The following is a 57,671-nucleotide window of genomic DNA, read 5'->3' on the forward strand; positions in this document are numbered from 1 at the left end:
GAGGTGTTAGTCATTGCTGATGCAAAAGCTAATGCCAGCTTTGTGGCAGCAGATCTGTTATCACAAGCCGAGCACGGACCTGACTCACAAGTGATGTTAGTGACAGACTCTATAGAAGTCGCCAATAAGGTGAATCAAGCATTAGAGCAGCAACTGTCTGAGCTTTCACGCGCTGAAGTTGCCACAACGGCACTAAGTTGTAGCCGTACCCTCCTGGTCAATGATATGACTGAGGCTGCACGGGTCTCTAACCTTTACGGGCCTGAACACTTGATAATCCAGACCGAGCAACCAAGGGCCGTATTAGCGAATATTCGAGCTGCGGGCTCAGTATTTCTAGGGGCTTATACGCCGGAGTCAGTTGGAGATTACGCCAGTGGAACTAACCACGTATTGCCGACATATGGCTACAGCAAAACGGTGTCAAGTTTGTCGCTAGCAGACTTTAGTCGCCGCTTTACCGTACAAGAGCTAACCGCTGACGGTCTCGCAACCATAGGCAGTGCAGTGATGACACTCGCCGCAGCAGAGCAACTTGATGCTCATAAAAATGCAGTAGCGCTGCGTCTTGAATCACTTAATATCGCTAACAGCGATGCTTCGGAGGCATGATGACCAAGGTAAATACTCTTGCACAACGCTTAGCTAGACCAGAGCTTTTAGATTTGGAAGTTTATCAGTCTGCAAGGCGTATTGGCGGCCAAGGTGATATTTGGATAAATGCTAATGAATCACCATTTAATAATACAAGTTTAGTGGGCGTAAATCGCTACCCAGAATGCCAGCCCCCCGCATTAATCGATGCTTACAGCCGCTATAGCAAGGTACCAAATAACTGTATTTTGACCGGTCGCGGCGCAGATGAAGCGATTGAGATCCTCATTCGTACATTCTGCAGTCCAGGTATCGATGCCATCACTACTTTTGGCCCAACCTATGGCATGTATGCCATTAGTGCCAAAACAGCCAATGTTGCAGTCAATGCTTTACAACTGACGGATGATTTTCAACTACCGACGGATTATACGACGCAGATTGATAAAGGCTTAAGCAGCAAGATTGTGTTCATCTGCAATCCGAATAACCCAACAGGTAGTGTGATTGCAAGAGATGAATTAATTAAAGCCATCGATAGTAATCCCCAGCAGCTAGTGGTAATCGATGAAGCGTATATCGAATTCAGCCCTGAGTATTCTGTGGCTGATTTAGTCGCAAGTAAAAGCAATTTGGTGGTGCTGCGTACCCTGTCAAAAGCATTTGCTCTGGCTGGTGCTCGCTGCGGTTTTTTGTTGGCAAATCCCGACATTATCGATATGTGCATGCGCGTAATCGCCCCCTACCCTGTACCACTGCCTGTGAGTGAACTAGCAGTGCAAGCGCTAAGTCCCAATGGCTTAACAACCATGCAAACTCAGGTCGATGAAATGAAGCTGCAAGGTCAACGACTAGCGCAAGCATTGCAAGCCTTTGGCGCCAAAGTAGTAAAAGCGCACGGTAACTACGTTTTGGCGGAGTTTACAAACAAACAGGCTGTTCAACAAAAGCTAACTCAAGAAGGCGTAATTGCCCGCAGTTATAACGACAAACGCTTAGCAAACTGTATTCGTTTTAGCTTTTCCAATCAGGCGCAAACCGACTACTTGATTAACCTTTTTTCGGCGCCGAATTAATAAGAATAATCATGACTTGGCGAGATAGTTAAAGCTGAGTCTAAAAAATTAAAAAATCTGAAAGGTATTACTGCTATGAAACAGAAAATTCTCTTTATTGACCGTGACGGCACCATTATCGAAGAGCCAGTGACCGATAAACAGGTTGATACGCTAGCTAAATTGGTATTTGAGCCCAATGTCATTCCAGCACTATTAAAACTGCAAGCCGCGGGTTACCGTTTGGTGATGGTCAGTAACCAAGACGGACTAGGCACCCCCTCTTTCCCGAAGGATGATTTTGATGCACCACAAGATATGATGATGCAAATATTGAGTAGCCAAGGGGTTAAATTTGACGATGTCCTTATCTGTCCTCACTTTGATGACGAGAACTGCAGTTGCCGTAAACCAAAGCTGGGATTGGTAAAAGAATACCTGACTACTGGACGCATCGATTTCACCCAATCAGCGGTTATCGGCGACCGTGAAACTGATATGGGACTTGCTGACTCAATGGGCATTCAAGGGCTGCAATACAACCCACAAAGCCTGACTTGGAACGACATAGCTGAAAAACTGCTCAGCAAGAACCGTGTCGCTACCGTCGTACGCACCACTAAAGAGACCGACATTAAAGTCACCATCGACCTCGACTCTGGCGTTAAAGGTTCAATCAATACTGGTATTGGCTTTTTTGATCACATGCTAGAGCAAATATCGACCCACGGTAATTTTAAGATGGACGTTAACGTGGATGGTGATTTAGAGATTGATGACCACCACAGCGTTGAAGATACCGCGCTTGCTATAGGTGATGCACTGCGTCAAGCATTAGGCGATAAACGCGGGATTGCGCGCTTTGGCAATGCTTTTGAGCAAGCTATTCCAATGGATGAAGCCAGCGCCGAGTGCTTACTCGACTTATCAGGGCGACCATTTATTAAGTTTTCCGCCGAATTTGAGCGCGAAATGGTAGGTGCTATGGCCACCGAAATGGTGCCACACTTCTTCCGTTCATTTTCAGATGGGCTTCGCTGTACTTTGCACCTTAAAACCTTAGGCGATAACGATCACCATAAAGTAGAGAGCTTATTTAAGGTGCTTGGCCGTACGCTACGTCAAGCGGTCGCCATTGAAGGTGATGCATTGCCATCGAGTAAAGGTGTGCTATGAGCCCGCTAGAGAGTAATAAGTTAACAAGCGATGCCTCTATCGAAGGCACAACGGTGATTATCGATACTGGTTGTGCCAACCTAAGTTCAGTTCGCTACGCATTTGAGCGCTTAATGTCTGCTGATGAGCGTAAAAAACTCAGTGTTACCGATGACATTGCAGCAATTAAGGCTGCCACTCGCGTGGTGTTGCCCGGTGTTGGCACAGCAGGTGCGGCAATGGCATCGCTGCGAAACAAGCAATTAGTTGAAGTGATTAAATCACTTTCACAACCGGTGCTAGGTGTCTGTTTAGGCATGCAAATGTTAACGCGCTTATCTAATGAGCGCGGCGCGACAACAGAAGATTGTCAGTGTCTTGGGCTGATCCCAACTGATATCGAAGAGCTAGATAGCAAAGGTTTACCCTTGCCACATATGGGCTGGAATCAAATAACCCCATCTGAACATCCAATTTTTGACGGGATCAGCGAAGGCGATTATGTGTATTTTGTCCATAGCTATCGAGCGCCAATAGGTGAATTTACTATCGCCTGTGCAGAACATGGTGAGCAATTTAGTGCAGCGATAGCCAAAGATAACTTTATCGGCTTGCAGTTTCACCCAGAAAAAAGTGCAACGGTAGGCGCAAGAATGCTGAAGAATTTCCTCAACATGTCGACAGATACTTTTTTTCAAAACAACAATTCAAACCAGTGTGAGGCGTAAAGATGATCATACCTGCAATTGATCTTATAGAAGGTCAAGTCGTTCGTCTTTATCAAGGCGACTACAATCAAAAAACAACGTTTGATTTAAGCCCATTAGCGCAGCTAAAAAGCTATCAGGAGCAAGGTGCAGACTTACTGCACATTGTCGATTTAACCGGCGCAAAAGATCCTATGAAACGCCAAACACAGCTTATTGCCAGCTTAGTACAAGGACTAGACACACCGATACAGGTAGGCGGTGGTGTGAGGACCGAAGCGCAGTTAAGTGAGTTACTGGAGATAGGTGTGAGCCGTGTAGTGATTGGCTCTCTCGCCGTCAAAGAGCCAGAGCTCGTCAAAAGTTGGTTTATAAAATATGGTAGCGACGCGATCTGTTTAGCACTCGATGTCAACATTAACGAAATAGGTGAAAAAATAGTAGCTGTATCAGGCTGGCAGTCTGGTGGTGGTAAAACACTGGAATCCTTAGTGGCTGAGTTTACAGAGGTCGGCCTAAAACACGCCCTAGTAACAGATATTAGCCGCGATGGTACTCTGAAAGGCGCCAACACCGAACTTTACCAAGAGATAAGCACTGCATACCCTGAGATTAACTGGCAAGCCTCCGGTGGTATTGCAACCCTTGCGGATGTCAATGCGGTCAAGGAGAGTGGCGCTAATGGCATAATTATAGGAAAAGCACTGCTTATTAATCAGTTTACCGTTGAGGAGGCGATTACATGTTGGCCAAACGCATAGTCCCCTGCCTCGATGTAAAAGAGGGTAAAGTGGTTAAAGGGGTGCAATTTCGTAACCACGAAATTGTCGGTGACATTGTGCCGCTAGCAGCGCGCTACGCCGATGAAGGCGCCGATGAACTGGTGTTCTATGACATCACCGCCAGTGCCCATGACCGTGTTATCGATAAATCATGGGTTAGTCGTGTCGCAGAGCGTATCGATATTCCGTTTTGCGTAGCAGGTGGCATTCGAACCATCGAGCAAGCCCGAGAGAAGCTGGCCTTTGGCGCTGATAAGATTTCGATTAATTCACCAGCTTTAACTGACCCAAGTTTAATTGAACGTTTACAAGACGAGTTCGGCCGCCAATGTATCGTTATCGGAATCGACTCTTACTACGATCACATTAGTGACAGTTATAAAGTAAAACAGTTTACTGGCGATGAAGCAGCCACAAAAGACACCCAATGGTTTACGCAAGATTGGGTAGAAGAGGTACAAAAGCGTGGCTGTGGTGAAATAGTACTCAATGTAATGAATCAAGACGGGGTGCGTCAAGGTTATGATATCGAACAGTTATCAATGATCCGCTCTCTATGTGACGTACCACTAATTGCTTCCGGCGGCGCGGGCACTATGGCACATTTTAAAGATGTCTTTGCCCTTGCTAAAGTCGATGCTGCACTTGCTGCCAGTGTGTTCCACAAAGGCATTATCGATATCCAAGCGTTAAAGCGTTATCTACGTGACAATCAAATCGCTGTGCGCGTTTAAACTAGCGACACATAAATTAGTTCGAATTAAGGATGTAAAATGACATCGCTTTATCAAACAAATAAGCAAGACCGTGAATTGTTGAGTCAATTAGACTGGGCCAAAACAGACGGTTTAATACCCGCCGTGGTACAGAATCACTTAACCGGCAAAGTGCTGATGCTGGGCTATATGGATCAGGCAGCATTAGATAAGACCCTCACTACAGGACAGGTCACCTTTTTTAGCCGCAGTAAACAGCGCTTATGGACTAAAGGCGAAACTTCGGGCAACACGCTTGACCTAGTTGCGCTGGACATGGATTGTGACAACGACAGTTTATTAGTTCAGGTGCTACCTAATGGTCCAACTTGCCATAAAGGCACGCAGAGTTGCTGGACGGACGGTAAAGCCCATAGCTTCATCGATAACCTCAGTGCATTGATCACTTCTCGCAAGGGGCAAGACCCGAAATCTAGCTACACTGCTTACTTGTTTGAGCGTGGCACTAAACGTATTGCGCAAAAAGTCGGTGAAGAGGGGCTTGAAACTGCGCTAGCAGCCGCAACAAATGACAAGCCTGAACTGATTGATGAAGCATCCGACCTCATATACCACTTACTGGTGTTGCTCGAAGATCAGGAGCTTTCACTTGAAGATGTTACTGCCAACCTAATGAAGCGACATAACGCAGCTCAGTAAACATGCGAGTAAACTCCTGGTTAACTATACCTTTAGTGATCCTCATCATTGTTATAGTTAGCCAGAGTAACGATTTAAGTGATAACCTCAACAATGGAACAATCAATATGAGCGTTAATCATTTTCCCCGCTATTACAGTTACATACCACGGGAAAATCATTATACTCTAAGTAGTTCCAGTCCTAATTCAGTTGGTGAGTATTATCAAACATTTGCTGTTCACTACATTAATAACATATGCACTCACAGTTCAGACTGCAGTGGCTGATAAACTAAACTATTTAATCATCGCCAACCAAGCTGAGCCTTTTCAAATTAATAATCATGCTGCTCAGACTGGCGTAATCACCGATATCATCGCTAGCCTCGCACAAAAAAAACCGTTAGAAATCTCCCCACAAGTCATGCCTTTCAAACGGTACCTTTATGAAATTGAAAAACAAACTTATCTAAACTGGATAAGCTATGGTTCGCCAACATGGCGTTCTGCCGACGGTAATTGGACACAGAATAAACGCCTTTCCAATCAATCATTGTTCAGTGCTAAACATATAATGACCACCTTGAAAGACAACGATCAAATAACAGGGTTTAACAATGCTTTATTAGGTAAAACGGTCATTTTACTTAAAGGTTTTAAATACTCAGGTTTAGAAGCAATGATCGAGCAATACCAAATGAAAGTACTTGAGTCAAATAGTCATAAGAGCGCGTTGCTAGCACTGAAAAACTCGAGAGGGGACCTGTTTATCGAAATGAAGAGCCGAGTACTATATAGCCTTAAACAACAACAGATAGACCCAACCTTATTCAAGTTTACCAGTATCAGCGATACTATCGCGCCCATTGGCATTCATTTTAGTTATGGAGACGGGGTAGCAAACGAGCTAATAGAGTGGATCGATATGCAGATCTTAATGATGAAAGCCAATGGCGAGATCGATGACATTTTAAATCGTTATCAGTAAAACATGGCTAGGGGCTGTTGATCTTTTACGGTTGTTTTTGCCGCAGTTTATTGACTATTTTGACAAAGCAGAGGCTATGTCGTTTAGTCTTTCTCCACAAAGAACCTACAACACAGTAAAAATAGCCAATAAACCCGGCCTTTCGGGTAAGTTTCAATGCTTTTATTCTTTTATGACTAGATTTCGTTACGAGCTTTTCCTAAAACAATTATTCCTTACGGTACATAATCGAACAAAAACTAAGCTCGAAAGATCAACAACCCCTAAACTAGGCTGCTGATTTTCTTTTATTAAGAACACTGTATTTATCTAGGCTAAAACAGCTATGACGATAGTGTTGCCAAATCTAACTTCTGATACAATTTGCGCCACTAAAATTAAGCTTCTCAATAATAAAAGTGTGCCCTATGAATCTTGCAGATAAAGTTTTAGTCGTAAATGACAACCTTCCCATTCGTACCGACAAACCAGTTCATTCTGGTAAAGTTCGCAGTGTTTACTGGTTAACCCCCGAAGACAGTGCTCGCTTAATCAAAGACAAAGGCTATGACGTTCCCGCTGACGCACCATTAGCAATAATGGTTATCAGTGATCGTATCTCAGCGTTTGACTGTGTGTGGCAAGGTGAGAACGGTTTAAATGGTGTTCCTGGCAAAGGAACAGCACTTAACGCAATCTCTAATCACTGGTTTAAACTATTCAAAGAAAAAGGCTTAGCTGATAGCCATATTTTGGACATACCACATCCTTTGGTATGGATAGTGCAAAAAGCCCGCCCAGTGATGATTGAAGCGATTGCTCGTCAGTATATAACTGGCTCTATGTGGCGCTCATACACTAAAGGTGAACGTGAATTCTGTGGTATCACCATTCCTGAAGGCCTGGAAAAAGATCAAAAGCTCCCTGAGCTACTTATTACTCCTTCAACTAAGGGTGTGCTAACGGGTCTTGAAGGTGTACCAGAAGCTGATGATGTCAACGTATCGCGCAGCGACATTGAACGTCATGTCGATGGCTTTAATTTCAGCAGTCTTAGCGATATTGATCTTTACGAGAAGCTTCTAAAAGAAGGCTTTGATGTGATTAGCGATGCATTAGCAGAGCATGACCAGATTTTTGTCGATACCAAATTTGAATTTGGCTATGTTAATGATGCTGCCGGTAAAGAAAAACTCATCTATATGGATGAAGTCGGCACCCCTGATAGCTCTCGTATATGGGATGGAAGTTCTCATCGCGACGGTAAAATCATTGAGCAATCAAAAGAAGGTTTCAGACAGTGGTTACTGAATCACTTCCCAGATGCGGATATCTTACTCAATAAGAACCGTATGGAGGAACGCTTTGCTTTAGCAAAAGACAATAAGCTCCCTGAATCAGTGATGATGGACATCTCTAACACTTATGTGGGCATTGCTGAAAAAGTGATTGGCGAAAAGCTACACATTAGCGAGAACCCTAAGCAAGAGATCATCGATATTTTACGCAGTGAATATCAACTGATCGTTTAAGATGACCCATTGCTAGTAAAAAGCCGCAATGAATATTGCGGCTTTTTTAGTTTAGCTGATCCAGTCTCTCTGCAGCTCTCTATTTATAGATTGACGCTTCGCCCTCTGGACGCGTCTTCAATACTCTAAGAAACCACATATACTGCTCAGGATAAGCCAAAATAACCTGCTCTACAGCCTTGTTCAGAGCGATCGCTTCATTTTCTTTACCCTGCATATCTTCAGGGGCAATAGCAGGCATTACTGTTAGCTGATATTGACGCTTCACTTGGTCATAACCGATTTTGACAGGCATCACTTGCGCATTGCCAGCTTGGGCAAGTCGGCCTACCACAGGCAGTGTCGCTTTGGTCGTGCCTAGAAAGGGGGCAAAAACACTTTTATCCGGCCCTAAATCTTCATCGGGTAGATAGAAAAAACTATTGTCTTGCTTAAGTTCCGCCAGCAAAGCTCTAATCCCCGCTTCGCGCATATAGATATTGCCACCTTGGGAGCTGCGCATACGGTTATTAAACCAATTAAACAGGTTATTTTTGTGCGCTTTTGCCATTGATACCATTGGCAGATCTAAGTTTAATCGTAGACCAGCATATTCTATTCCCCAAACATGGGGCATGATAAATATCACCGGCTGACCTGCTGCTCTGGCCTGCTCAACATGCTCAAATCCTGCAAGATGCACTCTGTTACGAATGTTCTGTCTCGACTTCACTAGCAGCTCAGATTGCGCCAGTAAAATCATCACAAAATTTTCAACGTTGTCGCGGATCAAAGCCTCTATGTCGGCATTCGATTTGTCAGGGAAGCACGTAGTTAGGTTAGCTCTAGCAACAGCGATAGGTTTAGCGGCAATCTTAAGCACTAGTTTTGATAACTGGCGAGCAATAGGATCCCTAAGCCAAGCCGGCATAAGACCAAACAGCACCAATATTAAAATAGCAAACCATGTCAGCCAATATTTAGGATGTAATAACGATAGCGTAAAGCGACGGTCAAAATACTTCGGTTTTCTAGACAAGCGCAACCTCTTTAGCAGATGAATAACAGAAAAAGCCACTCTATTGAGTGGCCTCTTCATCACGATGCTAGTGCAATTACTTCTTTGCGTTAGCTTCTTCGACGCGACTTTTCAGCTTCTGTCCTGGACGAAATGTCACAACACGTCTCGCTGAAATAGGGATATCTTCTCCCGTCTTTGGGTTCCTTCCCGGTCTTTGATTCTTATCTCTCAGGTCAAAGTTGCCAAAGCCAGATAGCTTGACCTGCTCACCACTTTCAAGAGCTTGACGAATTTCTTCGAAAAACGTCTCTACCATCTCTTTCGCTACTCTCTTATTGATACCTAGCGTTTCAAAAAGATGTTCTGCCATTTCGGCTTTGGTAAGTGCCATACTTTTAGTCCCTCAACGATGCGTTGAACTCGTCTTTCAGAGCAGAAACCACTACATCAACCATCTCGGCGATCTCTTTCTCTTCAAGTGTACGAGCGTTGTCTTGTAATAAGAGTGCGATAGCAAGGCTCTTTTTGCCTTCCTCTACACCTTTACCTTGGTATACGTCGAACAAGTTTATGCCAACCAACTGATTTTCGCCAACTTTTCTTATCAATTTTACAACATCATCGGCAGCAACAGCTTCATCAACTACGATGGCAATGTCACGACGGTTAGCTGGAAACTTAGATACAGTCTGGGCTTGCGGTAATTCAGCACGTAACAAAGCGTCTAATTCAAGCTCAAAAATAATTGTTTTGCCATTGAGGCCAAATGGCTTCTCAAGGCTCGGATGTACCGTACCTATGATACCAATTACACGATCATTTCTTAATATTTCAGCACATTGCCCCGGATGAAGCGCTGGGTGAGATGCTGCTCTAAAGCTAAATTCGTTGTCTGCGACGGTTAATCCTATGACCGCTTCGAGATCACCTTTCAGATCGAAGAAATCAACAGTATTTGACTCCATTGACCAGTGCTCATCGTTCTGGTTACCGGCAATAACCGCTGCCAACATTGGCTCTTGAGCAACACCTGAGTCTGCAGATTCGTTTGGCACAAAACGCAGCCCTGTTTCAAACAATCTAACCCGGTTTTGCTGACGACTTTGGTTGTACCCTACAGCCGATAATAAACCGGTAAACATAGACAAACGCATTGCTGACATCTCAACCGAAATTGGATTAGGCAAGATCATCGCTTCTGCGTTTGGATGAATTAGGTTTTGCTGCTTAGGATCAACAAAGCTATAAGTTACCGCTTCTTGGAATCCACGCGCTACTAACATGCTACGAACACGCTTGAGACTAATATCAGACTCATTGTGATCAGACATGCTTAGCTGAGCTACTGGCGCAATATTGGGAATGTTGTTATAACCGTAAATACGGGCAACTTCTTCAATTAGGTCTTCTTCAATTGCCATATCAAAGCGATAAGTCGCAGTTGTAACACTCCACTGCCCTTCACTCACTTCAACTGCAAAACCAAGACGCTCTAGAATTTCAGTGACATCATTATCTTCGATATGATGACCTAAAGTACGATCTAACTTACTGCGACGTAATACAATTTGTACTGCTTTTGGTAGATTGTCTTCAGACTTAGCTTCAACAACAGGCCCCGCTTCACCACCACAGATATCAAGCACAAGGCGACTCGCGCGATCCATCACTTTATGTTGCAGTTCTGGATCAACGCCACGCTCGAAACGATGTGAAGCATCGGTATGCAGACCAATTTTTCGAGCTTTACCCAAAATAGCCAGTGGTGCGAAGAACGCACACTCAAGCATGATATCAGTCGTTTCAGTGGTCACGCCTGAATGCTCGCCACCAAATACGCCTGCTAGCGCCAGCGGTTTAACGTTGTCAGCGATGATCAACATACCTTCAGGGATAGTGATTTCATTGCCATCAAGCAATGTTAGCTTCTCTTCACCATTAGGTTTGCGAACCTGAATACCACCTTCCAATTTCGCATTATCAAATGCGTGCATTGGCTGACCAAATTCAATCAATACATAGTTGGTAATATCAACAATCGGGTCGATTGAACGAATACCACTACGACGCAATTTCTCTTGCATCCAAAGTGGTGTTGCCGCTTTTACGTCTACATTCTTAATTACACGACCCAGGTATCGTCCGCATTCTTGTTCTGCTTGTAGCTCAATACTGACTTCATCACTGATAGTGGCAGTAACAGCTTCCCATGAAGGCTCTGTAACTGCTTGGCGATTCAAGACACCCACTTCACGAGCAAGACCCGCCATACCAAGACAATCGGCACGGTTAGCAGTCAAGTCAACATCAATGACAGCATCATCAAGGTCAAGATATTCACGCACATCTAGGCCAATTGGTGCATCAGTCGGAAGCTCGATAATACCATCGCTTTCAATGTCGATACCGAGTTCACCGTATGAACAAAGCATACCGAATGATGGTTGACCACGCAGCTTAGCTTTCTTTATTTTAAAATCACCTGGTAGCACTGCGCCAACCATAGCAACTGCAACTTTAAGGCCTAGACGGCAGTTTGGTGCACCACAAACAATGTCGATTAGCTCATCGCCACCCACATTAATTTTTGTCACGCGCAGTTTGTCAGCATCTGGGTGCTGACCGCACTCAACAACTTCACCAACAATCACACCGCTAAAGTCTGCTGCAACGCCATCAATGCCGTCTACTTCCAAACCAGCCATAGTAATTTGGTGTGCTAATTCTTCACGGTTAACACTTGGGTTAACCCACTCACGAAGCCAAGATTCGCTAAATTTCATGCTATACAGCTCCGTTTATTTAAATTGCTTAAGGAAGCGAAGATCATTTTCAAAGAAAGAACGTAAATCGTTAACGCCATAACGCAACATAGATAGACGTTCAACACCCATACCGAATGCAAAACCAGAGTACTTTTCAGGGTCGATACCCACGCTACGCAGCACATTTGGGTGAACCATGCCGCAACCTAGTACTTCTAACCACTTGCCATTTTTACCCATTACGTCAACTTCAGCTGAAGGCTCAGTGAATGGGAAGTATGATGGGCGGAAGCGAACCTCAAGGTCCTCTTCAAAGAAGTTGCGCAAGAAGTCATGCAATATGCCTTTAAGCTCTGCAAAGTTAACATTTTCTGCAACAAGCAAGCCTTCGACTTGGTGGAACATTGGCGTATGTGTTTGGTCGTAGTCATTACGGTAAACACGGCCCGGAGAGATGATACGTAGTGGAGGCTTTTCATGCTCCATGGTACGAATTTGTACACCCGAGGTTTGGGTACGCAGCATCACTTTCGGGTTGAAGTAGAAAGTGTCATGATCAGCACGGGCTGGATGATGTTCTGAGATGTTTAACGCATCGAAGTTATGAAAGTCATCTTCAATTTCAGGGCCATCTTTAACGGTAAAGCCTAGCTCACCAAAGAAACTCTCAATACGTTCGATTGTACGAGTCACTGGGTGCAATCCACCATTTTCGATACGACGCCCAGGTAGGCTCACGTCGATGCTCTCAGCTTTCAACTGCGCTTCAAGTTCTGCCGCTTTCAATCCATCGATGCGTATAGATAGCTGCTGTTGAACCGCTTGTTTAGCTTGGTTTACAGCTTGGCCAAAGGCCGGCTTCTCTTCAGGAGGCAGTTTCCCCATCATCTTCATCATGTCGGTAATTTTACCTTTTTTACCAAGGTAATCGACACGGAGGTCATCAAGCGCTTTCAAATCTGTAGCGTCTTTGATGGCGGCTAAGGCCTGTTCTACGATCTCTGTTAACTGTGACATCATCTCTTCCAGTGCATGTAGGACAAACCTACGAGTCTTCGGGCTTACATATTTTCTTAGGCGAAAATAGAAAAAGACACAAATTTTACGTGAGCAAACCCCATTTGACTAGGGTTAATTGCACCTTTTTACAAGCTAACTGCTTATTTTGTTTAGTCCTTGTTCAAGAACAATACACTCAACCATTCTCTACCTGCAAAATATGTATCTTGATACGTTAAATATTAAATGGTTATTCATCTATATGATATGTACTATCCCGCTAATCGGTAAAATACTTCAAACTAAGCTACATAAGGGTTTCAAGTACTTAACCGACATTACGAACAAAAAAAACACAAACAGATATAAATCTGTAACTAATTGGTTAAGAAAAATGATTTTTTACCGATAAATAATAGGGTCGCAGTTCTAGGGTTGAGAGATAATTATGAAAGAAGTTAAATTTCGCTGGGTTGATAAATACCTTATCCATATGACGCTAAAGTCAAAATTTGCTGTGATGGCAATAATTCCCATATTAACCTTAATAGGGTTAACACTGGTATTAACCAATCATTTCGATAAAAACTTGCAGCAATCACAGCTCATTCAAGCTGAGCAATATAATCAAAAAATGAATGAGACGCTGGCGACTGCCTATCGTTTCATTGCCGATGAGCAGAAACAAGAATTCATCAACTCGCTAAATGGTGATGTCACCCTCTATGAAGAAAATAGCGCCAGTCGAGATATCCAAAGCTCTGCTATTGCCGGCGGCGAGTCCTATCTTCAAGTAGATCGCATTGAGAGTGTTAGCCGAAGTCAAAATGGCTTGATCACCGTTTCTAATATTCAAATGAAATCAGAAAGTAGTAACGAATACTTTGTCTACGGCACATTACTCGCACTGATAATGGTCATTTTTATCACTAGTTACTATATTTCAAGCTTTGTCGGTGGTGCGCTTTACACCAATGTAATGGCTTTAAAGAAAGCAGCAGAAGGCGATCTCACTGGTCGACTAAACTTTTTTGAGGTTAAAGATGAATTTAGTATTTTGGCTATTAGCATCGATACCTTGGTTGATAGACAACATAAACTCGTCACCCAAATGACCAATGCTAATGAGCAAATTCGTAATGTAGTTCAATCATTTAGAGATACAGCTCAAGAAGGCCAATCTCTAGCGATGAACCAAAGACAGCATCTAGACTCATTAGCGACCGCTATGGAAGAGATGACGGCTGCAGTAAAAGAGGTTGCTCGCAATGCTGAGCAGTCCTCTACAGAAACTCAAGAAGCCAACAATCAAGTTGACGCTGGCTCTCGAGACATTGCTGTAACAGTAGATGCAATTGGCGGTTTGAGTAATGAGATTGCTGACGCCTCAGATGCGGTCAATAACCTCAATGAGAATGCTGCAAAAATTGACGAAGTCGTCACCACCATTAATGCCATTTCTGAGCAAACTAACTTGCTTGCGCTTAACGCTGCTATCGAAGCTGCAAGAGCCGGCGAACAAGGCCGCGGGTTCGCTGTCGTCGCAGATGAAGTCAGAACCCTTGCAGGACGAACACAAGCTGCTACCGTTGAAATCAAATCAATGATTGAAGCGCTCCAAGCAGGATCAAGAAATCTTAAGCACGTGATGAGCCGCACTGTTGAAAAGGCTGAGGAAGGTAAAAAGCATGTACTCGACACGGGTAACGATCTTAAAGGCATTGCCCATCATAGTGCAAAGGTCTACGAGATGAGTGTACTGATTGCGACTTCTGCAGATGAACAATCTGCAGTCGCTAATGAAATCGCCACTAATCTCATGGAGATCCGTAATCAATCTCATGATGTCGAACAGTCAGCCAATCAATCGGTTTCTGGTTGTGACGAACTGCATGCAACTGCTGAGCAATTAGATACTTTACTATTAGGCCTGAAAATATAATATTCTAGCTACGCACTTTACAAAGGGTAGCACTTAAGTGCTACCCTTTTTTATGTCAGTACCTTAATTGTTACAATGCCAGTAGCGTATTGTTTTACAAAAATTTAACTAGGCTTGTATACTTAAGCTATCGTTTCAATTTTATCCTTAAACAGTATGGATGCTAATTAGGGCAGCTACTCACTATTCGAGCATAACTTTAGCATGATGAAAGGCAAGAACCGTCCACCAAAGCTGACCGACTGGCGCAAAAGTTTACCGATGAAATTCATGTTCATCCAACTTGCTGTGGCCACAATCATCATTCTAACGAGTGTTTGGTTTATTAAGTCTATCGAAATTAATCGACTAATAGACAACCAGCAAACTCTGAATGTAAATGTAGGCAAAGCGATCACCGCAAGCTTACAGCAAAAAACCAATAAAATTGAAAACCTTGCAGTATCCATTAGTTCCCTTGGAGAGTTGTATCAACACTCCCCCTCTCTTCTTAATGGAAGCATACCCGCGCTACTTGACCAGTTGGGGCAAGAAGAGGTTATTCTTGGTGGAGGAGTTTGGCCAGAACCTAAACTCACGAACAAAAAAGGTAGCCATTTTTGGGCTCGTAATGCCAGTGGTAAATTGCATAAAGTCAACGGCTATAATCAAGATGGTGTGCAAGGTTATTCCCAAGAGAGCTGGTATATTCCAACAAAATATTACCCTGCTGATACGAGTTATTGGTCTAAGTCCTATATAGACCCAATCACACAAGACCCAATGATCACCGCCTCTGTTCCTATGTGGTCGCATCATGAATTCATCGGTGTTGCTACGGTTGATGTAGCACTTGCTAGTATTAATGAGTTTTTTAGAACTGCCCTTTCAGGACAAAGAGGTTACGTTTTTGCACTTGATCAACAGAACCGAATGCTTTCCTACCCTGAACTTCCGCAAAACATTGCTGATGATGAAGCTAGAGGAGAGTTATTTAAGCCCTTCTCCGACTTTAGTCAGCAACATGCTGCCTTTGAACCGCTGCTACAAGTCATTGAAACAATCGATGCAGAGTTTATTAAACAAGCCAATATTGATAGTGCCTATACCCCAGAGCAACTTAGCAGTGTTACCGCTAATGTACCTTCGCAGGAGCGCGCAAAGCTGACTGCATTAATCAACCAGAATGCCAAAAGCAAATTAAAAGAGGTACAACTGCTTAGCAGCCTTGAATTGATAAGCGATCCACAATTTGAAGAACCAGTCATCGTCAGTGTCTTTTTGATGCCTGGAACCTACTGGAAAGTAATTTTGGTGACGCCACTGACGACAATAGAAAGCAGTGCAAAATCGATAGCCAGTACAGTGGGCCTTTATTTAGTGAGTATTCAAATAGCCGCGCTCATGCTGCTATTTATTATCCAAAATAAGCTATTTATCTCTCCGATAAGTCGAATGGTTAATGCGTTGAATAACAGCAATTCAGCAATGATTGAACTTGAGAGTAATAACAGAAAAGATGAGATTGGCATGTTAGCGAAAGCATTTAGCAGCCGCACACATCAGTTAGAGATCGCACTGGCCAGCTTAGATGCCACAAATCTAGCATTAGAAAAACAGTTAGAAGTACAACAAATTGCCCAAGCTGATTTAAGGGAGAGTAAGGAGCACCTTAATCTTATTCTTAATTCTGCACATAACCTTATTTTCATCAAAAGCATATCCGGTGAACTTACACTCGTTAACGACCAGTTCTGCAAAACTGTTGCCTTGGAACGTGAAAATATAATCGGTGTAAGAGATCATTTGGTACTGGCCAGAGACGTTGCCAAAGTAAATAGCGACAACGACCGAATCGTAATAGACAGAAAACAGGAACTTAGTTATGAGCAAACATTTCCAAGTGAAGGTAAATTGCATACATACTTAGTCACCAAATTCCCTATTTTGGATAACGAACAGCAAGTGGTATCAGTTGGCACCATTGCATTCGATATCAGCAAGACTAAGAGCTTAGAACTGAAGAAGAAAGCCCAGTTTGAGATCCTTAGACAAGAAAAATCAAAGAATATTCGATTCATTGAAAAGCTTGAAGAGACAAATAAGCGATTGGAGTTTGAGTCTTTACAGGCCAGAGTTCAAATCAACAAAGAGTATAACTACGAAAAGGTTAAATTAGATAATCAAGCTCTTTACCCCACACTAGTGGCCAATTTAGTGCGACCTATATTCAGACAACAGGATGAGCTTGCGGCCAAAGCTTATCGTCTATCGAATGGTAGCCTTAATGCCGCCGATTTTGGTGTAGAATTAACCGCACAAACTGAACGATTAAGACATCTAGAGTACCTACTATCAGCGCAAGATTACGGAGCAAAACCCATTGACCTAGTACAATTGTTAGAACATATTATTGCGCTTTTACGCCCAAAGTTTGTCGACTCAGATATCGACATCATGATCCAAAGTGACGACCGTCTTATTGTCGATGGGATCCATTGGCACTACTTGGTTCTGTTTTATAGAATTATCAACAACACCTTGACGGACGCTTTTGAACACCATCAAACGAATAAAAGCATAAAACTTATTTTGGCAAAACAGCAAAAGCAGTTGATCATAACCGTTTATGATAATGGTAAAGGGTTTACTACTAATCAGTTAGATATGTTGCAACAGCAGATAAACGAGAGTGAGATCAACGGTGCTATTACAACGTTGTCAGTGTGGTTACAAAGTGAGTTTAACGGTAAAGTTCAGATCAGAAGCTTACAACCTGAAGCGCAATATAAAACTCAGATAAGTTATTCTTTATCTCTTGTTTAGAGGCCTATACAGCTTTTGTCGCCGTTTTGAGCACGGTTGTCTAATGGCGTCAGTCACGAAGAAGGCACTCCTCATGAGTGCCTTTAGTGGCTATAAATGTATTTTCATTAGGCTACATTGATACATCGACAATATAGTGCCCTTGTAGCCAGTTGCGGCCAATTAGCAACTTATAAGTCATCTTGCTTCTATCTCGTAAATTAACTTTTACTTTATACTCTTTACCAGCCTCACCAATATTGAGTTCAACCATATAGCGGACCTCACTACCTTGGGCATTGCGTATAAGTGATGTTTCGACAATGCGAGACTTGACGACTTTAGACTCACCTTTCTCATTCTCTGTTGTAAAATGAATCACCTTGCCGACATTTTTCTCCATATCGGTGTCTTCATTGTCAATTTTAAAGTCCACTGCATGTAGTGAGTTTTCTACTGCACCAGTGTCTATGCGGGTCTTAAACATCATTCCGCTTTCAACAATGCTAATTGGAGCAACTGGGCCAATGTATTTTTTATCTGATACATCGACTACGTAACGCCCTTTTAGCCAGTTACGTCCAATCAACAACTTATAGTCCATATGACTTCTATCACGAAGGTTTACTCGTACCTTGCGCTCTTTGCCTTTAAAACCGACATCAAGGTCAACCATATAACGTGTCTCGGTGCCCTGAGAGTTACTGACAGTTGATGTTTTAACGATCTTGGCCTGCAAACGTTTAGTCTGACCTTGACCGTTTTCAGTGGTAAATGACAGCATTTTACCAATGTTATCTTTCATGTTTTGAGCACTGCCACCTTCAACTTTAAGATCAATTGCGTGCAAAGAAGTGTTAACCGCGCCCGTGTCTATCCTTGCGACATAGGGCAATTCAGCATGCCCGACATACATATCGGCAGTCGATCCAATAACCGCTTTATCATTAGCTTGTACTGATAATGAAGTCATCAGGGTCAACAGGCACCATCCCATTTTTTTTAGCATTACAATTCCTAAGTATAGTTACGTCAATATTTAGCTTGTTAGAGTTATCATAGCAAGAAACATCAGTCTTTGAAGCGACACTCTTTATTTTGAGAAATAAAACAGCCTAAACCGCTCTGGCTACTAGATTTTTACAGTAGAACAGTACGCGAATTAAACTTAGCAGTTCAACACTGACAGTTACCTGAACAGAGAATGATATCAATACCCGTTAAGTTGTTATTAATTTAGCGGGGATCAAAAGAAATGAAGGACATAAAGAGCAAATAATATAGCCGTACAAGCGCAGTGACCAGCATACCATCGTTTATGGTAGCTCTGCTTATAGAGATTGAGGTTTCGGAAAAACTGTACCCCTAACCATACAAGGATAAATGGCACAAAAGGCAATGAGATGACGAGCGGGAAAAAACCCCAGCCTAAGTCGAAAGCATTTTGACTAAACAAACGAAGGAAAAACCAAAAAACAAACAGGCAAATATAAGCCACTAAGTGTTGCTTGTTAATTGAGCTCTTAACGTTTGAAAACATCGAATTCCCCATATTCATTATTGAACACTAGGCCTTATTACTACCATCAACAAGAACCAATGGGGATAATTCTGTAACGAAATATAAAAACAACTTTTATCACGCCGCCATTAGCTTGGCGATCTCTTGATCAAACAAGTTTTTAATTAAACATGAAAACTCTGTAATAAACAGCGTTTGCTCAGCGGTAGCTTTATGATCAGCAATTCGTGCCAGGATCTCTTCAAGATCATACACAATTGAGTCAACCTCCCTGATAACTAAATTCCGTTGAGCAAAACTTAGCGAAGGATTCTGACCACAAACCATAATAATTTGAGCCGCGAGTTGTTCTTCAAATAGTTCCATCACCGTATCTTCTGATACAGCTTGTTGTTGCGAGTTTTCAAATATACCTAAATGCTCAGTTAAATACTGAACGAGGTGCATATACCCGTCTTTGTCGGTAACCATATCACATCCGAAATATGCAATTAGCATAAATGACAGAGCGGCTCAAAGGAGCCGCAAAATTCTTTGAATAAGAATATTATCTGAGTTTAAAGCTAAATGATATCGACTATCTCTATTTCTTAAGATTCAAAATGAATGAAACTGGCACTGCTTTACTAATTGCCGACAATCCAGCTATCTCACGTAGTTTTTCAACACCTTGCGTCAAGCCAAAACTGTCTGAGTTAACAATAACAGGCACTGCACTAGCAACTAATAGGTTGCTATCAGATAGCTTAGCAATACTCACCATAAAGGGAAGCTTCACTTTTTTTCCATGCAAGTCCACCAGCCCTTCTACTGTGGTTATAGTAGAATCTCCGACACTAAGACTAGCAAGCAGTTTAGTGTCAACTTGAGCCGTCAAAGTTAGCTTTGGAAACTTATCTACCTCAAACAATAGCGAGCCCATGCGCTCATCTCTTATCTCAATACTGGTATCAACACTCGCTAGCGATACCGTTAACTTAAATTCACCTTTTTCATTGAGCATGCCTGAAATGGTTTTAAAATGATGAACCTCGGCAATGTCGCCTTTTTTAATTGATACAAAATTTACCTTCGACTCATCATTGGCGACGTTCCAATCAGCGGCTGACGTTACAAACGATAACGGAATAAGCAATAATCCAGCAATGGCACTTTTCATGTGTAGCTCCCTCTAGAGAAAATAGTGATAGATATCAACGAGCAAAACAGCAATCAACGCTAATTTAGCACAAGCTACTATCCAGTAGCAGCAATATCTATTTCATATGACATGAAATTATTCTAGTACAAAGGTTAGGTTTGCCTAATTTAAAACAACAATGCCACTGTTTTAAAGTGGCATTGTTAACAAAACAAACGATTTCACGGCGCTAAGCGGCTTTTAATCCATTGCTCACCAGCTGACCTTTCATAGATAAATCGGTCATGCAATCGGTTCTCACCACCTTGCCAAAACTCGATACTTGTAGGCTTAACAAGGTACCCTCCCCAAAACTTTGGTAGTGGCACATCACCTTTAGCAAACTTCGCTTTCATCTCGGCAAATTTTGTCTCTAACGCCTTTCTAGCAGAGATAGGACTAGATTGCTTAGATACCCAAGCAGCTATCTGGCTATCTTTAGGTCGAGACATAAAATATTTCAGCACTTCAGTTTTTGACAAAGGCTCAGCGACACCGGTTATCGCAACTTGTTTCTCTAAAGTATGCCATGGGAACAACAAGCTAACTTGCGAATTAATGGCGATATGTTGAGCTTTTCGGCTTTCTAGGTTTGTAAAGAAAACAAAACCATCATCGCCAAACCTTTTGAGCAGCACAATGCGCTGAAAAGGTTGGCCATGCTCATCGACAGTAGCCACGGACATGGCAGTAGGATCTTTTATCTCTGAGTCTTTTACCACTTCAAGCCAAGAGTTAAAAAGCTCCATCGGATCATCAGGAACATTCTCACTATGCATCTCCCCTAAAGAGTACTCTCGCCTGATATCACTTAACTCTGACATTGACCAATCCTTAAATATTACCTGTAAAAAAGCTGTTCAGTTACTTGCGGTAAGTTTACTTAACTTTACCATTAGAATCAGCCCAAACATGCAATAACTCCAAGCCTAATGTTGCACCAGCTAAAGCAGTGATCTCTGCACTATCGTATGCAGGAGCCACTTCAACAACATCCATACCGACTATGTTCATGCCATTCAAGCCACGAATAATTTTCATCGCTTTATCGCTGGTTAACCCGCCACATACTGGGGTGCCTGTTCCTGGAGCAAAAGCAGGATCTAAGCAATCTATATCAAACGTGACATACAAAGGCATATCACCAACTCGCTCTTTAATCTGAGCAATTATTTGAGCAGCACTTTGTTCGTTGGCGGCTGCGGCATCAATGACTTGAAACAGATGATTGGATTGATCGTACTCAGTTCTTATCCCAACTTGTATTGAATTTTCAGCAGCAATAATGCCCTCTTTCGGCGCATGGTAAAACATTGTCCCGTGGTCATACTTACTACCTTGGCTATAAGTATCAGTGTGGGCATCAAAATGAAGCAACGCCATTTTACCGTGCTTCTTATAGTGAGCTCGTAGCAGTGGTAAGGTAACGAAATGATCACCACCAAAACTGAGCATCGCTTTGCCTGAATCGACGATTGCAGTCGCGAAGTCTTCAACTCGTTGGGTAAAATCAGCTGAGTCTCCACAGTCATAAACAAGATCGCCGGCATCAACAACTTTAATATGGTCACTCAGTTTAAACGGCCATGGCCAACGTAACTCTTCCCAAGCAAGGTTCACTGATGCTTGACGGATAGCGCCAGGCCCCATACGGCCACCGGAACGCCCGGTTGTAGCCATATCAAAAGGCAAACCTAACACGACTACATCAGCATCACTCTCTAACGGGCTAAAATTTAAAGGCAGCCTTAAGTAGCCAAATGCATTTGAGTAAAGCGAATAATCGGGTTTATCTGCGATAGTGGTCATAGAAGCTCCGTAAAAGGTCAAACTTAAATTACTGCAGCCGTTAGTTCTTCGCTAACAGGCTGAATATAATGTTTATAATTAAAAGAATTAGCCGCATTAAGCGCAAGTTCGCAACACGCCACTTCGATATGTACAGGGTAGCTGTCTGCCGATAATTGTTGATTGACGCTAATGATATCCCAGCTACAAGGGTTCAATATGTTTAACATACTGGCGAATATATTGAACGAGTATTGTTCAAAATTCAAGTTCGTTTCTATGCTGACATAGGCGCTATGTTCTTGTGGGGTAATATGCATAGTCAAGAATTGCCCACCATATAAACCGTTTATTGAATAACCACACGGTTCAAACAAGTGATCATCAAACACAAACTCCGGCAGCAACTGTGGTAACTGCAACAGCGCTAATATTTGCGCCTTAGTTTGATTCGGTTGCCTTAAGTAGTCTGCTATATCACCCTTTATATGGTACATCAGTAAGCTAGTGCTGCGACTTAGCGTATCGGCTTTCTCACTGCAGAAAAGATAATGATGATGACCATCTAAATGACCAACACGATACGCTGTGCCACTCAATCTCGTTCTTAACTGCTGACAATCATCTTCAAATCGGGTTGTCTGCAGGTGAGACAGAAATTCACTTTTTCGTTGGTAAGTAAACGAAGCGATGCTGTCGACGTTAACCTCGTCAATCAAGAACACAGCCGCCTCGACCAGATTCGTATTGCCACAGGTAATTAGCAGTATTTTGTTATCCCAAACGAAAAGGCTAGACTCACTCAACACATAAGCGTCACAGTCGTTATTCGATAAGACCGACAGAATGTCTGCGCCCGCAAGTGCCAAGCCTTGCTCCCAAAAGTCACGACTAAAACGGCGAAGCGAAGCGTTGCCTTGCTTGACTCGAAGTTCTATTTTCTTTTCTGAACCTTCAAAAAACATCTAACCACTCTGCTCAGGATAAAAAATAAGACCAGCGCTGAGTATGATCAACACTGGTCTAGCAACACTCAATCATACGCTATGCTAGGAGAAATCTTCTAGATAGGTATAGCCTTTTAGTCCTAGCTGAAGCTCTTCAAGTATATTACTTCGTTCATCTTCAACGATATGCTTATTAACGAGCTCTTCATAGGTTCTCATAAATGACACCGCTTCCAAGTTCACATATCTAAGCACATCAGCGACGGTGTCACCTTCAAGTACCGAATCAATATTACGACGGCCATTATCATCCACTCGTACCACAGCAGAATTAGTGTCACCAAACAGGTTATGCATATCACCCAAAATCTCTTGATAGGCTCCTACGAGGAAAAACCCAATAAGATAAGGACTCTCTTGGGTCCAGGCAGGTACCGGCAGTGTTGTTTCAATGCCTTGTCCATCAACATATTGATCAACAATACCATCTGAATCACAAGTAATATCAAGCATCACCGCGCGGCGTTCAGGTGCTTTATCTAACCCGGATAAAGGCATTACCGGGAATACCTGATCAATCCCCCAAGCATCGGGTAGTGATTGAAACAGCGAAAAATTAACAAAAAACTTATCGGCTAACTTCTCATTAAGTTCGTCAATGATTGGTCTGTGGTAACGATATTTTGAGCTCATGCTGCCTTGCAGTTCATGACAGACTCGTAAATTAATTTGTTCAGCCCACGCTCTGTCTGCCAAGCTTAACTGTCCAAGCGCGAAAAGAGAGTGCACCTCGGTTAAGTCACTTTGGCAATCATGGAATATTTCAATCAGTGCTCTTTGATCAGCCTTTCCACTCACTTCAGTCCAAGACTGCCACATATTCTGCAGCAATAGCGGCGCATCTTCGCTTGGCGGTAAAATGGTTTCAGGCTTATATGACTCAGTGCCAATAACATCGGTCAGTAGCACGGCATGATGCGCAGTTAAGTAACGACCCGATTCAGAGATGATTCTCGGCATCGGTTGCTCATACTCTTTACACATATCAGTTAGCACGCTAACGATGTTATTTGCATACTCAGTTAAGCCATAGTTCATAGAGTTATTGCTTTGGCTGCGCGTGCCATCGTAATCGACTGCGAGTCCACCACCTACATCAAAGCATTTTACATTGGCACCAAGTTTCATTAGTTCACAGTAAAAACGTCCAGCTTCGCTCACGCCTTGGCGAATATCTCGAATATTGGCGATTTGAGAGCCTAAATGGAAATGCAGCAACTCCAATGAATCCAACATGTCTTCATGTTGTAACTGGTCTATTACTTTGAGTACCTGCGCAGCGGATAGTCCAAACTTAGACTTTTCACCACCACTTGCTTGCCACTTGCCTTTACCTTGAAATGCGAGCCTTACCCGCAAACCAAGTCTTGGAGTTACACCTAGTTCTTTAGCTTGCTCCAGTACTACCTTAAGCTCCGACATTTTCTCTAGGACAATATAAACCTTATGCCCTAGCTTCTCACCAATCAATGCTAAACGAATGTACTCTTTATCTTTGTAACCATTACAAATAATGACCGAACTGGCTTTTTGAGCCATCGCCAATACTGCAAGCAATTCAGGTTTACTGCCCGCTTCTAGCCCAAGCTGCGGCACCTCTTTTTCCACCTGACTGGCTAAGATTTCTTCAACAACAGTTTGCTGTTGATTCACTTTAATTGGGTAAACCAACAGGTAATCAGCTTCATATTGATACTTTTGAATGGCCTGATTAAACGCCTGACACAGACTATTGACTCTGTGATGCAGTATTTGTGGGAATCGAACTAAAACAGGTAGAGCAACACCTGCCTTAACCATATCTTTAGCAAGTTCATTTAAACCAATCTTGCAATCTGGGCGGTTCGGATCGGGTGAAACGGTAACCTCACCTTCGTCACTAATCCCATAAAGGCCTTGGCTCCAGTAGTTTACATTGTAACTTGCTCGTGCATCATCAATAGACCAATTGCTCATATTTTTCCTAACCTGTCTATCTAAATTATGAAATACTAAATGAAGCTAACCGCTGCATTTAACCATCTTATGATTTTGTGTCATTCAATGAATCCAATGACCACGTTTTATTAGCGACTACAGCGCGCTTTGTCTTCAGACGCACTTTGGCTTAGTTTACCTGCCAATAAACATAGCATGTATATACACATGTTTAAAATTAACCGTCGCATTCTGTCCGCCGATACGGCTGACAGGCCCCAGTAAAACCACACTGTATATCAGTCTATTAACACCAAGTTTTAGGGCGCGCAATTAAACCTTGAGACGCACAAGAAATCAAGCTTAACATTGAGAATATTAGCGATGTAATTGCTATTGCATCAAACTATCCCCAATACTTCAAAACACTACCTTTAAGGGTTACTTTCATTTAACCAAATTCAAACCTTCTCTTTATTATCGCTATGTGGCTAAAGCATATTTAAGTTAATTCCACTATAATCGCTGCAGAAGTTAGTCGTCCCAGTAAAAAGTAGAGATAAACATGATTGAGATAGGAAAAAACTGCAGGCTTGAAGTCGTCAAAGAAGTTGAATTTGGCGTTTATTTAGATGCACAAGACTTAGGCCAAGTGTTGCTGCCAAGCAAAGTAGTCCCAAAGGAGTGTCATGTTGGGGACATGGTTAGTGTATTTCTCTATCTAGATTCACAAGACATGATTATTGCCACGACTCGTCGACCGCTTGGCCAAGTTGGCCAATTTGCCTTTTTAGAAGCTAAAGTTAATGGGCCGTACGGTGCATTTTTAGATTGGGGGTTAGACAAAGATCTGCTATTGCCATTTGGTGAGCAGCATAGAGAGATTGAGGAAGGAAAGTCTTACTTAGTTCATATCTATACCAGTCACGTTGATGATCGCATTGTAGCCTCTTCTAAAATTGACCGTTTTTTAGACTTAGAAGAGCCTAAATACACCGAAGGCGAAGAAGTTAGCCTTATCATTGGTGGTACAACTGATCTTGGCTACAAAGCAATTGTTAATAATAGCCATTGGGGCGTTTTGTATAAGAATGAAGTTTTTACTCGCTTAAGCTTTGGGCAAAAGATTAAAGGCTTTATCAAACGAGTAAGAAGCGATGGAAAAATAGATCTTTCGCTACAAAAAGGCGTTAAAGAAGAGTTAGATAAACACTCTATGACCATCATGTTTAAACTAAAACAAGCTGGCGGCTTTTTACCTCTCAATGATAAAACCGATGCTGAAGTTATCTACGCCAAACTTTCAATGAGTAAAAAAGCGTTTAAAAAGAGTATTGGCGGTTTATATAAGAAACAGCAAATCACTATCGCTCCCGATGGGATCCGTTTAGTCGAGTAACTTTTCGTTTGCCTAAACGGCTATAAATACCGCAGTTATAGGTAACCGAAGCTCAACCCCTTTGCATTGAAGCATGGCTCTGTTATAACAAAGTCATGCTTTTTTATTAAGGGATCAATATGGAACTCACGCAACATGAAGCACGTGTTATCGGTGTTTTGTTGGAAAAAGAACTCACTACACCCGAACAGTACCCTTTATCTCTCAATAGTTTGACCTCTGGCTGTAATCAAAAAACCAGTAGAGAACCCGTGCTTAGCTTAAGCGAATCGGAAGTACAAAATACACTCGATAGCCTTGCTAAAAAGCGTCTTATTTCAGAGCAATCAGGCTTTGGCAGCCGCGTAGTAAAATATAAGCACCGTTTCTGCAATACAGAATTTAGCGACCTACAATTAAATCCTGCACAACTAGCCATCATTTGCCTACTGCTATTACGCGGTCCACAAACACCAGGCGAACTAAGAACTCGAAGTAATCGACTGCATGAGTTTAACGATGTCAGTGAAGTTGAGCATGCACTTATTGAACTCGCCCGCAGGGACTCTCCTCTCGTCGCACTCTTAGCAAAAGAACCCGGTAAGCGAGAAGCACGCTACAGCCAATTGTTCACAACCGAAGAGTTAGAACTCAACACGAATCCAATAGTAAACAAGGATACAACACCGCAAACTTCTTCTCCAACAGCGCTCGAAGGTAGGGTGTCTAAACTCGAAGCAGAAGTCGGTGAACTAAAGGCTCTTATTCAACAGTTTCTAAATAAATAGCCAATAAAAACCTAAATAATATTTAATCCATAAGCACTAACTAATGGTTAACGCCTGCCCATTGAGGTGTTAACCTGTTAGCCATTGAAAAATCCATTGATTAAGGGATTCGTTTGGAAAATAGTAAGCAAAGCAGTAACATGAGGAACATGTTGTTACTCGCACAATTCGAAGTAAAAAAAATGCTTTTCAACCCTCGAGGAGTGATAGCCCTCGCTGCATTCTCCTTAGTTTGGTTACTTATATTACTCTACCCTATCCGCGGAGCCTCTGAGTTTCTCATCAGTCCTGACTACAAAGCCTTAATAGAAGGCTTGTTTGGACCAGAGGTGGTCAGTGAATTATTTAAATGGTCAGTAGCTGAACTTGCGATCTACTGGATTGCAGCGCTATACCTATTTCCGTTGTTCAGTATCTTTATTGCCGCCGATCAATTTTCATCCGATAAAGCCCGTGGTACCTTTCGCTTTCTAACTCTCAGAGCGAGTAGAGAGAGTATTTTCTTCGGCCGCTTCATTGGTCATATGACCATTCAAACCATTTTGGTATCTCTGACGGTATTAGCCACGATTGTTTTAGCAGTTAGTCGAGAGGCGACACTGTTAATGCCAGCTATCGGCAGTGGTGCTTTAGTTATAGTGAACTTAGTCATTGTACTGCTTCCTTATACAGCATTAATGGCGATACTATCTCTCTATGCCAACTCTGCAAGACAAGCAACCATCTATGCCATTCTCATCTGGGCGGCGATGTCGATAACAATCGCAATCATCAACAATTACCTACCCATAATTAGTGAGCTGAAATGGATCTTACCTGGTTCACAGATTTCACTGATGATTAATACCCAAGGCTTAGGTAGCTTTGCTTATGCGCCAGTCGCGTTATTACAAACATTAGTGCTTCTGTTACTTGGTCGTATTTATATTAAACGGAGCGCGATATGAGACTCATTGAATGTAAAGATTTGTCTAAATCATACGGCAGCAAGCAAGCTCTAAAGCAAGTCGATTTAACCTTAGATGCAGGCGCTCCCATTGCATTAGTTGGTCCTAACGGTGCTGGTAAAACGACGCTGTTTAGCTTATTGTGCGGCTATATTACACCTACCACTGGAGAGGTGAGCCTGCTAGGACATAAGCCTGGTGACGCAGCCCTCCTCGGCCGTGTGGCTTCGTTACCTCAAGATGCCACCCTTGATCCTAACTTTGATATTCTCACTCAGCTGATATTATTTGGTACTTTACAAGGCTTCTCCAAGAAAGAAGCTAAATCAGAAGCTTTGCGAGTTTTATCATTGGTGGATTTAGCGGGCAGTGCTTCTCAAAAACCAAAATCGTTAAGCCATGGTATGGCAAAACGAGTCGCTATCGCTCAATCACTGATAGGTTCACCAGAGATAGTATTGCTCGACGAACCTACCGCGGGGTTGGATCCTGCAAATGCAAAGAAGATCCGCGAATTAGTCAGAGAGCTTTCAAGCAAGACTACATTCATCATCAGTTCTCACAACTTAGATGAGCTTGAAAAGCTTTGTGGCCAAGTGCTCTATTTAGAGCTTGGGCAACTGACACAGTCTGTGTCCATGGATGACAGCCAACAAAGTCAGTACCTAACGTTAACGATGCAGCAATGTGATAGCGAAAAATTACTAAACGGGGTTATGGAGCTAGCAGATATAAGTTCAATAGAAAAAAAGCAGCATAATGAGTTTTTAATCAAGCACAATAGTGAAGAAGATTATGCTATAGAAAGTGCATTATTTACCTTGTTCAAACAAAACAGTTGGCAATACAAAGCCATACTTAAAGGTCGCACTTTAGAAGATAAACTATTCTCTTAAATAAACCCCACCGTAGCGCTGGTTCTCTGGGCCAGCGATGTTCTCTCACCAGTAATCCTCTTTATTGAATCAATCTAAAACGCCTGTAGAGCGCTGAACAGTCTAGAGCTGTTACATAGGTCCGCAATGCCTATTTCATTTAGCGCAGCGTGTGTTAACCATCTAGTCACCCCGAATAGATAGACTTCTTATGCTGATTGGTATAACTGGTATGTAACTCTGCAGGCTAAAGGTTATAAGGATGAAAGCTATAGCTGATAAGTAAAGAGATTAGAAGCGACTTTGGGAGAGTGTTAGTAAAAACAGCTAAATAAACCGCCAAGGCCTAGCGTGGCGAATGAAATAGTTTAAAAATAACACAAAGAAAAAAGAGCCGTAGTAAACTACGGCTCTTCGAAATCTTTTTGCGATTAGCTAGATGCTAATCAAGCTGGTAACTTAAACTACAGTTACGTTCTCAGCTTGTGGGCCTTTTTGACCTTGAGTAACAGTAAACTGAACTTTTTGACCTTCGTCAAGAGTTTTGAAACCGTCAGAGTTGATAGCGCGGAAGTGTACGAATACATCTGGGCCAGACTCTTGCTCGATAAATCCGAAACCTTTATCAGAGTTGAACCACTTAACAACGCCAGTAACTTGAGACATAATATTGAATCCTGTAAATATAAATTAAAGCCTTAACGGCGGTAAAGCTGGAAAATGCCGGTTTACTTAATGTTAACAGGACGAACATTGTCGTATTGAACACATAAAAATAAGCCCTAACCTTCAAGCTGCAAACACTATAAACCATTCTCAGGAGATGTCAACACACATTCTAGACATTATTTTTAGTGTTTTTACTTAAATATCGGGCGCTTGTAGATTTAGTGATTAAATATTTTCTTCAAGCTCGACATACAAACACAACAAAGGCGTTAAAAACCATCACATATACGCATATGGCCGCTATAAAGCTCTAAAAACCTCTATTTTAAAATCGAGTTCACACTCAAAGCCTGTGGCCGATAGCGTTTGTTTTTGTTCATCGGTTAGCTTCCAGTTATAGGGTGTCATCTGCAAAAAATGACGAATATCATTTTCGTTTGGCAAATGTAACGTACTTTCCAGTCGCTTTTGGTCGATTAGCTCAAACCCATCAATCTTGGATGCATCTTGGGTATGTTCCTTTGGCGTATCATAAATCAATTCTTTTAAAGCAAAATGGTGTCGTGGGCCTGCACACACGGTAATAAGTATTCCACCAGGCTTTATGACTCGCTTCAGCTCAGTCTCTAACGACGGCGCATAGATCCTTAACATAAAGTCGAAACTATCATCAGCGTATGGCATATCGAAGGAGCTTGCGACACTGAACGCAATATCAGGATAGCGTTTTGCAGCATATTTAAGTGCAGACTTACTAATGTCTAACCCAAACAAAGAAAAATCATCACCCAACTCTTTTGCTAAACGACTTGAGTAATATCCTTCTCCACAACCTATATCGAGGCCATACTGTGCTTCTTTTAGATAGGTTTTGGCCAGTTTGTTAACATTATCACTGAGCGCTTGATAGTATCCTTTATTGAGAAACTCTCTTCGAGCAAACATCATCTCTTTATTATCACCTGGATCATTCGACTTTTTCTTCTGCACCGGCAATAGGTTTACATAACCCTCTTTTGCTCTATCAAATCGATGATTCGCTGCACAAAACCACGTTTTGTCTTGTAGTGTTAATGCTTGTTCACATATAGGGCAACGGTAAATCATTGTTTATTCTCCAATGCAAAGGAACCGTTTGTTCCGTCTGTCATAAGTTGTTCTACTATTTCATTCAGTTCAATTGGGGCAAGTACTTGATAATATGCCAACTGCCTAATTAACTGTTCCTGCTCTATAGATTGGTTAGCAGCCTGGCTTAGACTTGGCCGTTCCAATAACTGCGAATACTGACGGCTCAACAATTGCCTTTTTCTAACAAGTTCAGCATCGAGCTTACTGAATTCTTGTTGTTCCTTCTCTTTATTTGCCCGAGTGAGCTCAAATCGAACACTTTCCAATTCGCTAATTTCAACCAACAGACTTTCAGCGCTATGCTCAACATCTACAGAGCGAGCAATGATATGTTTGGCTAACAAGATCTCTTTAGCGATATGTCCAATTCTAAAATCGGCTTCCAAAGCCACAAGGTTCCATTTCACCGCCTCTACAATATTAAAATGGCATATGTCGCTAAATTTAACAGCAACTGTCAACCCTGCTCCAAGTTGCGCAGCGCAAAGTTTTGGCGAGGTACCTAGGGCTGAAAACAGCCTCCAGCCCTGACCTACTGAACGAGTAAGGCAATCTGTAGCTTCAACTGCAATATCCAGCTCACGAACCGATAATGACAAGTAAGGGTGTATTCTAACCATCAACGAGGCTTTCGTTGCAGATACCGCCACAACCACAACTTCGACTATCGGACCCGACTGCAATTGCAGCGCGCTAAAGTCGCCAAATTGTTTGGAGAGAGAAAAGACTAATTTAGATTGATGACTAATTTCGATAATTTGCGGTTGGATTAACAGCGGTTCAAACATACAGCACCTCATAGACCAGTGCTTATTGTACTTGCTTTAACTTTTCGGTGCTAGTTATCAAACTGACGTTAATTCAAGCAAGTAAAGCACTCTAATGCTGAAGTTAAGACAACCACACTAACACGGTGCTATGATGAATCCACTTAATAGAAGTTGATAGCCACTATTTTATGCCTTCGAAAAAACAAAACACCCTCTTCTGGCACGATTATGAAACATTCGGCGCGAACCCAGCCAAAGACAGGCCATCGCAATTTGCTGGCGTTAGAACAGATATGGATCTCAACATCATTGAAGAACCTGTCACTTTCTATTGTAAGCTCGCGAACGACTATCTTCCCTCCCCTGAAGCCATTTTGATTACCGGGATCACCCCGCAATTAGCGAATCAAAAAGGGACACCTGAAGCCGAGTTTATGGCGAAAGTGCATCAACAGTTTAGTCAAGAGAATACCTGCGTGGTTGGTTATAACTCGATCCGGTTTGATGATGAGGTCTCTCGCTATGGCTTTTATCGTAACTTTTTTGACCCCTATGCAAGGGAGTGGCAAAACGGTAATAGTCGCTGGGATATTATCGATTTAGTCCGCGCTTGTTATGCTTTCAGACCTGATGGAATTCATTGGCCACAAAAAGAAGATGGCTCGCCAAGCTTTAAGTTAGAACAATTGACTGTTGCGAATGGTCTTAGCCATGAAAAAGCCCATGATGCGATGTCTGATGTTTATGCCACGATTGGCATGGCTAAACTGATAAAATCAGTGCAACCTAAACTGTTCGATTACTACTTTAACCTGCGCAAAAAGCAAGAAGTGTCTAAGTTAATCGATGTACTGGAGATGAAGCCTTTAGTGCATGTCAGTTCTAAAATCAGTGCACTAAATGGCTGTACAACGCTAATAGCTCCTCTGGCCTATCACTCCACCAATAAGAATGCGGTTATTTGCGTAAACTTAGCGATGGACGTCACGCCATTGATAGAGCTAACCGCTGAGCAGATCCGTGAGCGCATGTATACACGACGTGATGACTTAGCGGAAGATGAACTGCCTATCGGTTTAAAGCAGATCCATATCAACAAGAGTCCTTTTCTAGCTGGAGCCAAAACACTCACCGATGACAATGCTGCTCGATTAGATATCGATAAAGCATTTGCCAGAGAGCAATACAAAAAATTAAGGCTGCACCCGGAAATCCGCGAAAAACTGGTCGCAGTGTTTGATCAGCAGTCTGATCGCGAAATAACCGATCCTGATCTTCAACTCTACAGCGGTGGCTTCTTTAGTCACGCTGACAAAGCGAAGATGGAGATGATCCGTAATACTAAACCGATGAACCTAGCGGCATTGGAGTTAACGTTTGATGATGAACGCTTACCTGAGATGCTATTTAGGTATCGTGCTCGTAATTACCCAGAAACCTTAAATGACTCTGAGCTATTACGCTGGAGAGAGTTTTGCCAACCAAGACTCAATGATCCTGATTACATGATCAGATTGGAAAATATCATTGAAGAAACAGAGCAAAATGAATCAAAACAAAAATTACTCCAAGCTTTATGTCATTATCTTAGAAGCATTTAGGGTTTTCAGGTGATAAAGTGCGATCTCTGTCGCATTCTAGATGTAACAAGCTTACTAGAATGACATTTCATTAGCGTTAAATAAAAGGAAGTAGCATATGCAAGACCGTTTTCTAAAAAGCATAGCTAATTTACCAGAAGCTTTAGCGAAGGCTATCGTGCCTATGCTAGATAAAGACTTTGCCGGACATCTCGATGCACAGCAAATTGAAGAGCTTAAAACGGCATCACAGTTAGCAGAGCAAGATTTGTTACTAGCACTGCTACCAATAGCAGCAGCACTTGCAAGGGTACCTATCAGTGAATTTTATGTAGGCGCCATTGCTAAAGGCAAGAGTGGCGACATCTACATGGGAGCCAATCTTGAACTTGCCGGTGAAGCACTGTTTCATTCCGTTCATGCAGAACAAAGTGCGATTAGCCATGCTTGGTTAAGTGGCGAACGTCAGATTGAAGATGTCATCGTTAACTTTTCACCCTGTGGTCACTGCCGCCAATTTATGAATGAGCTGGTTGAAGGCCAGAAGGTGAACATCCATCTTCCCGAACAAAAAACTCAACCACTATCGCATTATCTACCCTATGCCTTTGGTCCTACAGATCTGAATATCACAGAGCCCTTGCTAACCAAGCAGCAGCATGAGTTGAGCTTTGATAGCTCAGATCCGATGATAATTGAAGCTGTCGATCATGCGGGGTTAAGCTACGCACCTTACACTAAGAACTATGCCGCTGTGGTTTTAGAGACTAAAGACGGTGTAACCTACTCAGGCCGTTACGCTGAAAATGCAGCGTTTAATCCATCGATGTTGCCAATGCAAATGGCATTATCCAATATGGCTCGCCATAACCGTGATTTCAGCGAGATAAACCGCGCTGTGTTAATCGAATCCTCAAAAGGCAGCGTTTCTTTAGTGGGTGCGACTATGGATGCATTACATGCAGTTGCCGCAGTTGAACTCGAACATATCGTTGTAGAACCTGAATAGGTGCTTATTGAAGTTTACAACTGAAAATGGACTGCCTAGGCAGTCCATTTTTATATCAAGCTAAAAGCTAACGTCTATTTTTCTCTAGCTTTGCAAGTAAGCTAGAGGTGTCCCAGCGATTGCCTCCCATCGCCTGCACTTCGGAGTAGAATTGATCGACCAACGCAGTAAGCGGAAGATGTGAACCGTTACGACGCGCTTCTTCCAGCGCAATGCCTAAGTCCTTGCGCATCCAGTCGATAGCAAAACCGAAATTGTATTCGCCCTGCCACATGGTTTGGTAGCGATTTTCCATCTGCCATGATTGGGCGGCACCTTTACTTATCACTTCGACCACTTTCTCGCCATCAAGTCCTGCACTGCGCGCAAAATGCAGCCCTTCAGAAAGCCCCTGCACCACTCCTGCGATACAGATTTGATTAACCATTTTGGTTAGCTGTCCAGCCCCTACATCTCCAAGAAGCTCAGCGCAGCGAGCATAGGAATCGATTACAGGCTTTACCTTTTCGAATATTTCAATATTGCCACCTGCCATCACGGTTAGTACACCGTTTTCAGCGCCGGCTTGACCACCCGAAACTGGCGCATCAATAAAACCAATTTTCATGTCGCTAGCGGCTGCACCTATCTCCCTGGCAACATCGGCAGAAGCTGTAGTGTGATCAACTAAAATAGCACCAGCACTCATACCCGCCAATGCGCCATCTTCAGTCAATGTGACTTGCCTCAAATCGTCATCATTGCCAACACAAACAAATACAATATCTTGCCCCTGCGCTGCCGCTTTTGGGGTTGAATGATATTGTCCAGAAAACTCTTCGCTCCAAGCCTTAGCTTTAGCTTCGGTTCGATTATATACCGTTACTTGGTGGCCATTCTTAACGAGATGTCCAGCCATGGGATAACCCATGACACCTAAACCGATAAATGCAACTTTAGCCATTGGTGTTCCTATTTGTAGGGAGTTAGATTTAGATTTATATTTCTAGTTATATATTGTTTTAAAGTATTCTACTGTGGTTGGCTTAAACAAAAAAGTCTCTAAACAATAATAAAAAAAGCCAGCGATACGCTAGCTTTTATTATTTAGTCAGACTGAGCAAAGTCTATAAAGTGACGTGAGCTTCCATTTCTGCACCTATCTTCTTGCGCATTTCCATTAATCGTACTGCGGATTCACGTAGCTCTATGTCAGCTGCAGTAGTGGGAACCCACTCAGGCACTTGCGTAGGTTGTCCTTCATCGTCAACGGCAACCATAATCAAAACACAGTGTGTTGTAAGGTGTCGCTCAGCACCTTTAGGGTCGCCGGCTTTAACATCAATTCCAAGATGCATTGACGATCTACCAGTATAAATCACCTTAGCAGTGACCTCGACTATGTTTCCGACATAGATAGGTTTTACGAATCGAATACCGCCCGCATAAGCAGTGATACAGTACTTACCACTCCAGCCAGCCGCACAGGCGTAACCCGCGAGATCGATCCACTTCATGACCGCCCCGCCGTGGACTTTACCGCCAAAATTTACATCTGCAGGTTCAGCCAAAAATCGTAATGTGAGCAGTCTATCAGTTCCAGCCATATCGACCTCATAGGGAAGTAATTTAAGCAGTCAGTTTACACCCTTTTTCCTAGCAACACATTAATGGGACTCTATAATATTATCGCCACTCTTATATGCTGAGTAGTTCGTTGAACCTGCAACGCTCCGACTCGCTATGAAAACCCAGAACCAAAACTAGTATAGAAATGGTGCTAAAACTAACCAAGCTGAGCGACCAAATAACAGCCTATTGCCATAATTGGTACCGATAATCGGTAAAGCCATAATTGCGCCTTACTGCCTATGAATTTGGCACCTTTAATCAGCCCATAAGCTAAAATGCCTGCTAGAAATAACCCCAGCACAAGCACGCCAGATGCCACACTATATTCATCGCTAATAGAAATAGCGGTAATTAGCAATCCAAACCAAATAAAAGCAAAGCCAGCAGCTGCTGCATTGAAAGTTTTTACGCCAATAACAAGCTTGGGGTGCCAATGAGCGCTCTCGCCCCTGACGAGTTCATTAAGGTTTGCAGTCATCATTCCCAATATCGACATGACTGGGAGTACAAGTGGGTTTATCAATTTGAGTCCTTAAATACTGTATGGCTATCTATGTGCGCAGTATCTACCTAGACAACTGGTTATACCAGTAACAAATTGAAAGGTTAAGTAAGGTTAATCTGCAATATACTCCCTGTTAATCTCACCGCTTTAATTGCAGTTTACGGGAGAGATTTAGGCATAAAAAAAGCGCCTAAAAGGCGCTTTCTAACGAAAGAGTTTTGACTAAACTTTTTTGAATAGCAGTGAGCCGTTAGTGCCACCAAAACCAAAAGAGTTACACAGGCCATAGTCAAACTTAAGATCTCGCGCCGTATGCGGTACAAAATCTAAATCGCAACCTTCATCTGGATTGTCTAAGTTCAAAGTAGGCGGAATGACTTGGTCTTTAAGGGCTAATAGCGTCACAATGGCCTCTAGCGAGCCTGCAGCCCCTAGAAGGTGCCCTGTCATTGATTTAGTCGAGCTAACCACTAAATCATAAGCATGGTCGCCAAAGGTTGATTTAACCGCTGCAGCTTCTGCCTTGTCACCCGCGGGAGTCGACGTGCCGTGGGCATTAATGTAGCCGACGGCTTCACGAGCAATTTTTGCATCATTAATGGCATTGACCATAGCAGCTGCAGCGCCCGCTCCGTCACTTGGTGGCGACGTCATATGAAATGCATCACCGCTCATACCAAAACCAACGAGCTCACCATAAATGGTCGCTCCACGTGCTTTAGCATGCTCATACTCTTCCATGACCATCACACCAGCACCGTCGCCAATCACAAAACCATCGCGGTCTTTATCCCACGGACGGCTCGCTGCTTGTGGATCATCGTTGCGAGTTGATAGTGCCTTTGCAGAACCAAAACCCGCAACGGCTAATGGGCAAGTCACATCTTCTGCACCGCCTGCAACCATGACGTCTGCATCACCATAAGCGATAGTACGCGCTGCAAATCCAATATTGTGTACACCTGTCGTACAAGCTGTAGTCACCGCAAAGTTAGGTCCAGTCATGCCGTATTTAATCGACAGGTGACCTGAAATCATATTGATAATGGTACTCGGCACAAAAAATGGTGACACTTTACGTGGGCCGCCTTTCAATAATGCTGCGTGGTTCTGTTCTATCAACGGCATTCCGCCCATACCCGCACCAATGGCGGTTCCGACGCGAGTAGGGTCCAGTTTATCCATCTCTAGACCAGAGTCATCCATTGCTTGGATCCCCGCAGCCATGCCATATTGAATAAAAAGATCCATCTTACGAGCGTCTTTACGTGACATGTATTGCTCGACATCGAAGTCTTTAACAGAACCGCTAAAACGAGTTGTGAACTCGCTAGCATCAAATTTGGTAATGGGTGCGATCCCACTTTTACCTGAAACAAGAGACTTCCAGGTAGAATCTACTGTATTGCCCACAGGGCTAACTAAGCCTAAGCCAGTTACGACGACACGACGTTTAGACACGCTATCACCTTTATCTTATTAAAAATGAATTGTTATGATAGTACTTATCGAATTGAACTACCAACAGCTTCATGAGCCTAGTCTGATTGGTATATTGTAGCGGAAGCGAGGAGAATATTGCTTTAAGACTTACATCAACCAGCGGCTTTCAGAAACAAAAACAGGCGGCATAAATGCCGCCTGTTTTCAGAAATTCTAGATTACTGATTCTTAGAAACGTAATCGATCGCTGCTTGAACAGTAGTGATCTTTTCTGCTTCTTCATCAGGGATCTCGGTATCAAACTCTTCTTCTAGAGCCATAACCAATTCAACAGTGTCTAGAGAATCTGCACCTAAATCGTCAACGAAAGATGCTGCTGATTTAACGTCTTCTTCTTTAACACCTAGTTGCTCGATGATGATTTTCTTTACACGTTCTTCGATGTTGCTCATTGTTTTCTTTCCTATTCAAATTACGCACTTGCGCAAGATTTCGAGTAGTTTATTGAATTTGACAGACATTGCAAGCTTAACCTTTGTGGTCTAACCACAAAATTGGCTCACTATTGATGCAGATCACCTCCCTAAGGAGGCAATAGCCTGTCGTTCCCTTTAAACCATGTACATGCCGCCATTCACATGAAGAGTCTCTCCAGTGATGTAAGCGGCAGAGTCTGACGCTAAAAAGAGGACTGCGTTAGCAATTTCCTGCGCCTGACCAAGCCTTTCCATTGGCACCTGCGACATGATAGCTTGTTGCTGGTCTTCTGTCAGCTCATCTGTCATATCTGTCTGGATAAATCCAGGAGCAATAGCATTCACTGTTATTTGACGAGATGCAACCTCTCTTGCAAGAGATTTTGTAAATCCTATCAAACCAGCTTTAGCAGCCGCATAGTTAGTTTGGCCTGCATTGCCCATGGTGCCTACCACAGAGCCTATATTGATGATGCGTCCGTGACGTTTTTTCATCATAGGTCTCATGACCGCTTTTGAAGTACGGAACAATGATGTCAGGTTCGTGTCAACAATATCTTGCCATTCATCATCTTTCATTCGCATCAACAAATTGTCACGAGTTATACCGGCGTTATTAACTAAAATGTCAACATCACCTGCTTTTTCTTTAATCGTTGCGAACAAGGCTTTAACAGAGTCACCATCGGTCACGTTTAAAACAAGACCATGGCCATTATCACCCAAGTAAGCTTGGATCGCTTCTGCGCCGCGCTCACTGGTTGCAGTACCAATAACTACAGCACCAGCAGACACTAATGTTTCTGCAACTGCTCGGCCAATACCACGGCTAGCGCCTGTTACAAGGGCTACTTTACCTGTCAAATCAAAACTTATGCTCATCAGATTTCCTTATTCGGTCAATGCAGCGAAAGACGCAGCATCGTTAATTGCTTTTGCTGTTAGTGAACGATTAATACGCTTACTGAGCCCTGTTAATACCTTTCCAGGTCCAATTTCAAACAAATCAGTAATACCTTGCGATGCCATCAGTTCAACAGTTTCAGACCATCTTACTGGGCAGTAAAGTTGACGAACTAACGCTTCTTTAATCTCTTGCGCAGCAATTGGGCTGGCAACATCAACATTATTGATCACTGTTACTGAAGGAGCGCTGAACTCAATATCATTAAGTGCGATCGCAAGTTTGTCTGCAGCAGGTTTCATTAACTGGCAGTGAGACGGTACGCTGACTGGCAAAGCAACCGCCATTTTTGCACCGTTTTCTTTACATAATGCCGCAGCGCGTTCTACTGCTGCTTTTTCACCAGCGATGACAACTTGGCCAGGGCTGTTGTAATTGACAGGGCTGACCACGTCGCCTTGTGAAGCTTCTTCACACGCTTTAGCAATAGCATCATTGTCTAAACCGATGATTGCAAACATGGCACCTGTACCCGCTGGTACCGCCTGCTGCATGAGCTGACCACGAAGCTCTACCAATTTAATTGCCGCTTCAAAGTCAATCACACCCGCACACACTAACGCAGAGTACTCGCCTAAGCTATGTCCTGCCATTACTCTCGGTAATGTCTTACCAGAAGCGATATAAGCACGATAAATAGCGACACTTGCCGCGAGTAGAGCGGGTTGTGTCTTATCGGTTTCGTTAAGCGTCTCAACGGGGCCTTGTTGTACTAATTCCCATAAATCATAACCGAGAACCTGACTAGCTTGAGCAAATGTCTCAGCAACAACAGGTTGGGACTCAGCCAATTCAGCTAACATGCCTATAGCTTGGGAGCCTTGCCCTGGGAATACAAAAGCGGTGTTTTCCATATTCAAATACCTTCCAATTTACGTCTTGCCGTTAATACGGCTGTTAAAACTTTACCAAAGCGCTTCCCCAGGCAAATCCTGCACCAAAGGCTTCGAGTAATATCATTTGACCACGCTGGATCCGACCATCTCTAACAGCTTCATCAAGTGCAATCGGCACAGAGGCTGCGGACGTATTACCATGCTTAGCTAAAGTCAGTACAACTTTATCAAGACTCATGTCTAATTTCTTTGCGGTAGCTTTAATAATTCTAAAGTTAGCTTGATGTGGCACTAACCAATCAATATCAGACTTTTCTATGTTATTTTGACGTAATGTTTCAGTCACGACGTGAGATAATTGCGTAACCGCAACTTTAAACACATCATTACCTTTCATTGTCATATAGCCCACAGCTTCAGAGGTTTCCCCTTTACGCGGCGGTATAGAACACTTAAGCAAATCGCCTTGGCGGCCATCAGCATAAATATGCGTAGAAATAATACCCGGCTCAGTCGCTGCCCCAACAACTGCAGCGCCAGCTCCATCACCAAACAATATAATTGTCGATCGGTCTTCTGGCTCACATAAACGTGATAACACATCAGCGCCAATCACTAGTACATTACGCGCGGCACCTGATTTTACATATTGATCAGCAACAGATAGTGCATAAACAAAACCAGAGCAAGCCGCTGCAATATCAAACGCTGGGATGGTATGAATACCTAACATAGCTTGAATTTCACAAGCGGCTGCAGGGAAAGCATTACTTGCACTGGTTGTGCCGCAAACAATCATATCGATTTCAGTTGCATCAATACCGGCCATTTCAATAGCTTTGACTGCTGCTTGATAACCCATTGTTGCCACAGTTTCATCTGATGCGGCAATGCGGCGCTCAGAAATACCTGTACGCTCGACTATCCACTGATCGGTGGTTTCCACCATTTTTTCAAGATCTTGATTACTGCGCACTTGTACCGGTAGATAACTACCAGTACCGAGAATTTTTGTATGCATAAGGAATTTATCAGCTATTAATGTCTAAAAGAATCGACTCAAGACGGTCTTCGATCATCTGTGGGAGTCGACGTTGTGCTTCTGTCACTGCCAAGCTTATCGCTTGTAAAAAAGCAGCTTCGTCTGCACACCCATGACTTTTTACTACAATTCCGCGCAATCCTATCAGACTTGCTCCATTATAGTGGTCGGGGTTCATCTGATTTAGCAAAGAATGGATACGTGGCGCTATTATTTTGGCAAGGATCCGAACAAAGAAGCCTTCCGTCAGACCTTTTTTCAATTGGTGGGTAAGCAGTCTTGCAATACCTTCTGACGTTTTAAGGGTAATATTACCAACAAAGCCATCACAGACAATAACGTCAACATTACCAGAATAGATCTCATCGCCTTCAATAAAACCAGTGTAGTTTACTTGGGGAATTTGTTGCAATAATTGTCCCGCTTGTTGAACTTGGTCATTACCTTTTATCTCTTCAATGCCCACGTTTAGCAAAGCGACTTTTGGAGATACCGTTTTATCAACCGTTTCGCTCAGTACCGAGCCCATCACCGCAAACTGAAATAACGTTTCAGAATCACAAGAGACGTTTGCCCCCAAATCGAGCAGATAAACAGGCGTATTGTTAACAGCAGGTAAGCAGCTAACGAGCGCGGGGCGGTCTATACCAGGTAATGTCTTAAGCAATACTTTAGACATTGCCATTAACGCACCTGTATTGCCTGCACTTAAGCAAGCTTGTGCTTTACCGTCTCGAACTAACTCTATTGCAATACGCATTGAGCTTTGCTTTCGATTTCTTAAGGCATGCACAGGCCGATCAGACATAGTCACCACTTCGGTTGTATGTTTAATCTCAATTCGGCGTTTGATTTCTGGTTCAGCAGGATCTAGATATTCGTCGATCTGGACTTGATCGCCCACAAGAATAACTTTTAAGAGGGGATTTAAGCGAAGTGCCTGCAAAGTTGCAGGCACTGTGATGCGGGGACCAAAATCGCCCCCCATCGCATCTAACGCAAGCGTCAGATTTGTCATCAGGGTCTCAACAAATTACTTGTTGATAACCTTTTGACCACGGTAGAAACCGTCCGCAGTCACGTTGTGACGACGGTGAAGTTCACCACTCGTTGCATCCACTGATAATTGAGCTGTGCTCAAAGAATCGTGTGAACGACGCATGCCGCGCTTTGAACGAGATTTTTTGTTCTGTTGTACTGCCATGGGACCTGTCTCCTAGATTACTTGCTCTTCAGTTTTTCTAACACTGCAAACGGATTTGGACGCTCCTCTTGAGCGGGTTCAATCACGCCAACTACTACGTCTTGTTTACCTTGATGACAATCTTCATTCTCATGCATGGCAATCAAAGGCATAGCAACTATCAATTCATCTTCGATCAATTGATGTAGACGGACTTCGCCAATTTCATTGCACTCAATTGGCTCATACGCATCCGGGAGCTCATCGATTTCAGCTTCAGTCTTACAAAGACCAAAACTAAACTCGACCGTAACCTCAGTGGTAAATAGTGTCATACAACGTTGACAATTCAGAGTGAGCTCCGTCACAGCCTTCCCGCTAAGGTAGACTATCCCCTGTATATCTACGCCACATTCAAGCGACACTGCCACATCAGAACAGTCGCCGGCACTTAATTCATTTAATCGCTTTAACTGCTTACCGGGCACCAAGCCTTCATAAGAAAGTTGGCTGGCGGAAGCGCGAACGGGATCAATTGAAACCGGTATCTTTACTGTTTGCATAAGGCGCGCATTTTAGGTGAATTTTAGCAGAAGTCAACACCCTTATACTTCCAAGGTGATGAACCGCTGTTAGATTCAGCTAACGTGAGTTGTTAGGTAACCACATTGTACAAGAAACCCGAGGCCCATGACATTAAATTTCAGCGGGAAGTGAGTTTAAGTGTTCGTAAATTCGTCGGCGGCGCAATTTTTGTGATAACAATGGCGGTATTAAGCCGAGTTAAGCTATTTACTCAACTGCGTAGACTTCGTTAAAGCTATCAGCCATACGATTTAATCAACCAATCAGCAGTGGTTGCCTAACGCAAACTAACGCGACCAAATCAGGATAGATACAACGGGCATTTAAATACCGTCGTTAAACTACGCTCCGCTCATCTTTACCTGCATTAGATACCCAATTAACAATTGTATGATCAAGCTTGGCAATCCCCTCTCTAGCCACAGCTCCCAACACCATTGCGAATAAGATGGTCGGATAGAACGGTCTGCTAACCTCTCCACTTAAGTGAACCACAACGCTGAGCATGATTAAAATAGCAACCCATAACTTAAACATATTGATCTCCACAGTAACTGTTGAATACCGCCACACAATAGCGTGTGCAAACTGTACAACAGCTGACGATGACACCAATACATCATTAATCAGCACAAATCGATACAACTAAACCAACACTAACCATTAAAGTGACCGTGTACTTCTGGTGTAAGTTTCTATTTGTCGTAATAACGCTTGCATATACTTGCTGTTTTTAGCGAAAATCCCAATTAACTTTTACAACGTATTTATATAAAGGCAAATTCATGTCAAAGCCGCTTATATTGGCTTCAACTTCACCATTTAGAAAACAACTGCTAGAAAAGCTCAATTTGACTTTTAGTTGCTGCTCGCCCGAAGTTGATGAAACGCCTTTAGAAAATGAAGCTCCTGCCGACTTAGTCCTTAGGCTGGCAAAACTTAAAGCCGCCGCGGGTGCCGATAAATACCAAAAAGGTGTTGTGATTGGTTCAGACCAAGTTGCCGTAATTAACAATAAGATTATTGGTAAGCCACTCAATCGAGAAACTGCAATAGAACAACTTAGCCAAGCCAGTGGCCAGGCAATAACCTTTTATACAGGTCTCGCCGTGCATAATGTTGAAAACGGTGAAGTCGAGGCTATAGTCGAGCCGTTTATCGTCCACTTTAGAACGCTTAGCCAACAGGCTATTAGCCATTATATCGATATAGAACAGCCTTTTTATTGCGCTGGTAGTTTTAAGAGTGAAGGTTTAGGAATTGCGCTTTTTGAAAAACTAGAAGGAAAGGATCCGAATACACTAGTCGGTCTGCCGCTAATTTCACTTATCGACCTGCTGCAGCGACAAGGAATCGCAGTGCTGTAATACTTCATACTCACTTTTCAAACCTAGTATGTAGTAGCCGCTAATAAGTCGAAGCATCTGTTTTTTAGCCAGTGCTTCGATATACAGCTTTAATTTCGCACTGAGATAATAAGGCCCACTACTTCAGTAGAGTCAGTAGTCCCAATGGCTCTGTAATAATGGCTTTAGGCTTGGCAGTGATTAGCTTTTCAGCGCTATGTGCTCCATAGCTTACCCCTACTGCATCAATTCCCGCATTATTAGCCATGTTTAGGTCATGTAGCGAATCCCCGACCATCACTGCTCGTTCTGGTGCAACTTTTAGTTGTTCTAAAAGCTCATGTAGCATATCTGGATTGGGTTTACTTTTTGATTCGTCTGCACAGCGGCTAGATTCAAAATGATGACCCAAGCCAGTTTCTGTTAGCACACGATTTAAACCGTTTCGGCCTTTGCCTGTCGCTACCGCCATGCGGTAGTTTCTTGCAGCTAGCTCAGTGAGCAGCTTCTCGCTACCATCAAATAACGGGCTAGGCGTGGTATTGAGCGTTAAATAATGATCTTTGTATGATGCAATCATTGGAACAAAATCAGCTTTATTCAAAAAAGGATAAAGTGTCTTAAGGGCTTCATCCATGGACAAACCAATAATGTCTCGCACCGCTTGCTCGCTTGGAACACTCATCGATAATGAGTCAGCCATCTGCTGCATGCAGGTAACAATTTTACTGACAGAATCCATTAGGGTTCCGTCCCAATCAAAAATAACTAACTCGTAGGGTTTCATACTTTTTTAAGCTTACTCAAGGTTGATTCTAAGATAGGGTCTAGAGGTGCTTTTACTTGCATGACTTCATCAGTGTCAGGATGAATAAACCTTAGCTGAGCCGCATGCAAGAACAAACGGTTTAATCCATGCGCGCGCATAGAGTCATCAAATTTCTGCTCACTGTACTTCTCGTCACAAGCAATAGGATGGCCTGCATATTGACAATGCACGCGAATTTGGTGAGTACGACCGGTAATAGGACTTGCTTGTACCAGCGTTGCATCACTATAGCGCTGCATGATCTTAAAGCGGGTTTCAGATTCTTTACCCTCTTTATTTACTCTAACAATACGTTCGCCAGACTTAAGTGTTAACTTTAATAGTGGCGCTTTGACAGCCTTGTCATGCTTTTGCCATTCACCTCTCACAAGCGCAAGGTAATCCTTTTGCATTTTCTTATATCGAAGCTGGTCATGGAGGTGCTTAAGTGCACTGCGTTTCTTGGCAATCAATAAAAGACCAGATGTATCTTTGTCCAAGCGATGTACCAGTTCTAAAAATTTTTGCTGGGTTCGTAGCGAGCGCATTGCTTCAATCACACCGAAATCAACACCACTTCCACCGTGCACCGCAATTCCTGATGGTTTATTCAGTACGATAATGAATTTATCTTCGTAGATAATTCGGTTTTCAAGCTGAGAGACTTTAGTTAATTTTGCTGACGGCCCAGGTCGACCTTCAGACTCAGAGACTCGCACAGGCGGGATTCGAACGACATCTCCATCTTGTAATTTGTACTCAGGTTTGATGCGCTTTTTATTAACCCTAACCTCCCCTTTTCGTACAATCCGGTAGATCATACTTTTAGGGACGCCTTTCAATTTAGTTAATAGAAAATTATCTATACGTTGTCCAGTATGGTCCTCATCAATGGTAACCATTCGAACTTCTACTTTTGGAGATGGAGTATTCATGCTGCGCCGCTATGTATTTCGTTGCGACGTATTGTACAACAAGTGAAAAGAATTGTGCCTTTTCAATTGCTGATTTTATCTATTATTGCTATATTTCTCCGGCTAGCTGGGATAATTAGTGGATAAAGTGTTCACAAGTCCCCCAAGCATTACGTTAAAGCATGAGACTAAAAATGTTTACTGTTTGATAGTAAATAATTGATTTACAGGTCGTTGTATCAATCAAAAAGTCAATAAGTGGACTTTCACGACTAAATCAAAACGTAAACCCAACTTACAACTGGTTTCTCTGCTCTAAACGCCCCAATTTCGAAGAATAATTTTAACTCGTCGTCAGACGCTACCATTTCGAATTGGCATTACTGGAAAGTATTTTAAGAATTTATGGGGTTGGTTGACGTTTTTACAACGAATTCCTTGTTTTTGTAAACATTAAAAAATAAGCCATAAATAGGATGCGACACGCAGAGAATGCGTCTAACAGCAAATGCGCACCTTGCCTAGAGACCGACCGTGAGGTCCTGTTTTTTAATCCTAGGCCCGTAATGCAGTGAAAGAAGTATCGTTTGATGACCTTTATAAAGAAGAATTAAGTCATCATGAAACGGATGTTAATCAATGCAACTCAATCTGAAGAGTTGCGCGTAGCCCTTGTTGATGGGCAACAATTATACGATCTAGATATTGAAAGCCCAGGTCACGAACAAAAGAAAGCAAATATTTATAAAGGGACGATCACTCGTGTTGAGCCGTCTTTAGAAGCTGCTTTTGTTGACTATGGCGCTGATCGCCATGGTTTCCTACCGCTTAAAGAGATCGCTCGCGAATATTTCCCAAAAGGTTACTCTTTCCAAGGCCGTCCTAACATTAAGGAAGTGGTTAAAGAAGGCCAAGAAGTCATCATTCAAATTGATAAGGAAGAGCGCGGCAACAAAGGAGCTGCACTAACAACCTTTATTAGTCTTGCTGGCTCTTACTTAGTCTTAATGCCAAATAACCCGCGTGCAGGCGGGATTTCTCGTCGCATCGAAGGTGATGAGCGTACAGAACTAAAAGCGGCACTCTCTGAGCTTGATATACCACAAGGTATGGGCCTTATCGTTCGTACCGCTGGTGTTGGTAAAGATCCTGCAGAGCTAAAGTGGGACTTAAAAGTTCTACAACATCACTGGGCGGCAATTAAAGAAGCCGCTGAAAGTGCACCAGCGCCATTCTTAATCCACCAAGAAAGTAACGTGATTGTTCGCGCTATCCGCGACTATTTACGTCGTGATGTTGGCGAGATCCTTATTGATCACCCTCGTATATATGAGCAAGCCAAAGAGCACGTTTCATTAGTACGTCCAGACTTTGTTGAACGTATTAAGCGTTATGATGCTGAAGTTCCACTATTTACTCATTTCCAAATTGAAACGCAGATTGAATCAGCATTCCAACGTGAAGTGCGTTTACCTTCTGGCGGTTCAATTGTTATCGACCCAACAGAAGCACTAACTTCTATCGATATTAACTCTGCCCGAGCAACTAAAGGCGGAGATATTGAAGAAACGGCACTAAACACAAACTTAGAAGCTGCTGATGAGATTGCACGTCAATTACGTCTGCGCGACCTAGGTGGTTTAGTCGTTATCGATTTCATCGACATGACACCCGTTCGCCATCAACGTGAAGTTGAGAAGCGTATGCAAGATGCCGTACATCACGACAGAGCTCGCGTTCAATTAGGCCGTATCTCACGCTTTGGTTTGATGGAGATGTCACGTCAGCGTCTACGCCCTTCTTTAGAAGAGTCTGCCGCTCACCTTTGTCCTCGCTGTCATGGACAAGGCACGATTCGTGGTACTGAGTCACTTGCTCTTTCCATCTTACGCTTGATGGAAGAGGAAGCAATTAAAGAGAATACATCGCAAATTGAAGCGATAGTACCTGTTGATGTAGCAGCCTTCCTATTGAACGAAAAGCGTAAAGCGATTCGTATCACTGAAGAGCGCCACAATGTTGAAGTATATGTGATCCCAGATCCGAACATGACAACACCAGATTATCGTGTTGTTCGTCATCGTAAAGATGATCAGATCAGCGAGTCTAGCTATAAGCTACTAGAGCAAGAAGAGGCTAAGCTATACGAACCTCGTAAGCTTGAGCGCGCAGCGCCGCCGCAACCAGCTCTTAAAGGTTTCTCTTCACCTAAAAAAGTCGCTCCCGTTGAAGTCGAAACAAAACCTGCACCAGCTAAACCTGCTGAGCCGGGTCTGTTTGCTAAGATAGCTGCAGCGATCAGTTCGCTATTTTCTAGCAACGAAGAGCCTAAAGTTGAGCCTAAACAGCAAGACAAAGGAAGCCGTAACGGTCAGTCTCGTAACAATAACCGTCGTAACAATAATCGTCGTAATGACCCTCGTCGCAACCGCAACGAAGGCCGCAACGAAAATCGTAATGGCAACGAGCAAAATAAAGACAAGCGTAATAAGAGCAATCGTAATGACGCTAATGACAACCGTTCAAAAGCTCAAGATGATAATAAACGTCCACAACGCAATGAGAAACCTCGTAAGCAAGCAGAGGCTAACAACGAAAATGCTGAGCCTAAGCAAGAAGCAGCACGGGAGCGTCGTCAACGCCGCAACATGCGTCGTAAAGTGCGTGTAAGCAATGAGCAGGAAGAAGTAAAAGAAGTTGTAGCGAATACTGAAGCACCTGTGCAAGTGAAGGCTGACGATAAGCCAGCACGCCCTAAGCGCCAGCCTCGTAAGCCAAGAGCGAAGGTTGAGTCGGTTGAAAGCACTGAAGTCACTGCAGAGGTTTCAGCTAATGTCGAAACCGTCGCAAATGATAAAGCTGCTAATACAGAAACAAGTGCAGTAAAACAAGCAGCGCCTAAAGCAGAGTCAGTATCGACGCCGGTCGAAGCAACTGAGTCAGCTGATGTTGAACAAGCGTCTACCGATGATAAGTCACGTGAGCCTCGTGAAGGCCAACGTAGAAGTCGTCGTAGTCCTCGTCATCTTCGTGCTGCGGGTCAACGTCGTCGTCGTGATGAAGACACTCAGCAAGGTGATGAGAATGCCTCTGAAGCTGTATTTACGCCAAACGAAGACATTGAATCTATTCAAGCGATAGAAACTCATGTTGAAGCGCCGGTGACACCAGCCGTTGAAGCTAAAGTTGAAGCAACTGCAACAGCCGAAGTTGTTAAAGCTGATAACGTAGAACCTGTTGTTGAAGCTAAAGTAGAAAAACCACAGCCAGCAAAAGCAAGCTCTGTTGCAAGTTCATCTGCGATGAACACTTCACCAGCTTTTAAGCCAACAGTTAACGTTGAGCCTAAGCCGGTTGATGTCCCAGAGGTTAAAGCTGTTGAAGCCGCTGTAGTGTCTGAGCCTGCTGTTGAAGTTGTTGTTGAGACACCGACTCCAGTAGCCGCAGCTCCTGTTAAAGCTGAAGCAGTGAAAGCTGAGCCAGTAGCTAAAGCGCCAGTTAAAGCAGAAGCTGTGAAGGCTGAGCCAGTAGCAGAAGTTAAAGCTGAGCCAGTAGCAGAAATTAAAGCTGAAGCAGTGAAAGCTGAGCTGGCAGCTGAAGTTAAAGCCAAGCCTGTAGAAACAGTGGCTAGCTCAAAGGCGGTATCTGCACCGATGGCAAAACCAGCTGCAATTAAGCCTACCGAAGCAAAAACTATCGAAAAGGTTGTTGCGGAGCCTGCTGCAGAAGCAAAACCGGCTACTAAAGCTAAACCAGCGAGTCGATTCGGCTCTATGGTGATGTCAGAAATGACAAAACCTGTTGTTAAAGTCAGAGAAAATATTGAAACACCTACAGGTCGTCAATATGAAGCATCTGAAAAAAATAACGACGTGAAACCACGTGTTGCAAATAGCGCTAACTCAGATATGTCTCGTACCTAATCTAGAGTAAAGCAGTATCGAAAAAGCCATGCTGAAGAGCATGGCTTTTTTTATGTTAAAATTAGCTTAATTTTGGTAGTATGCGCGCCCAGACATATATCAATCAACAAATAATTAACAGAGGCTAAATGTTCGATCTCATTCGTCACAAAACTGCCAGTTCAAGAGCTGACTTACTTTCAGGCTTAACCGTTGCCCTTGCTTTAGTGCCAGAGGCTGTTGCATTTGCATTCGTTGCAGGTGTTGAGCCTATGGTTGGCTTATATGCCGCCTTTATCATGGGATTAATTACCGCACTCATTGGTGGTCGCCCAGGCATGATTTCAGGTGCTACTGGTGCGATGGCAGTGGTGATGGTCGCCCTAGTTGCTGAACATGGCGTACAGTATCTTTTTGCTGCTGTAGTGCTAGCGGGTCTTATACAAGTCTCTGCTGGTGTATTAAAGCTCGGTAAATTTATCCGAATAGTGCCCTACCCAGTAATGATAGGTTTTGTAAACGGTTTAGCTATTGTTATCTTCTTAGCGCAGTTAGGACAGTTTCAAACTCCTGATGCAAACGGTGTTATGAGTTGGCTACCACAAGATCAGTTATTACTGATGTTAGGGCTTGTAGCGCTGACTATGGCTATTATTCAATTCTTGCCAAAGCTCACCACGACAATACCATCATCTTTAGCGGCTATTTTAACAGTAACCTTATTAGTCACATTCTTGAATCTAGATACGCGTACCGTATTAGATTTCTTGAAATCAATGAGTGGTGATGAGCACGCAACCATTGCTGGTAGCTTACCTACATTCTCAATTCCAGCGGTTGAATTTAGCCTGGCAACACTTTACATCATCTTGCCTTACTCACTAATCCTTGCAGCTGTAGGCCTTATTGAGTCATTACTAACGTTAACCGTTATTGATGAGATGACAGGTACTCGTGGCCGTGGTAATAAAGAGTGTATTGGTCAAGGCGTAGGTAACATCACGAGTGGCTTCTTTGGCGCTATGGGTGGTTGTGCGATGATTGGTCAGTCGATGATTAACATTAACTCTGGCGGACGTGGTCGTTTATCGGGGATAACCGCTGCAGTTGCGCTACTTGCGTTTATTTTATTTGGTTCTTCACTGATTGAAATGATCCCACTGGCAGCGCTTGTAGGCGTAATGTTTATGGTGGTATTGGGTACGTTTGAATGGGCTAGCTTTAAAGTGATGCGCAAAGTACCTAAGCACGATGCATTTGTGATTATCCTAGTGACAATCGTAACCGTATTTACCGATCTGGCCTTTGCGGTATTTGTTGGGGTAATTGTTTCAGCACTTGTGTTCGCATGGGAACATGCAAAACATATCAACGTTGAGATCAGTGAAGATAAAAATGGCTGGAAGGTATATAAACTTAATGGCCCATTATTCTTCGGTTCAGTTGCTGAGTTTTTAGAGCTGTTTCACGCTAAGACTGATCCTGAAGATGTGATTGTTGATTTCCAAAACTCACGTGTATGTGACCACTCAGCACTTGATGCTATTGATACCCTAGCAGAACGTTATGTGAGCGCAGGTAAAAAACTGCACCTTCGTCACCTAAGTAATGACTGTAAAGAGTTGCTACATAAAGCTGGTGACTTAGTGGAAGTGAACTTAATCGAAGATCCACATTACAAAGTAGCTGACGACAAACTCGATTCGTAAAAATTGAGTTTGTTAGTCACACAAAAAAGACGAGCTTAGGGCTCGTCTTTTTTATCTTTAAATTTGTAGTAATCAATTACTTTTAAGTAACTCAGCAAACAAAGCCTTCACTTTATCCACTTTGGGTTTCACCACTATTTTGCAATAGGGCTGCTCGCCATTAAGTTCAAAATAGTCATTGTGGTAATCTTCTGCAGGATAAAAACCATCGAAAGCTGAGACCTCAGTGACGATAGGGTTTTGCCAGACACAAGCTTTGGTCAATGTATTAATCATCCCATTTACTGTCTCAGCTTGCTTATCGCTGTGAATAAACACAACCGAGCGATATTGTGGCCCGCTGTCATTCCCTTGCCTGTTTAGGGTGGTGGGATCATGACTTTGCCAAAATACTTCCAGTAGACTTTCATAACTAATAACATCAGGGTCGAACTCGATATGCACCACCTCAGCATGACTTGTCATGCCACTGCACACAGCACGGTAATTAGCGTCTGCAGCACTCCCACCCGCATAACCTGAAACGACGCTTTTTACACCTTCTAGGGCGCTAAAAACGGCTTCTGTACACCAAAAACATCCGCCACCGAATGTTGCCAGTTCAGTCTTTTCAACCGATGAAACTATCTCTAAAGCTGACTTAAAAACCATCGATACAGAGTTAACACAGTGTCTTACGTTTTTAGGGGTAAGGTACTCTCCTTCAAAAACATGCCCAAGGTGCCCTTCGCACTCAGCGCATACAATCTCAATTCGACGGCCATCAGCATCAATATTACGCTTTACAGCACCGCTAATCTCGTCATCAAAGGCTGGCCAACCACAGTGAGCATTAAACTTGCTCTCAGAGCGGTATAAAGGAGCATCACATTTTTTACAACAGTACACCCCTTGTACATCATGCTGATAAAACTCGCCGCTATAGGGTCTTTCAGTGCCCTTTTGTTCTATTACCTGTTTTTCAAAATCTGTTAGTTTACGCATGAGAACTACTCTATCTATACCGAATGACTTGATCATATAGACCTTAGATAAAACAAATTACATTCATCCATCGCTAAATTAGTTTATTGGCCCGACTAACTTTAGCGAGCAGATAACATAAAGATGAACTATTTCGGTCAATAATGCTAAAAAACAATATGTTTACTATCCATTAATTAAAAAACTTCAAATTATTTGGCAGTATAATACTAGGGGCTGTTGATTGCTAACGCACTAATATCTAATGTAATAACCTTTTCCGACGAGTCACTTTTCATTGTGCTAAACAATAGTAAGTGTGATCTAGCTCACTGATGATTGCGTCAAAATAACAGCGCCGCTAAACTTGCCTCGGGTTAACTAAAAATAAGAATAGAGAATATGAAACTAGAGACAATTGATTACAGAGCGGCAGACAGTGCTGAAAAATTTGTAAAATCACTGCGTGACACTGGGTTCGGCGTGTTAAGTAACCACCCCATCGACAAACAATTGGTTGAGGATATCTACAGTGAGTGGCAAGCCTTCTTCAATACTGAAGAAAAAAGAGCGTTTTTATTTAAGCCAGAAACTCAAGATGGTTTCTTCCCTGCTGAAATATCAGAAACAGCCAAAGGCCACACGGTGAAAGATATTAAAGAGTACTATCATGTCTATCCATGGGGCCGTATTCCAGAACAGCTAAAAGCCAATATATTGAAGTACTACGATAGTGCCAATAGCCTCGCTTCTGAGCTGCTCGATTGGGTTGAGCAGCACTCGCCACAAGAGGTAAAAGATAAGTTTTCAATGGCTTTACCGAAGATGATAGAAGACAGTCATAAAACACTGTTACGTGTTCTGCATTACCCGCCAATGTCTGGCGATGAAGAAGTCGGTGCTATCCGCGCCGCAGCGCATGAGGACATCAACCTACTCACCGTGCTGCCTGCAGCCAATGAGCCTGGACTGCAAGTACAGCTTAAAGATGACTCTTGGATTGATGTGCCTAGTGACTTTGGTAATATCATCATCAACATTGGTGATATGTTGCAAGAGGCTTCTGGCGGCTACTTTCCGTCAACCAGCCATAGAGTGATAAACCCTGAAGGCAGCGATATGACCAAAGCACGCGTCTCTTTACCGCTGTTTTTGCATCCTAAACCTGAGGTTAAGCTATCGGAAAACTACACTGCCGATAGTTATTTGATGGAACGCTTACGTGAATTAGGTGTTATTTAACGCTTAAACGGCTAATAAAGCGCTTTAGGGCGCTTTTTATTTGTTAAAATTAACCGCAACAAGGTAAAATCCCCTCCATATCGTTATTCGAACAAAGAGCAAGCAGATGGCAATTCAGTGGTACCCCGGGCACATGCATAAGGCACAAAAAGAGATCGCAGAGGTTATGCCTCAAGTGGATCTGGTCATTGAAGTGCTAGATGCTCGTATTCCATACAGCAGCGAAAATCCCATGGTGTCCTCACTGCGGGGTGATAAACCATGTATTAAACTACTGAATAAATCTGACTTAGCCGATCCTATCGTTACACAGCAATGGATTGAATACCTTGAGCAAGAGCAAGGGGTAAAAGCCATGGCTATCACCACGTTGCAAGCAGCGCAGGTAAAGAAGATCCCTGATCTTTGTCGCAAGTTTGTCCCTAGCCGCGACAAAATTGAAAAAGATATCCGCACCATGATTATGGGGATCCCCAACGTAGGGAAATCAACCATCATCAATACCTTAGCGGGTCGTACCATAGCAAAAACGGGTAATGAGCCAGCAGTCACAAAAACCCAGCAGCGTATTAACTTGCGCAACGGTATTGTGCTATCTGACACCCCCGGTATTTTATGGCCAAAGGTCGACAACGATAAAAGCAGTTACCGCCTAGCGGTTACAGGTGCAATTAAAGACACCGCAATGGATTATGAAGATGTCGCTATGTTTGCGGCAGAGTACTTCTTAGCGGCATACCCTGAAGCCATTAAAGAACGTTATAAGTTAAAAGAGTTGCCCGATACCGATATCGAGCTGCTTGAAGCCATTGGGCGTCAACGCGGCGCTATGCGTCCTGGTGGACGTATCGATCTGCACAAAGCATCAGAGTTAGTATTACATGAGTTCCGCTCAGGAAAAATGGGCTTACTATCGCTTGAAACCCCTGCGATGGCAGAGATTGAAAAAGTCGAAGTTGCTAAAATCATGGCAGAGAAAGAAGCTAAAAAGAAGGCGCGTAAAGAAAATGAAGCGCTTAAGCGTGCGGGTAAACGCCACAAATAATGGGTTCGGCATTCTTATAAAAAGCGCCCTCTTGGCGCTTTTTTATTAGCCATTATTTAGCACCGACAGTGCCAACCACGATACCTCTCGCAAAAATAGGCGTTCTAACCTCATACCCATCAATGTGAGTAACACTCCCTAATACCAATTGCATTAAGTATTTGACCAGTTCAGAGCCCCTCAGCCTTTTCAATTCAAAGCGCATTGGTAAAGAAATGGTTATTCCCTTTTAAGCCAATGCAAAGCAGAAGTGGAAAGACTGAGGGGCTCACGTAGTGCGGGTTTCAAAACGCTGTATGCTTCGCTATGGGATTTGGATATAGAATAACTATTAGCTCAAATTCCACTACTTGCCTACAGCGTTTTGAATTCACGCTGAATGGTCAAACTTTTAATGCAATTGGTATAACATGTCATTAAAGCATGCACTATGTTTGCCAAGTTATTGATGCATATCAATTTATATCTCATAAATGTGGTGTAGATTGCAGCTGTCTTTCTCAGTCCATCATATAAAGGATTATTATGATAATGCGTTTTATAACTTTGTTTTTCCTTACACTTTTCTTTGCTCTACCTGCACAAGCCCATGAGGTTCATGCTGGCGGCGGTTTTATCTCTGGATTTAATCATCCGGTTCTCGGTTTTGATCACATGCTAGCGATGATATGTGTTGGGATCCTGAGTACTAAACTTGGCGGTAAAGCAATCTGGACTGTACCTGCAGTTTTTGTGTTATTCATGCTTTGTGGCGGGATCATAGGCCTACTTTCACTTCCTATTCCATTGGTAGAGTTTGGAATTGCAGTATCTGTTTTACTTTTAGGTCTTGCTTTAGCAATCGATAAAAGATTACCTCAGTGGCTAGTAATGGCCTTTGTCGCTACTTTCGCCATATTTCATGGTCATGCTCATGGAGTAGAAATGCCGCAACTTGCCGAACCAGCACTTTATGTTCTAGGGTTTATCTGTGGAACATCGGCAATACATGTTGTTGGGGTGTTACTTGGTATTGCTATGCAGAACAAAGATCCACGAAACCGATTTGTTCGTTCGTCTGGTGGAGTGATAGCAATTGTTGGTGGATATCTGCTGTTAAGTGTTTAAAGCGTCACTGAATCAAATACCTGTGAACCACAAGAGATTAGGTTACCAACGGCAAAATAGGCGTTTTTAACAGCTAATGACGATGTTTATTATCTTTCGAATGTTGATGCTCAGCAACCTTTTCAACACTATCGGATTTTGTTAATACACCGTCGAAAATATCACTCAAGTTAATGGTTTTAGGCGCCTCCAGATTTGACTGTGCAGCCGCAAGCAGTAGCGCTTCTGGATCATGGATATGTGGTGTAGAGAAATCAACGTGATTACCGCATGACCATGTAAAAGTGCTGATTAAAAGCGTAATGACTAAAACGAAAGCCTGTCTCATAGTGCTGCCCTATAAATACTAAAATACCTAAAAAAATGCCACTCTTAATGAGTGGCATTATTCAATCTAACAATTAGCGTAACGTCACCTTTGGATTCTCGCTTGGCTTATCAAACAAACCAAAGAATTCAGGTACGGCTTTCGCATCGCCATCTAGCTTAATGTAACCTTCTTTAACCGCTTTAGTAAAGTCAACTTTACCCACTAGCATTCCTAAGAATACTGTTTTGGTTAGTTTAACGGTTGCTTTAGCTTCACCTTCAAAGTCTTTGTGGAACTGGGCAACACTGCGACGGATTTCAACTGCATGAGTCTCATCTGTGTCAGTAAACTCGAATGCTACGGTGAAATGCTTATCTTGGCTACGGTCAGCATTTAGGCCAAAACGAAGTGCATTAACCAGTTGATCAGGCTTGAACTCAGCCATTAGATCAGGTGCTTGAAGGTTAATTTTCTTCGAGTAATCAATAGTACCGTCAAGTTCTTGAGCAGAAGTTAGGTACCAGTTACGCCAGTTATTGTTAGTCTCGCGGTAACCTAGTTCACGTAAAGCTTTAGCTTTAAGTAGTCTAGGTTCCATATCCTCAAGGTCGATTCGGATTGCATGTGTAGCAAGTTCAGCACACCACTGATAATCAGAGCTATCACAGGCATCCATAGCAAACTTCATCATTTGCTCTTTACCACCAACCATCGCAACATAGCGCTTTGAAGCTTCTACAGAGTAGGTCGCATTAAGTGTCGTTGGATCACCATCGAACCAGCCCATTTCACCAACGAAGATCTCTTTCGCTGCATGACGGATTGAACCGTAAAAGTCACCTAGGAACGGATGGTTAACAAGATGCTTAGGCAATTTGATTTGACGGATCAAATCTTCTTGCGTCGCGCCATTATTGATTAACTTAATTGATTGGTCATAAGTAAATTGAATCGCATCACGGTAAGCCGTTAATGTGTTAGCTACATACTCAGAACCCACAACTGGACGACCATGAGACAACATCATCGCTTCTGCGTTGTATGTACGGAGAATATCTACACCAGGAAACCATACACTTGGGTCGCGATACTGCGTGCCACGAATGGTGTGTAAGTTGGGGAAACTTTCGCCCTGAATCACTTCAGAACCAAACAACACGCCAGATTCTGGGAAGTATGCAGTAATTTCATCCGATGCTTCGGAAGGAACATGCTTGAATTCAACCTTGATGCCTTCAATTTCAAGATCTAGTTGACCAAACTTGCCTTCGACGAGCGTGTTTGGTGCAATTAAGCTATGCTCGCGAATTTCGAAATCTGGGCCTAAGCCACCATTGATCCTTCCGCCCTCTTCAACATTGATCAGCGTACCCAATGAATAGTCAACACGGAAACCAAGCGCTGGACCCGTTCCGCCCATAGAACCTTTTACGACGTTAGC

General features: G+C 43.0%; 54 protein-coding genes (2 of these 54 cut by a window edge). 23 read left to right on the top strand and 31 right to left on the bottom strand.

Features of this window, described 5'->3' with window-relative positions; all coding sequences use genetic code 11:
- From hisD to L2730_RS13325, 9 genes are all read left to right on the top strand, one after another.
- Positions 1-612: the 3' portion of a histidinol dehydrogenase gene (gene hisD / locus L2730_RS13285; RefSeq protein ID WP_248975034.1), read on the top strand. Its footprint begins 705 nt before the window's first position; 612 of the gene's 1,317 nt are visible here — the last part of the coding sequence; the start codon falls outside the window, past its left edge; its stop codon occupies positions 610-612.
- Positions 612-1,670 carry a histidinol-phosphate transaminase gene (hisC, locus tag L2730_RS13290; RefSeq protein ID WP_248975110.1) on the top strand — a complete coding sequence of 353 codons (1,059 nt, stop codon included), beginning with the start codon at positions 612-614 and terminating at the stop codon, positions 1,668-1,670. Before hisD ends, hisC begins: the two co-directional genes overlap by 1 nt.
- Positions 1,671-1,745: 75 nt before the next feature.
- Positions 1,746-2,825 (top strand): bifunctional histidinol-phosphatase/imidazoleglycerol-phosphate dehydratase HisB, encoded by a 1,080-nt coding sequence (hisB, locus tag L2730_RS13295; RefSeq protein ID WP_248975035.1) that lies wholly within the window; start codon positions 1,746-1,748, stop codon positions 2,823-2,825.
- Positions 2,822-3,532, top strand: a complete 711-nt coding sequence (hisH, locus tag L2730_RS13300) for an imidazole glycerol phosphate synthase subunit HisH (RefSeq protein ID WP_248975036.1) — start codon at positions 2,822-2,824, stop codon at positions 3,530-3,532. The genes hisB and hisH overlap by 4 nt, the downstream gene beginning before the upstream one ends.
- A gap of 2 nt (positions 3,533-3,534) precedes the next feature.
- Complete coding sequence (gene hisA / locus L2730_RS13305; protein ID WP_248975037.1) at positions 3,535-4,272, top strand: 1-(5-phosphoribosyl)-5-[(5-phosphoribosylamino)methylideneamino]imidazole-4-carboxamide isomerase; 738 nt, start codon at positions 3,535-3,537, stop codon at positions 4,270-4,272.
- Positions 4,254-5,027: an imidazole glycerol phosphate synthase subunit HisF gene (gene hisF, locus L2730_RS13310; RefSeq protein ID WP_248975038.1), complete on the top strand. Its 774-nt coding sequence runs from the start codon at positions 4,254-4,256 to the stop codon at positions 5,025-5,027. The genes hisA and hisF overlap by 19 nt, the downstream gene beginning before the upstream one ends.
- 39 nt (positions 5,028-5,066) lie before the next feature.
- Complete coding sequence (hisIE, locus tag L2730_RS13315; RefSeq protein ID WP_248975039.1) at positions 5,067-5,708, top strand: bifunctional phosphoribosyl-AMP cyclohydrolase/phosphoribosyl-ATP diphosphatase HisIE; 642 nt, start codon at positions 5,067-5,069, stop codon at positions 5,706-5,708.
- A gap of 261 nt (positions 5,709-5,969) precedes the next feature.
- Positions 5,970-6,677, top strand: a complete 708-nt coding sequence (locus L2730_RS13320) for a substrate-binding periplasmic protein (RefSeq protein WP_248975040.1) — start codon at positions 5,970-5,972, stop codon at positions 6,675-6,677.
- A 407-nt stretch (positions 6,678-7,084) separates the two neighbouring features.
- Complete coding sequence (locus tag L2730_RS13325) at positions 7,085-8,188, top strand: phosphoribosylaminoimidazolesuccinocarboxamide synthase (protein ID WP_248975041.1); 1,104 nt, start codon at positions 7,085-7,087, stop codon at positions 8,186-8,188.
- Between the two features lie 79 nt (positions 8,189-8,267).
- Here the strand turns inward: L2730_RS13325 and lpxM are convergent, their stop codons facing one another.
- From lpxM to pheS, 4 genes are all read right to left on the bottom strand, one after another.
- On the bottom strand, positions 8,268-9,206 hold the full coding sequence (gene lpxM, locus L2730_RS13330; RefSeq protein WP_248975042.1) for a lauroyl-Kdo(2)-lipid IV(A) myristoyltransferase: 939 nt from the start codon (positions 9,204-9,206) through the stop codon (positions 8,268-8,270).
- Positions 9,207-9,282: 76 nt separating this feature from the next.
- Positions 9,283-9,579, bottom strand: a complete 297-nt coding sequence (gene ihfA / locus L2730_RS13335) for an integration host factor subunit alpha (RefSeq protein WP_012142935.1) — start codon at positions 9,577-9,579, stop codon at positions 9,283-9,285.
- 4 nt (positions 9,580-9,583) lie between these two features.
- A complete protein-coding gene (gene pheT / locus L2730_RS13340) occupies positions 9,584-11,971 on the bottom strand; it encodes a phenylalanine--tRNA ligase subunit beta (RefSeq protein WP_248975043.1) in 2,388 nt (795 codons plus the stop codon).
- A 15-nt stretch (positions 11,972-11,986) separates the two neighbouring features.
- The gene (gene pheS, locus L2730_RS13345; protein WP_044555921.1) at positions 11,987-12,970 is read right to left on the bottom strand and encodes a phenylalanine--tRNA ligase subunit alpha; all 984 of its coding nucleotides are present in this window, start codon (positions 12,968-12,970) and stop codon (positions 11,987-11,989) included.
- A 430-nt stretch (positions 12,971-13,400) separates the two neighbouring features.
- Between pheS and L2730_RS13350 the strand changes: the two genes are divergently transcribed.
- Complete coding sequence (locus L2730_RS13350; RefSeq protein ID WP_248975044.1) at positions 13,401-14,894, top strand: methyl-accepting chemotaxis protein; 1,494 nt, start codon at positions 13,401-13,403, stop codon at positions 14,892-14,894.
- 204 nt (positions 14,895-15,098) lie between these two features.
- The gene (locus L2730_RS13355; RefSeq protein WP_248975045.1) at positions 15,099-17,699 is read left to right on the top strand and encodes a PDC sensor domain-containing protein; all 2,601 of its coding nucleotides are present in this window, start codon (positions 15,099-15,101) and stop codon (positions 17,697-17,699) included.
- Between the two features lie 112 nt (positions 17,700-17,811).
- Here L2730_RS13355 and L2730_RS13360 read toward each other — a convergent pair whose 3' ends face one another.
- From L2730_RS13360 to speA, 7 genes are all read right to left on the bottom strand, one after another.
- The gene (locus tag L2730_RS13360; RefSeq protein WP_248975046.1) at positions 17,812-18,687 is read right to left on the bottom strand and encodes a putative ATP-dependent zinc protease; all 876 of its coding nucleotides are present in this window, start codon (positions 18,685-18,687) and stop codon (positions 17,812-17,814) included.
- Positions 18,688-19,317: 630 nt separating this feature from the next.
- Positions 19,318-19,671 (bottom strand): DUF3802 family protein, encoded by a 354-nt coding sequence (locus tag L2730_RS13365; protein ID WP_044555923.1) that lies wholly within the window; start codon positions 19,669-19,671, stop codon positions 19,318-19,320.
- 112 nt (positions 19,672-19,783) lie between these two features.
- Positions 19,784-20,359, bottom strand: coding sequence for a YceI family protein (locus L2730_RS13370; RefSeq protein ID WP_248975047.1), 576 nt, complete (start codon positions 20,357-20,359; stop codon positions 19,784-19,786).
- A 203-nt stretch (positions 20,360-20,562) separates the two neighbouring features.
- The gene (gene pdxH / locus L2730_RS13375) at positions 20,563-21,204 is read right to left on the bottom strand and encodes a pyridoxamine 5'-phosphate oxidase (protein WP_248975048.1); all 642 of its coding nucleotides are present in this window, start codon (positions 21,202-21,204) and stop codon (positions 20,563-20,565) included.
- A gap of 55 nt (positions 21,205-21,259) precedes the next feature.
- Complete coding sequence (gene speB / locus L2730_RS13380; RefSeq protein ID WP_248975049.1) at positions 21,260-22,189, bottom strand: agmatinase; 930 nt, start codon at positions 22,187-22,189, stop codon at positions 21,260-21,262.
- Positions 22,190-22,212: 23 nt separating this feature from the next.
- Positions 22,213-23,133, bottom strand: coding sequence for an S-adenosylmethionine decarboxylase proenzyme (locus L2730_RS13385; RefSeq protein ID WP_248975050.1), 921 nt, complete (start codon positions 23,131-23,133; stop codon positions 22,213-22,215).
- A gap of 84 nt (positions 23,134-23,217) precedes the next feature.
- Positions 23,218-25,131 carry a biosynthetic arginine decarboxylase gene (gene speA, locus L2730_RS13390; protein ID WP_248975051.1) on the bottom strand — a complete coding sequence of 638 codons (1,914 nt, stop codon included), beginning with the start codon at positions 25,129-25,131 and terminating at the stop codon, positions 23,218-23,220.
- 526 nt (positions 25,132-25,657) lie between these two features.
- Between speA and L2730_RS13395 the strand changes: the two genes are divergently transcribed.
- From L2730_RS13395 to L2730_RS13410, 4 genes are all read left to right on the top strand, one after another.
- On the top strand, positions 25,658-26,491 hold the full coding sequence (locus tag L2730_RS13395) for a CvfB family protein (protein WP_248975052.1): 834 nt from the start codon (positions 25,658-25,660) through the stop codon (positions 26,489-26,491).
- A gap of 119 nt (positions 26,492-26,610) precedes the next feature.
- Positions 26,611-27,258, top strand: coding sequence for a YceH family protein (locus tag L2730_RS13400; protein ID WP_248975053.1), 648 nt, complete (start codon positions 26,611-26,613; stop codon positions 27,256-27,258).
- A 140-nt stretch (positions 27,259-27,398) separates the two neighbouring features.
- Complete coding sequence (locus L2730_RS13405; protein WP_248975111.1) at positions 27,399-28,205, top strand: ABC transporter permease; 807 nt, start codon at positions 27,399-27,401, stop codon at positions 28,203-28,205.
- Entirely contained in the window at positions 28,202-29,101 is a 900-nt protein-coding gene (locus tag L2730_RS13410) for an ABC transporter ATP-binding protein (RefSeq protein WP_248975054.1), read from the top strand. The genes L2730_RS13405 and L2730_RS13410 overlap by 4 nt, the downstream gene beginning before the upstream one ends.
- A gap of 438 nt (positions 29,102-29,539) precedes the next feature.
- Here L2730_RS13410 and L2730_RS13415 read toward each other — a convergent pair whose 3' ends face one another.
- The 3 genes from L2730_RS13415 to L2730_RS13425 form a co-directional block, all read right to left on the bottom strand.
- Positions 29,540-29,746, bottom strand: coding sequence for a cold-shock protein (locus L2730_RS13415; RefSeq protein ID WP_012155714.1), 207 nt, complete (start codon positions 29,744-29,746; stop codon positions 29,540-29,542).
- A gap of 303 nt (positions 29,747-30,049) precedes the next feature.
- A complete protein-coding gene (rlmA, locus tag L2730_RS13420) occupies positions 30,050-30,856 on the bottom strand; it encodes a 23S rRNA (guanine(745)-N(1))-methyltransferase (protein ID WP_248975055.1) in 807 nt (268 codons plus the stop codon).
- The gene (locus L2730_RS13425; RefSeq protein WP_248975056.1) at positions 30,853-31,668 is read right to left on the bottom strand and encodes a hypothetical protein; all 816 of its coding nucleotides are present in this window, start codon (positions 31,666-31,668) and stop codon (positions 30,853-30,855) included. Before L2730_RS13425 ends, rlmA begins: the two co-directional genes overlap by 4 nt.
- A 170-nt stretch (positions 31,669-31,838) precedes the next feature.
- Here L2730_RS13425 and sbcB point away from each other — a divergent pair, with 170 nt between their 5' ends.
- Complete coding sequence (sbcB, locus tag L2730_RS13430) at positions 31,839-33,251, top strand: exodeoxyribonuclease I (RefSeq protein ID WP_248975057.1); 1,413 nt, start codon at positions 31,839-31,841, stop codon at positions 33,249-33,251.
- A 97-nt stretch (positions 33,252-33,348) separates the two neighbouring features.
- Positions 33,349-34,239: a cytidine deaminase gene (cdd, locus tag L2730_RS13435; RefSeq protein WP_248975058.1), complete on the top strand. Its 891-nt coding sequence runs from the start codon at positions 33,349-33,351 to the stop codon at positions 34,237-34,239.
- 67 nt (positions 34,240-34,306) lie between these two features.
- On the opposite strand, the gene L2730_RS13440 is transcribed toward cdd, so the two are convergent.
- From L2730_RS13440 to L2730_RS13495, 12 genes are all read right to left on the bottom strand, one after another.
- On the bottom strand, positions 34,307-35,182 hold the full coding sequence (locus L2730_RS13440) for an NAD(P)-dependent oxidoreductase (protein ID WP_248975059.1): 876 nt from the start codon (positions 35,180-35,182) through the stop codon (positions 34,307-34,309).
- A gap of 163 nt (positions 35,183-35,345) precedes the next feature.
- On the bottom strand, positions 35,346-35,825 hold the full coding sequence (locus tag L2730_RS13445; RefSeq protein ID WP_248975060.1) for an acyl-CoA thioesterase: 480 nt from the start codon (positions 35,823-35,825) through the stop codon (positions 35,346-35,348).
- Positions 35,826-36,004: 179 nt separating this feature from the next.
- Positions 36,005-36,373, bottom strand: a complete 369-nt coding sequence (locus L2730_RS13450) for a hypothetical protein (RefSeq protein WP_248975061.1) — start codon at positions 36,371-36,373, stop codon at positions 36,005-36,007.
- 204 nt (positions 36,374-36,577) lie between these two features.
- Positions 36,578-37,816 (bottom strand): beta-ketoacyl-ACP synthase II, encoded by a 1,239-nt coding sequence (gene fabF / locus L2730_RS13455; protein WP_248975062.1) that lies wholly within the window; start codon positions 37,814-37,816, stop codon positions 36,578-36,580.
- 200 nt (positions 37,817-38,016) lie between these two features.
- Positions 38,017-38,250, bottom strand: coding sequence for an acyl carrier protein (gene acpP / locus L2730_RS13460; protein WP_011496723.1), 234 nt, complete (start codon positions 38,248-38,250; stop codon positions 38,017-38,019).
- A gap of 159 nt (positions 38,251-38,409) precedes the next feature.
- Positions 38,410-39,156: a 3-oxoacyl-ACP reductase FabG gene (fabG, locus tag L2730_RS13465; RefSeq protein ID WP_020913114.1), complete on the bottom strand. Its 747-nt coding sequence runs from the start codon at positions 39,154-39,156 to the stop codon at positions 38,410-38,412.
- 9 nt (positions 39,157-39,165) lie between these two features.
- Positions 39,166-40,092, bottom strand: coding sequence for an ACP S-malonyltransferase (fabD, locus tag L2730_RS13470; RefSeq protein WP_248975063.1), 927 nt, complete (start codon positions 40,090-40,092; stop codon positions 39,166-39,168).
- Positions 40,093-40,135: 43 nt separating this feature from the next.
- Positions 40,136-41,095, bottom strand: coding sequence for a beta-ketoacyl-ACP synthase III (locus L2730_RS13475; protein WP_248975064.1), 960 nt, complete (start codon positions 41,093-41,095; stop codon positions 40,136-40,138).
- A 10-nt stretch (positions 41,096-41,105) separates the two neighbouring features.
- Positions 41,106-42,134 (bottom strand): phosphate acyltransferase PlsX, encoded by a 1,029-nt coding sequence (gene plsX / locus L2730_RS13480; protein ID WP_248975065.1) that lies wholly within the window; start codon positions 42,132-42,134, stop codon positions 41,106-41,108.
- 15 nt (positions 42,135-42,149) lie between these two features.
- Entirely contained in the window at positions 42,150-42,320 is a 171-nt protein-coding gene (gene rpmF, locus L2730_RS13485) for a 50S ribosomal protein L32 (RefSeq protein WP_020913118.1), read from the bottom strand.
- A gap of 17 nt (positions 42,321-42,337) precedes the next feature.
- Complete coding sequence (gene yceD / locus L2730_RS13490) at positions 42,338-42,862, bottom strand: 23S rRNA accumulation protein YceD (RefSeq protein ID WP_248975066.1); 525 nt, start codon at positions 42,860-42,862, stop codon at positions 42,338-42,340.
- Positions 42,863-43,220: 358 nt separating this feature from the next.
- The gene (locus L2730_RS13495; protein ID WP_248975067.1) at positions 43,221-43,421 is read right to left on the bottom strand and encodes a hypothetical protein; all 201 of its coding nucleotides are present in this window, start codon (positions 43,419-43,421) and stop codon (positions 43,221-43,223) included.
- 248 nt (positions 43,422-43,669) lie between these two features.
- On the opposite strand from L2730_RS13495, the gene L2730_RS13500 reads away from it, so the two are divergent.
- Positions 43,670-44,251: a Maf family protein gene (locus tag L2730_RS13500; protein WP_248975068.1), complete on the top strand. Its 582-nt coding sequence runs from the start codon at positions 43,670-43,672 to the stop codon at positions 44,249-44,251.
- A gap of 118 nt (positions 44,252-44,369) precedes the next feature.
- Here L2730_RS13500 and L2730_RS13505 read toward each other — a convergent pair whose 3' ends face one another.
- Together L2730_RS13505 and rluC are read right to left on the bottom strand one after the other, a co-directional pair.
- Positions 44,370-45,017 carry an HAD-IA family hydrolase gene (locus L2730_RS13505; protein ID WP_248975069.1) on the bottom strand — a complete coding sequence of 216 codons (648 nt, stop codon included), beginning with the start codon at positions 45,015-45,017 and terminating at the stop codon, positions 44,370-44,372.
- A complete protein-coding gene (gene rluC, locus L2730_RS13510) occupies positions 45,014-45,973 on the bottom strand; it encodes a 23S rRNA pseudouridine(955/2504/2580) synthase RluC (RefSeq protein ID WP_044555928.1) in 960 nt (319 codons plus the stop codon). The genes L2730_RS13505 and rluC overlap by 4 nt, the downstream gene beginning before the upstream one ends.
- Before the next feature lie 599 nt (positions 45,974-46,572).
- Between rluC and rne the strand changes: the two genes are divergently transcribed.
- Together rne and L2730_RS13520 are read left to right on the top strand one after the other, a co-directional pair.
- On the top strand, positions 46,573-49,875 hold the full coding sequence (gene rne / locus L2730_RS13515) for a ribonuclease E (RefSeq protein ID WP_248975070.1): 3,303 nt from the start codon (positions 46,573-46,575) through the stop codon (positions 49,873-49,875).
- Positions 49,876-50,003: 128 nt separating this feature from the next.
- Positions 50,004-51,563, top strand: coding sequence for a SulP family inorganic anion transporter (locus L2730_RS13520; protein WP_044555929.1), 1,560 nt, complete (start codon positions 50,004-50,006; stop codon positions 51,561-51,563).
- A 72-nt stretch (positions 51,564-51,635) separates the two neighbouring features.
- Here L2730_RS13520 and L2730_RS13525 read toward each other — a convergent pair whose 3' ends face one another.
- Positions 51,636-52,547 carry a bifunctional methionine sulfoxide reductase B/A protein gene (locus tag L2730_RS13525; protein WP_248975071.1) on the bottom strand — a complete coding sequence of 304 codons (912 nt, stop codon included), beginning with the start codon at positions 52,545-52,547 and terminating at the stop codon, positions 51,636-51,638.
- A 381-nt stretch (positions 52,548-52,928) separates the two neighbouring features.
- On the opposite strand from L2730_RS13525, the gene L2730_RS13530 reads away from it, so the two are divergent.
- From L2730_RS13530 to L2730_RS13540, 3 genes are all read left to right on the top strand, one after another.
- Complete coding sequence (locus tag L2730_RS13530) at positions 52,929-53,768, top strand: isopenicillin N synthase family dioxygenase (protein ID WP_248975072.1); 840 nt, start codon at positions 52,929-52,931, stop codon at positions 53,766-53,768.
- 106 nt (positions 53,769-53,874) lie between these two features.
- Positions 53,875-54,813, top strand: coding sequence for a ribosome biogenesis GTPase YlqF (ylqF, locus tag L2730_RS13535; protein WP_248975073.1), 939 nt, complete (start codon positions 53,875-53,877; stop codon positions 54,811-54,813).
- 528 nt (positions 54,814-55,341) lie between these two features.
- Positions 55,342-55,920 carry a HupE/UreJ family protein gene (locus tag L2730_RS13540; protein WP_428848458.1) on the top strand — a complete coding sequence of 193 codons (579 nt, stop codon included), beginning with the start codon at positions 55,342-55,344 and terminating at the stop codon, positions 55,918-55,920.
- Between the two features lie 73 nt (positions 55,921-55,993).
- On the opposite strand, the gene L2730_RS13545 is transcribed toward L2730_RS13540, so the two are convergent.
- The gene (locus tag L2730_RS13545; RefSeq protein ID WP_248975075.1) at positions 55,994-56,248 is read right to left on the bottom strand and encodes a hypothetical protein; all 255 of its coding nucleotides are present in this window, start codon (positions 56,246-56,248) and stop codon (positions 55,994-55,996) included.
- A 73-nt stretch (positions 56,249-56,321) separates the two neighbouring features.
- Positions 56,322-57,671 carry the 3' portion of an alkyl/aryl-sulfatase gene (locus tag L2730_RS13550; RefSeq protein ID WP_248975076.1) on the bottom strand. The gene runs 558 nt beyond the window's last position, so only the last 1,350 of its 1,908 coding nucleotides appear in the window; its start codon lies off the right edge, out of view; it ends in the stop codon at positions 56,322-56,324.

This window comes from Shewanella kaireitica (assembly GCF_023284045.1).
Taxonomy (GTDB): domain Bacteria; phylum Pseudomonadota; class Gammaproteobacteria; order Enterobacterales; family Shewanellaceae; genus Shewanella; species Shewanella kaireitica.

Bases quoted from the DNA above. Each gene is read 5' to 3' on its own strand.
- hisC (WP_248975110.1), top strand. From the start codon at position 612: ATGACCAAGGTAAATACTCTTGCACAACGCTTAGCTAGACCAGAGCTT.
- hisB (WP_248975035.1), top strand. From the start codon at position 1,746: ATGAAACAGAAAATTCTCTTTATTGACCGTGACGGCACCATTATCGAA.
- hisH (WP_248975036.1), top strand. From the start codon at position 2,822: ATGAGCCCGCTAGAGAGTAATAAGTTAACAAGCGATGCCTCTATCGAA.
- hisA (WP_248975037.1), top strand. From the start codon at position 3,535: ATGATCATACCTGCAATTGATCTTATAGAAGGTCAAGTCGTTCGTCTT.
- hisF (WP_248975038.1), top strand. From the start codon at position 4,254: ATGTTGGCCAAACGCATAGTCCCCTGCCTCGATGTAAAAGAGGGTAAA.
- hisIE (WP_248975039.1), top strand. From the start codon at position 5,067: ATGACATCGCTTTATCAAACAAATAAGCAAGACCGTGAATTGTTGAGT.
- L2730_RS13325 (WP_248975041.1), top strand. From the start codon at position 7,085: ATGAATCTTGCAGATAAAGTTTTAGTCGTAAATGACAACCTTCCCATT.
- ihfA (WP_012142935.1), bottom strand. From the start codon at position 9,579: ATGGCACTTACCAAAGCCGAAATGGCAGAACATCTTTTTGAAACGCTA.
- pheT (WP_248975043.1), bottom strand. From the start codon at position 11,971: ATGAAATTTAGCGAATCTTGGCTTCGTGAGTGGGTTAACCCAAGTGTT.
- pheS (WP_044555921.1), bottom strand. From the start codon at position 12,970: ATGTCACAGTTAACAGAGATCGTAGAACAGGCCTTAGCCGCCATCAAA.
- L2730_RS13350 (WP_248975044.1), top strand. From the start codon at position 13,401: ATGAAAGAAGTTAAATTTCGCTGGGTTGATAAATACCTTATCCATATG.
- L2730_RS13355 (WP_248975045.1), top strand. From the start codon at position 15,099: ATGATGAAAGGCAAGAACCGTCCACCAAAGCTGACCGACTGGCGCAAA.
- L2730_RS13360 (WP_248975046.1), bottom strand. From the start codon at position 18,687: ATGCTAAAAAAAATGGGATGGTGCCTGTTGACCCTGATGACTTCATTA.
- L2730_RS13365 (WP_044555923.1), bottom strand. From the start codon at position 19,671: ATGGTTACCGACAAAGACGGGTATATGCACCTCGTTCAGTATTTAACT.
- L2730_RS13370 (WP_248975047.1), bottom strand. From the start codon at position 20,359: ATGAAAAGTGCCATTGCTGGATTATTGCTTATTCCGTTATCGTTTGTA.
- pdxH (WP_248975048.1), bottom strand. From the start codon at position 21,204: ATGTCAGAGTTAAGTGATATCAGGCGAGAGTACTCTTTAGGGGAGATG.
- speB (WP_248975049.1), bottom strand. From the start codon at position 22,189: ATGACCACTATCGCAGATAAACCCGATTATTCGCTTTACTCAAATGCA.
- L2730_RS13385 (WP_248975050.1), bottom strand. From the start codon at position 23,133: ATGTTTTTTGAAGGTTCAGAAAAGAAAATAGAACTTCGAGTCAAGCAA.
- speA (WP_248975051.1), bottom strand. From the start codon at position 25,131: ATGAGCAATTGGTCTATTGATGATGCACGAGCAAGTTACAATGTAAAC.
- L2730_RS13395 (WP_248975052.1), top strand. From the start codon at position 25,658: ATGATTGAGATAGGAAAAAACTGCAGGCTTGAAGTCGTCAAAGAAGTT.
- L2730_RS13400 (WP_248975053.1), top strand. From the start codon at position 26,611: ATGGAACTCACGCAACATGAAGCACGTGTTATCGGTGTTTTGTTGGAA.
- L2730_RS13405 (WP_248975111.1), top strand. From the start codon at position 27,399: ATGAGGAACATGTTGTTACTCGCACAATTCGAAGTAAAAAAAATGCTT.
- L2730_RS13410 (WP_248975054.1), top strand. From the start codon at position 28,202: ATGAGACTCATTGAATGTAAAGATTTGTCTAAATCATACGGCAGCAAG.
- L2730_RS13415 (WP_012155714.1), bottom strand. From the start codon at position 29,746: ATGTCTCAAGTTACTGGCGTTGTTAAGTGGTTCAACTCTGATAAAGGT.
- rlmA (WP_248975055.1), bottom strand. From the start codon at position 30,856: ATGATTTACCGTTGCCCTATATGTGAACAAGCATTAACACTACAAGAC.
- L2730_RS13425 (WP_248975056.1), bottom strand. From the start codon at position 31,668: ATGTTTGAACCGCTGTTAATCCAACCGCAAATTATCGAAATTAGTCAT.
- sbcB (WP_248975057.1), top strand. From the start codon at position 31,839: ATGCCTTCGAAAAAACAAAACACCCTCTTCTGGCACGATTATGAAACA.
- cdd (WP_248975058.1), top strand. From the start codon at position 33,349: ATGCAAGACCGTTTTCTAAAAAGCATAGCTAATTTACCAGAAGCTTTA.
- L2730_RS13440 (WP_248975059.1), bottom strand. From the start codon at position 35,182: ATGGCTAAAGTTGCATTTATCGGTTTAGGTGTCATGGGTTATCCCATG.
- L2730_RS13445 (WP_248975060.1), bottom strand. From the start codon at position 35,825: ATGGCTGGAACTGATAGACTGCTCACATTACGATTTTTGGCTGAACCT.
- acpP (WP_011496723.1), bottom strand. From the start codon at position 38,250: ATGAGCAACATCGAAGAACGTGTAAAGAAAATCATCATCGAGCAACTA.
- fabG (WP_020913114.1), bottom strand. From the start codon at position 39,156: ATGAGCATAAGTTTTGATTTGACAGGTAAAGTAGCCCTTGTAACAGGC.
- fabD (WP_248975063.1), bottom strand. From the start codon at position 40,092: ATGGAAAACACCGCTTTTGTATTCCCAGGGCAAGGCTCCCAAGCTATA.
- L2730_RS13475 (WP_248975064.1), bottom strand. From the start codon at position 41,095: ATGCATACAAAAATTCTCGGTACTGGTAGTTATCTACCGGTACAAGTG.
- plsX (WP_248975065.1), bottom strand. From the start codon at position 42,134: ATGACAAATCTGACGCTTGCGTTAGATGCGATGGGGGGCGATTTTGGT.
- rpmF (WP_020913118.1), bottom strand. From the start codon at position 42,320: ATGGCAGTACAACAGAACAAAAAATCTCGTTCAAAGCGCGGCATGCGT.
- yceD (WP_248975066.1), bottom strand. From the start codon at position 42,862: ATGCAAACAGTAAAGATACCGGTTTCAATTGATCCCGTTCGCGCTTCC.
- L2730_RS13495 (WP_248975067.1), bottom strand. From the start codon at position 43,421: ATGTTTAAGTTATGGGTTGCTATTTTAATCATGCTCAGCGTTGTGGTT.
- L2730_RS13500 (WP_248975068.1), top strand. From the start codon at position 43,670: ATGTCAAAGCCGCTTATATTGGCTTCAACTTCACCATTTAGAAAACAA.
- L2730_RS13505 (WP_248975069.1), bottom strand. From the start codon at position 45,017: ATGAAACCCTACGAGTTAGTTATTTTTGATTGGGACGGAACCCTAATG.
- rluC (WP_044555928.1), bottom strand. From the start codon at position 45,973: ATGAATACTCCATCTCCAAAAGTAGAAGTTCGAATGGTTACCATTGAT.
- rne (WP_248975070.1), top strand. From the start codon at position 46,573: ATGAAACGGATGTTAATCAATGCAACTCAATCTGAAGAGTTGCGCGTA.
- L2730_RS13520 (WP_044555929.1), top strand. From the start codon at position 50,004: ATGTTCGATCTCATTCGTCACAAAACTGCCAGTTCAAGAGCTGACTTA.
- L2730_RS13525 (WP_248975071.1), bottom strand. From the start codon at position 52,547: ATGCGTAAACTAACAGATTTTGAAAAACAGGTAATAGAACAAAAGGGC.
- L2730_RS13530 (WP_248975072.1), top strand. From the start codon at position 52,929: ATGAAACTAGAGACAATTGATTACAGAGCGGCAGACAGTGCTGAAAAA.
- ylqF (WP_248975073.1), top strand. From the start codon at position 53,875: ATGGCAATTCAGTGGTACCCCGGGCACATGCATAAGGCACAAAAAGAG.
- L2730_RS13545 (WP_248975075.1), bottom strand. From the start codon at position 56,248: ATGAGACAGGCTTTCGTTTTAGTCATTACGCTTTTAATCAGCACTTTT.